This is a genomic window from Stutzerimonas stutzeri, assembly GCF_018138085.1.
GTDB lineage: Bacteria > Pseudomonadota > Gammaproteobacteria > Pseudomonadales > Pseudomonadaceae > Stutzerimonas > Stutzerimonas stutzeri_AI.
In genome coordinates, this window is sequence record NZ_CP073105.1 from 787,043 (window position 1) to 844,713 (window position 57,671).

General features: G+C 64.0%; 43 protein-coding genes (1 of these 43 cut by a window edge). 18 read left to right on the forward strand and 25 right to left on the reverse strand.

Translation table 11 applies throughout. The features are described from left to right. Positions 1-182 precede the first annotated feature (182 nt). Together KCX70_RS03820 and KCX70_RS03825 are read right to left on the reverse strand one after the other, a co-directional pair. Positions 183-524, reverse strand: a complete 342-nt coding sequence (locus tag KCX70_RS03820) for a zinc ribbon domain-containing protein YjdM (protein WP_212619324.1) — start codon at positions 522-524, stop codon at positions 183-185. Between the two features lie 147 nt (positions 525-671). Then, positions 672-1,154, reverse strand: a complete 483-nt coding sequence (locus KCX70_RS03825; protein ID WP_102852878.1) for an acyl-CoA thioesterase — start codon at positions 1,152-1,154, stop codon at positions 672-674. Positions 1,155-1,501: 347 nt separating this feature from the next. Between KCX70_RS03825 and KCX70_RS03830 the strand changes: the two genes are divergently transcribed. Then, positions 1,502-2,182, forward strand: a complete 681-nt coding sequence (locus KCX70_RS03830; RefSeq protein WP_212619325.1) for a c-type cytochrome — start codon at positions 1,502-1,504, stop codon at positions 2,180-2,182. 10 nt (positions 2,183-2,192) lie between these two features. Here KCX70_RS03830 and cynS read toward each other — a convergent pair whose 3' ends face one another. The 5 genes from cynS to KCX70_RS03855 form a co-directional block, all read right to left on the reverse strand. Continuing rightward, positions 2,193-2,642 (reverse strand): cyanase, encoded by a 450-nt coding sequence (gene cynS, locus KCX70_RS03835; RefSeq protein WP_102852880.1) that lies wholly within the window; start codon positions 2,640-2,642, stop codon positions 2,193-2,195. A 144-nt stretch (positions 2,643-2,786) separates the two neighbouring features. Then, a complete protein-coding gene (locus tag KCX70_RS03840) occupies positions 2,787-3,539 on the reverse strand; it encodes a phytanoyl-CoA dioxygenase family protein (protein ID WP_212619326.1) in 753 nt (250 codons plus the stop codon). Positions 3,540-4,254: 715 nt separating this feature from the next. Next, complete coding sequence (locus tag KCX70_RS03845; RefSeq protein ID WP_212619327.1) at positions 4,255-7,911, reverse strand: AAA family ATPase; 3,657 nt, start codon at positions 7,909-7,911, stop codon at positions 4,255-4,257. Beyond that, complete coding sequence (locus tag KCX70_RS03850; protein ID WP_212619328.1) at positions 7,908-9,143, reverse strand: exonuclease SbcCD subunit D C-terminal domain-containing protein; 1,236 nt, start codon at positions 9,141-9,143, stop codon at positions 7,908-7,910. Before KCX70_RS03850 ends, KCX70_RS03845 begins: the two co-directional genes overlap by 4 nt. Before the next feature lie 1,021 nt (positions 9,144-10,164). Beyond that, complete coding sequence (locus KCX70_RS03855) at positions 10,165-11,037, reverse strand: helix-turn-helix transcriptional regulator (protein WP_212619329.1); 873 nt, start codon at positions 11,035-11,037, stop codon at positions 10,165-10,167. A gap of 331 nt (positions 11,038-11,368) precedes the next feature. On the opposite strand from KCX70_RS03855, the gene KCX70_RS03860 reads away from it, so the two are divergent. Continuing rightward, the gene (locus KCX70_RS03860; protein WP_021207532.1) at positions 11,369-11,584 is read left to right on the forward strand and encodes a hypothetical protein; all 216 of its coding nucleotides are present in this window, start codon (positions 11,369-11,371) and stop codon (positions 11,582-11,584) included. A gap of 35 nt (positions 11,585-11,619) precedes the next feature. On the opposite strand, the gene KCX70_RS03865 is transcribed toward KCX70_RS03860, so the two are convergent. Genes KCX70_RS03865 through KCX70_RS03880 form a run of 4 tightly spaced genes read right to left on the reverse strand, consistent with a single transcriptional unit; the run spans position 11,620 to position 14,223 of the window. Continuing rightward, positions 11,620-12,948, reverse strand: coding sequence for a sensor histidine kinase (locus KCX70_RS03865; protein WP_212619330.1), 1,329 nt, complete (start codon positions 12,946-12,948; stop codon positions 11,620-11,622). Further along, a complete protein-coding gene (locus tag KCX70_RS03870) occupies positions 12,945-13,610 on the reverse strand; it encodes a response regulator transcription factor (protein ID WP_212619331.1) in 666 nt (221 codons plus the stop codon). The genes KCX70_RS03865 and KCX70_RS03870 overlap by 4 nt, the downstream gene beginning before the upstream one ends. Beyond that, on the reverse strand, positions 13,610-13,915 hold the full coding sequence (locus KCX70_RS03875) for a PepSY domain-containing protein (RefSeq protein ID WP_212619332.1): 306 nt from the start codon (positions 13,913-13,915) through the stop codon (positions 13,610-13,612). The genes KCX70_RS03870 and KCX70_RS03875 overlap by 1 nt, the downstream gene beginning before the upstream one ends. Beyond that, a complete protein-coding gene (locus tag KCX70_RS03880) occupies positions 13,915-14,223 on the reverse strand; it encodes a PepSY domain-containing protein (protein WP_212619333.1) in 309 nt (102 codons plus the stop codon). Before KCX70_RS03880 ends, KCX70_RS03875 begins: the two co-directional genes overlap by 1 nt. Before the next feature lie 148 nt (positions 14,224-14,371). On the opposite strand from KCX70_RS03880, the gene KCX70_RS03885 reads away from it, so the two are divergent. Together KCX70_RS03885 and KCX70_RS03890 are read left to right on the forward strand one after the other, a co-directional pair. After that, positions 14,372-14,731 carry a copper-binding protein gene (locus KCX70_RS03885; RefSeq protein ID WP_212619334.1) on the forward strand — a complete coding sequence of 120 codons (360 nt, stop codon included), beginning with the start codon at positions 14,372-14,374 and terminating at the stop codon, positions 14,729-14,731. Positions 14,732-14,849: 118 nt separating this feature from the next. Further along, a complete protein-coding gene (locus KCX70_RS03890; RefSeq protein WP_058075205.1) occupies positions 14,850-15,116 on the forward strand; it encodes a PepSY domain-containing protein in 267 nt (88 codons plus the stop codon). A 117-nt stretch (positions 15,117-15,233) separates the two neighbouring features. On the opposite strand, the gene malE is transcribed toward KCX70_RS03890, so the two are convergent. The 3 genes from malE to KCX70_RS03905 form a co-directional block, all read right to left on the reverse strand. Beyond that, positions 15,234-16,511 carry a maltose/maltodextrin ABC transporter substrate-binding protein MalE gene (gene malE, locus KCX70_RS03895; RefSeq protein ID WP_212619335.1) on the reverse strand — a complete coding sequence of 426 codons (1,278 nt, stop codon included), beginning with the start codon at positions 16,509-16,511 and terminating at the stop codon, positions 15,234-15,236. 14 nt (positions 16,512-16,525) lie between these two features. Next, positions 16,526-18,142 carry a methyl-accepting chemotaxis protein gene (locus KCX70_RS03900; RefSeq protein ID WP_212619336.1) on the reverse strand — a complete coding sequence of 539 codons (1,617 nt, stop codon included), beginning with the start codon at positions 18,140-18,142 and terminating at the stop codon, positions 16,526-16,528. A 158-nt stretch (positions 18,143-18,300) separates the two neighbouring features. Continuing rightward, entirely contained in the window at positions 18,301-20,094 is a 1,794-nt protein-coding gene (locus tag KCX70_RS03905) for a thiamine pyrophosphate-requiring protein (RefSeq protein ID WP_212619337.1), read from the reverse strand. Between the two features lie 281 nt (positions 20,095-20,375). Between KCX70_RS03905 and KCX70_RS03910 the strand changes: the two genes are divergently transcribed. From KCX70_RS03910 to phnN, 4 genes are all read left to right on the forward strand, one after another. After that, positions 20,376-21,257 (forward strand): pseudouridine synthase, encoded by an 882-nt coding sequence (locus KCX70_RS03910; RefSeq protein ID WP_212619338.1) that lies wholly within the window; start codon positions 20,376-20,378, stop codon positions 21,255-21,257. Between the two features lie 662 nt (positions 21,258-21,919). Next, positions 21,920-22,696 (forward strand): DNA-formamidopyrimidine glycosylase family protein, encoded by a 777-nt coding sequence (locus KCX70_RS03915; protein WP_212619339.1) that lies wholly within the window; start codon positions 21,920-21,922, stop codon positions 22,694-22,696. 48 nt (positions 22,697-22,744) lie between these two features. After that, positions 22,745-23,170, forward strand: a complete 426-nt coding sequence (locus KCX70_RS03920; protein ID WP_212619340.1) for a DUF192 domain-containing protein — start codon at positions 22,745-22,747, stop codon at positions 23,168-23,170. A 50-nt stretch (positions 23,171-23,220) separates the two neighbouring features. Further along, positions 23,221-23,781 carry a phosphonate metabolism protein/1,5-bisphosphokinase (PRPP-forming) PhnN gene (gene phnN / locus KCX70_RS03925; protein ID WP_212619341.1) on the forward strand — a complete coding sequence of 187 codons (561 nt, stop codon included), beginning with the start codon at positions 23,221-23,223 and terminating at the stop codon, positions 23,779-23,781. Between the two features lie 7 nt (positions 23,782-23,788). Here phnN and KCX70_RS03930 read toward each other — a convergent pair whose 3' ends face one another. Beyond that, positions 23,789-24,256 (reverse strand): Lrp/AsnC family transcriptional regulator, encoded by a 468-nt coding sequence (locus tag KCX70_RS03930; protein WP_212619342.1) that lies wholly within the window; start codon positions 24,254-24,256, stop codon positions 23,789-23,791. 239 nt (positions 24,257-24,495) lie between these two features. Between KCX70_RS03930 and KCX70_RS03935 the strand changes: the two genes are divergently transcribed. The 7 genes from KCX70_RS03935 to KCX70_RS03965 all read left to right on the forward strand — a co-directional run bounded on the left by KCX70_RS03935 (position 24,496) and on the right by KCX70_RS03965 (position 37,699). Next, the gene (locus KCX70_RS03935; RefSeq protein ID WP_212619343.1) at positions 24,496-27,966 is read left to right on the forward strand and encodes an indolepyruvate ferredoxin oxidoreductase family protein; all 3,471 of its coding nucleotides are present in this window, start codon (positions 24,496-24,498) and stop codon (positions 27,964-27,966) included. Between the two features lie 579 nt (positions 27,967-28,545). Next, positions 28,546-29,640 carry a Glu/Leu/Phe/Val dehydrogenase gene (locus KCX70_RS03940; protein WP_212619344.1) on the forward strand — a complete coding sequence of 365 codons (1,095 nt, stop codon included), beginning with the start codon at positions 28,546-28,548 and terminating at the stop codon, positions 29,638-29,640. Between the two features lie 190 nt (positions 29,641-29,830). Then, entirely contained in the window at positions 29,831-31,240 is a 1,410-nt protein-coding gene (locus KCX70_RS03945) for a sodium-dependent transporter (RefSeq protein ID WP_212619345.1), read from the forward strand. Between the two features lie 450 nt (positions 31,241-31,690). Next, a complete protein-coding gene (maiA, locus tag KCX70_RS03950) occupies positions 31,691-32,362 on the forward strand; it encodes a maleylacetoacetate isomerase (RefSeq protein WP_102852902.1) in 672 nt (223 codons plus the stop codon). Between the two features lie 88 nt (positions 32,363-32,450). After that, positions 32,451-33,917 carry a sodium-dependent transporter gene (locus KCX70_RS03955; protein ID WP_212619346.1) on the forward strand — a complete coding sequence of 489 codons (1,467 nt, stop codon included), beginning with the start codon at positions 32,451-32,453 and terminating at the stop codon, positions 33,915-33,917. A 225-nt stretch (positions 33,918-34,142) separates the two neighbouring features. Then, a complete protein-coding gene (locus KCX70_RS03960; RefSeq protein ID WP_212619347.1) occupies positions 34,143-36,032 on the forward strand; it encodes a methyl-accepting chemotaxis protein in 1,890 nt (629 codons plus the stop codon). 983 nt (positions 36,033-37,015) lie between these two features. Then, positions 37,016-37,699, forward strand: coding sequence for a type 1 glutamine amidotransferase domain-containing protein (locus tag KCX70_RS03965; RefSeq protein WP_212619348.1), 684 nt, complete (start codon positions 37,016-37,018; stop codon positions 37,697-37,699). Positions 37,700-37,706: 7 nt separating this feature from the next. Here KCX70_RS03965 and KCX70_RS03970 read toward each other — a convergent pair whose 3' ends face one another. From KCX70_RS03970 to phhA, 4 genes are all read right to left on the reverse strand, one after another. Further along, positions 37,707-38,531, reverse strand: coding sequence for an EAL domain-containing protein (locus KCX70_RS03970; protein WP_212619349.1), 825 nt, complete (start codon positions 38,529-38,531; stop codon positions 37,707-37,709). Between the two features lie 971 nt (positions 38,532-39,502). Then, entirely contained in the window at positions 39,503-40,699 is a 1,197-nt protein-coding gene (locus tag KCX70_RS03975) for an amino acid aminotransferase (RefSeq protein ID WP_212619350.1), read from the reverse strand. Then, positions 40,696-41,052 carry a 4a-hydroxytetrahydrobiopterin dehydratase gene (locus tag KCX70_RS03980; protein WP_212619351.1) on the reverse strand — a complete coding sequence of 119 codons (357 nt, stop codon included), beginning with the start codon at positions 41,050-41,052 and terminating at the stop codon, positions 40,696-40,698. The genes KCX70_RS03975 and KCX70_RS03980 overlap by 4 nt, the downstream gene beginning before the upstream one ends. Positions 41,053-41,329: 277 nt before the next feature. Further along, positions 41,330-42,115: a phenylalanine 4-monooxygenase gene (phhA, locus tag KCX70_RS03985; RefSeq protein ID WP_212619352.1), complete on the reverse strand. Its 786-nt coding sequence runs from the start codon at positions 42,113-42,115 to the stop codon at positions 41,330-41,332. A gap of 276 nt (positions 42,116-42,391) precedes the next feature. Here phhA and KCX70_RS03990 point away from each other — a divergent pair, with 276 nt between their 5' ends. Then, a complete protein-coding gene (locus KCX70_RS03990; RefSeq protein ID WP_212619353.1) occupies positions 42,392-43,948 on the forward strand; it encodes a sigma-54-dependent transcriptional regulator in 1,557 nt (518 codons plus the stop codon). Positions 43,949-44,592: 644 nt separating this feature from the next. On the opposite strand, the gene KCX70_RS03995 is transcribed toward KCX70_RS03990, so the two are convergent. The 3 genes from KCX70_RS03995 to KCX70_RS04005 form a co-directional block, all read right to left on the reverse strand. Then, positions 44,593-48,765: a CheR family methyltransferase gene (locus tag KCX70_RS03995; protein ID WP_212619354.1), complete on the reverse strand. Its 4,173-nt coding sequence runs from the start codon at positions 48,763-48,765 to the stop codon at positions 44,593-44,595. A 167-nt stretch (positions 48,766-48,932) separates the two neighbouring features. Beyond that, positions 48,933-50,309, reverse strand: coding sequence for an L-serine ammonia-lyase (locus KCX70_RS04000; RefSeq protein ID WP_212619355.1), 1,377 nt, complete (start codon positions 50,307-50,309; stop codon positions 48,933-48,935). A 95-nt stretch (positions 50,310-50,404) separates the two neighbouring features. Beyond that, complete coding sequence (locus KCX70_RS04005) at positions 50,405-51,349, reverse strand: NAD(P)/FAD-dependent oxidoreductase (protein ID WP_212619356.1); 945 nt, start codon at positions 51,347-51,349, stop codon at positions 50,405-50,407. Between the two features lie 355 nt (positions 51,350-51,704). Between KCX70_RS04005 and KCX70_RS04010 the strand changes: the two genes are divergently transcribed. Further along, positions 51,705-52,703, forward strand: coding sequence for a TRAP transporter substrate-binding protein (locus KCX70_RS04010; RefSeq protein WP_212619357.1), 999 nt, complete (start codon positions 51,705-51,707; stop codon positions 52,701-52,703). 408 nt (positions 52,704-53,111) lie between these two features. After that, the gene (locus KCX70_RS04015) at positions 53,112-54,752 is read left to right on the forward strand and encodes a BCCT family transporter (RefSeq protein ID WP_021209836.1); all 1,641 of its coding nucleotides are present in this window, start codon (positions 53,112-53,114) and stop codon (positions 54,750-54,752) included. An 86-nt stretch (positions 54,753-54,838) separates the two neighbouring features. Here KCX70_RS04015 and KCX70_RS04020 read toward each other — a convergent pair whose 3' ends face one another. The 3 genes from KCX70_RS04020 to KCX70_RS04030 all read right to left on the reverse strand — a co-directional run. Further along, positions 54,839-55,561: a 3'-5' exonuclease gene (locus KCX70_RS04020; RefSeq protein ID WP_212619358.1), complete on the reverse strand. Its 723-nt coding sequence runs from the start codon at positions 55,559-55,561 to the stop codon at positions 54,839-54,841. After that, entirely contained in the window at positions 55,558-57,450 is a 1,893-nt protein-coding gene (locus KCX70_RS04025; protein ID WP_021209838.1) for a DUF294 nucleotidyltransferase-like domain-containing protein, read from the reverse strand. The genes KCX70_RS04020 and KCX70_RS04025 overlap by 4 nt, the downstream gene beginning before the upstream one ends. Before the next feature lie 155 nt (positions 57,451-57,605). After that, positions 57,606-57,671 carry the end of a DUF488 domain-containing protein gene (locus KCX70_RS04030; RefSeq protein WP_021209839.1) on the reverse strand. The gene runs 336 nt beyond the window's last position, so 66 of the gene's 402 nt are visible here — the last part of the coding sequence; its start codon lies off the right edge, out of view; it ends in the stop codon at positions 57,606-57,608.

A 57,671-nucleotide genomic window follows, 5' to 3' on the forward strand; every position in this document is an offset into this window, starting at 1 on the left:
CTGTTGAGTCGGTTTTCTACCAGTAAGTGGTGGGCTGAACTCATCCGGTCCAGAGGCACACCTGTCAGCCAAAGACAGAGGTGCCTGTGGGAGCGGTCTTGACCGCGAATGGGGCTACACAAGAGCCCCGTTTGTTCGCGGTCGAGACCGCTCCCACAAGGCGCTCGAGCGCACAACCACGTTCAGACCTTGCGCACGAACTCCGACTTCAGCTTCATCGCGCCGATGCCGTCGATCTTGCAGTCGATGTCGTGGTCGCCGTCGACCAAGCGAATGTTCTTAACCTTGGTGCCGACCTTCACTACCAGCGATGATCCTTTGACTTTCAGGTCCTTGATCACCGTGACCGTGTCACCGTCCTGCAAGGTATTGCCGACCGAGTCCTTGACCGTCTTTTCGTCGTCGCCCGAGGCTTCGGCGGCGCTGGCGGACCACTCGTGGGCGCACTCGGGGCAGACCAGCATCTGGCCGTCCTCGTAGGTGTATTGGGAGTGGCATTGGGGGCAGGGTGGCAAAGCGCTCACGGCAGATCCTCGGCAGGTGGGGAAAAGCCGCGGATTGTATAGGGTTTTAGCAGGTCAAGGGCGAGCGGTGCACAGGCTCGCTCCTTGGCGCTGGTCAGTACGGTCGGATCGGAAGGATCCGCTCAGGCTGGGATGACGCCCTTCGACTCAATAATCGTCCTTGATCGCCCGGTAGCGCTCTTCCAGCTCGCGGCGAATTTGCCGGCGTTGCTGGGCCTGGGCGAAGCGACGCTTCTGGTCGGGCGTCTGCGGCTGCAGGGTCGGGACGGTCGTGGGGCGACCATCTTCGCCGACGGCCACCATGGTGAAGAAGCAGCTGTTGGTGTGGCGAACGGTCTTCTGGCGGATGTCTTCGGTGATGACCTTGATGCCAATCTCCATCGAGGTGTTGCCGGTGTAGTTGACCGAGGCAAGAAAGGTCACCAGTTCCCCTACATGTACCGGCTGGCGAAAGTTGACCTGATCCACCGACAGGGTCACCACGTACTGGCCGGCGTAGCGGCTGGCGCAGGCATAGGCGACTTCGTCGAGATACTTGAGCAACGTGCCGCCATGAACGTTGCCGGAAAAGTTGGCCTTGTCCGGAGTCATCAGTACGGTCATGGTCAGTTCGGCATGTCCATCTAGCATGGTGCGCGGCTCGTGCTGGCAAAAAGGGGCCGCTACTTTAGTCGAATACGAAGCGGCTGTGTGAGGCTCGATGCGATCTGCCATACGTTTATTTTTCGAGGGTCAATGTGGCATTAGCGCGCAGGCTTATCGGCAGCATAGCTGGGCGGCGCCGATGGCGTATCCGTATTGGCTCCGGCGACGTGCCGCCCGACCTGCATGGCCATAACGCGAACCGGTGCGCGCCCCGCAACCACCCGGGCACGAGGGTGAACGCTTTATTGACTTGTGCCAGTATCTCGGCTGGTTTTCTCCCTATAGTCCGGTGCTGCCTTCAGGCTAAACATCAACCCGTGCCGGACTCGCCCATGCGCCTCATGACCCTAGTACTGCTCAGTTGCCTCGCCCCTTTCGCCCACGCCGGTGAGGAGGCGATCGAACGCTTTCATTACCTGATGGGCGATGCCGAGCGGCGTGAGCAGGCTTATGCGGCGGGCCAGGAGCGTGCGCTGTTCTGCGGGTATTGCCATGGCGAAAACGGCAACAGCAAGCGTCCGCATATTCCCAACCTGGCGTCACAGAACCCGATCTATCTGTTCCAGTCGTTCGAAAAGTTCGCCAAGGGCGAGCGCATCGATTTCGTGATGTCGAAACTGGCCAAGAGCCTGACCCTGGAAGATCGCGTCAACATCGCCGTGTACTTCAGTCAGCAAAAGGTCGAGCCCGTGGCAGTCACAAGCGACGCGGCTCAGGTTCAGCGTGGCGCGACGCTGTTTCAGCACACCTGCACCGGTTGCCATGGCAGCCATGCGCAGGGCAAGGAGAACATGCCGCGCCTGGCGGGGCAGCCGAGCCAATACCTGAGCAAGGCGCTGAACCGCTTTCGTACCCATGACCCGAGCCGGTCCGGCTCGGTAATGATGGGGATCGCCGACAAGCTGTCCGAGGCGGACATCGAGTCAGTGGTCGCCTACCTGACCCAACTACGCCTCAGCGAACAGCAGGAGTTGCAGGCCAGCGTGCAACTGCTCGGCGCCGACGTGCACTGATCGGGTGCGTTCAGTACTGCTTGTAGGGCAGGAATTTTCCGGACATCACCACATTGACCCGGTCGCCCTTCGGGTCCGGTTGACGCTGGATATCCATCGAAAAATCGATGGCGCTCATGATGCCGTCACCGAACTCCTCGTGGATCAGCTCCTTGATGGTGCTGCCGTAGACGTTGACCAGCTCGTACCAGCGGTAGACCAGCGGGTCGGTGGGCACCGCGGTTGGCAATGAGCCCTTGTAGGGCACGATCTGCAACCAGGCCACCGCCTCATCGGGCAGCTCGAACAGCTTGCCGAGGGTTTCCGCCTGCGCCTTGTCGAAGGCCATCTGACCCAGGCAACCGGCCGTAACCCATTCCTTGGACTGGCCGACGGCGTCGGCCACCGCGGCCCATTTGAGGCCTTTGCGTACCTTGGCGGAAACGATCATCTGGGTGACTTGGCTGCGGCAGGAAATCATGGCGACCTCTTCAGCGGACTGGGCATTGGCGAGTTTGGTGGGCCGCACTTGGCGACCACCAAACCCTGCGTGCAGAAGCCATGCCAGGGGCGTGCGGCCCGGACGAAGCCCGCCGCCGGGGATTCGCCGTGGCCGGCGCGCTGCTCAGTCGTATTCCGAGGCGTCGTGCTCACCGAGCAGGCGCCGCTGCCTCGGCGTAGCCGCGGCCAGGACCTCGGGATTGAAACGCCATTGCAAGTAGGGCGAGAACTTCTGTGCGATCATCCGGCGGCCGTAATGCACCTGCAGCAGGTAGCGGCTGCGGTCGGCCGTGCGATTGCGGCTGCCGGCGTGCCAGAGATCGCTGCGAAACAGCAATACGTCACCTGCGTCGCAGAGCACCGGCTCGGGTTCGTGGCCGTGCCAGTGGGTTTCGCCGGGGCGTGGCTTGCGACCGGCGCGGTGGCTGCCGGAAATCACCCGGGTCGGGCAGAGGTCCGCATCGATCCGGTCGAGATAGATGTGCGCCGTGCAGATCTGCATCGGCAGCTCGAAACCGGGCTCGGCGAGCCAGCGCTCCGGCAGTTCCATGGCCAGATAGTCGGCATGCAGCTCGCCGCCGACGAAGCCCGGATGGCTGCGCCAGGCGGTCTGGCCGATCACATGGCAATCGGCACCCAGGCTGGCTTCGGCCAGCTCGATGATGCCCGGCAGATCGAGGTAAGGCAGCCAGAAGGGGTCGCGATTGAAGACGCACTTGTAGTGGTCGTCGACCAGCCCCTGGTAATCCCAGTGGATCGGCTCGAGCGCATTGATCGCGGTGCGCACGGCGCTGACCTGCGCGGCGTCCAGCACGCCTTGCAGCAGCACTAAGCCGTCGGTATGGAGCGCTTCTAGCGCGGCAGCGGTGGTAGGCATAGACGGCTCCGTCGGTAAGACCTCAACGGTTGGGCCCGTGGAGTGCCCGAGAGGTTCGAGCCCGACAGGCGGATGATCCCCAAGGCACCAACCGCAACCATCTTTCCCCTAGGAGCAGGCTCTGCCTGCGACCGTTGCCCCTCAACCACCCTCGCAGGCCATTCGTGCATAAAAAAGCGGAACCGCCGCACCGACTTGTGGCCGGCCGCCGTTCCGCAACGTATTGAAGGACTGACGCACGGCTTGTGGCCATGCGCGGTTTTCGCGAGCGCGCTGGCGAAAACCGCGACAGCCTAATCAGCGAACCTTTCATGGAGCTGTCGAGACGGCGGGTGCTGATCAGGCCGGTGCGGCTCACTGCGTGTGGGCGGGCAAGTGCTGATGATATTGGCCCGGGGGTGGAGCGGTTCGCAGGCAGAGCCTGCTCCTACAGGGGCGTCGGTTATGCGGGTGCGGTTCAATGGCGTGTGGGTGGGCAAGTGCTGACGATATTGGCCCGCGGGTGGAGCGTTTCGCAGGCAGAGCCTGCTCCTACAAAGGGCGTCGGTTATGCGGATGCGGCTCACTGCGTGTGGGCGGGCAAGTGCTGATGATAATGGCTCGCTGGTGGAGCGGGTCGCAGGCAGAGCCTGCTCCTACAAAAGCGAAACGGTGCGGAGGTGGGTATCTTCTGTAGGAGCAGGCTCTGCCTGCGATAACCGGGCAGGGCGCGGCCTTAGCCGCCCGGCCCGCCGACGATCTTCAGCCCGCTCTGGCCGTTGCCTTGTCGCTGCACCTGGACCTGCACCGGGATGCGTTCGTGCATTTCCGCCACGTGGGAAATCACCGCCACCTTGCGGCCCTGGGCCTGCAACGAATCCAGCGCGTCCATGGCGATCTGCAGCGATTCGGGGTCGAGGCTGCCAAAGCCTTCGTCGATGAACAGCGATTCGATCTTCAGCTTGCTCGATGCCATCGAGGCCAGGCCCAACGCCAGCGCAAGGGAGACGAGGAATGTCTCGCCACCGGACAGCGAATGCACCGAGCGCAGCTCGTCGCCCATCTCCGTGTCCATCACCAGCAATCCCAGCGGACTGCCGCCGCGCTTGAGCCGGTAACGTCGGGCCAGTTGGCGCAGCTGCACGTTGGCGTGCTGCACCAGCAGGTCGAGGTTGTAGGCCTGGGCGATCTTGCGGAAGGCGCCGCCGTCACTCGTCCCGATCAAGGCGGCGATGCGGCCCCAGCGCTGGCTTTCGGCGGTCGCCGCGGCAACCTGCTCCAGCAACGTCTGGCTCTGACTACGGCGACGATCATCATCGAGCAGCGCGGCGCGGGTTTCGCTGCAGCGCAGTTCGGCACCGTCGCAACTGGCTTGCTGAGCGTTCAGTTGCGTCTCCAGCGTTTCGGCGTCCGGCGGGTTCGGCTGTCCAGCCTGATGCGTTTGCAGCCGTTGCTCGCAGCCCTCCAGCCGCTCGCGCCCTCGGACAAGCTGCTCGGTGTTGGCGCGCAGACACTCACGTGCCTCAGCGAGCAGTGTGTCGTCCAGTTGCAGCAATTGTTCGAGCGTCGCGTCGTCCAGATCAGGATGCGCGGCGCGCCAGGTCTCAAGCTCTTCGCTGAGCGTGCTGCGCTCGGCCAGCAGCTCGGCGCGGCGCCGGCTGCAATTTTCCTGCTCGCCTGCGAGGCGGGTCAGCTCGACCCGTGCCTCGTTCAGTTGCTGATCGACCTCAGCCTGCTGCTGACGGGCTGTCTGGATTGCGCTGTCGAGCGCCTGTTGCCAGGCCTGCGCGCTGGGCTGCTCGCCGAGGCTATCGTTTAGAGCCTGGCGACAGGCCCGTTCGCGGGTCTGAAGCTCTGCGAGCCGATCGGCGCATGCCTTGTGCTGCGCCAGGCGATGCTGCTGTTGCAACTGCTCGCGCTCCAGCGCGGCCTGGCGTTGCTGCTGCTCGTCGGCCAGTTCCGTTTGTTGCTCGACTTGCTGGCGCCGCGCCTCGATCCGTCCGTCCAGGTGCATGAAGGTCTCGGCCGGTTTTTCGCGCCAACGCTCGAGCATGTCTGTGGGCAGCAGCGCGGCGAACTCCGCCAGCTCTTCCTCGAGCCGCGCATCGTCGCGGGCGATGGCGTCGCGCTGTGCGGCGAGGATCTGCGTGGCTTGAACGCAGGCGTCACGTGCGCTCTGCCAGCCCGTTTGCAACGCTTCGGTCTGCCGTTGCAGGTTGAGCAGTTCGCGTTGCCGGTTATTGGCGTCAGCGATAGCGGACTTGTGCGAGGCCATGCGGTTGTCGAGCCAGGACTGCCGCTCTGCTTGCGCCTGGTTCAGCAGTTCCGTGTACGCCGGCAGCTCGGCCAGCTGAGCATCGAGCTTCGCCAGGTCGTCGGCGATTTCCGCTTGTCGGTGCCCGTTCTGCTTGATCTCGGAGGACAGGGCGATGTGCTGATCGCGCAGGGCTTGCAGCTTTTCCTCCTGGGCTTTGAGCTGCGATTGCGTCTGCTCGGCTTCGCGCTCGTCCTGCTGATCGAGTGCAGCGAGCAGCGCTTCGCCGTCGTGCCAGGGGTGTTCGGCGCTACCGCAGACGCTGCATGGCTCGCCCGGTACCAGCGCGGCGCGCAGGGCCTCGACATTGGCGCTGCGGGCGAGGCGTTGGCGATCCAGCAGCGCCTGCACGACTTTCAGCGCTTTTTCAGCGTCGTCGCGCTCGGCTCGGGCGCGCTTGCCGGCTTCGGTCAGCTTGTCCAGCTCTTCTTGTTGACGGCTCCTGTCGCCCTGCAACCTGTGCTGCTGCGCGGCCAACTGCTGTTGGCGGGACCAGAGGCCGTGCAAGCTGTCGAACGCACGTTCGGCTTCGCGGAGCGCTTCGAGCTTGGTCGTCAGTTGCGCCAGCTGGTCGCCAAGGCTGGCCTCCCCACCGATCTGCTTCTGCAACTCATCCAGAGCCTCTCTGGCTTTGGCCTGCGCCGTTTCGGCAGCTCTAGAGGCAGCTTCTAATCCGGGCAATTCCTGCCGGCCTTGCTGCAGGCGGGCGGCAATCTGTACGGCCTGTTGCAGACGTGGGCGGTAGCCGCTCCAGGCTGCGCACAGCGGTTGCAATTCGGCGCTGGTGGTGAGCTGGTCGTTCAGGCTGGCGAGCTGCCTGGCGGCCTGCTCCTGATGTTGGCGTAGCTGGGCGAGGGTGCGTTCACCGGTTTTGCTCGCGATTTCGGCCTGTTCGGCCTGTCCCTGGGCGTCGCGCAGATCGCTGCGCAGGTGGACGAGACGCTCCTCTTCACGGCGCGCTGCAGCCAATCGTGGTTCGGCCGCCTTCAACCCATGCTCGGCGGCTTTCAGCGCCTCGGTGGCGTTCCGGCAGGCCTGTTCCAGCGTTTCGAGTCGCTGCTGTACGGCGGCGTGTTCTCCTGCGTGACGGGCGAGCGTAGCCTCGACCTTTGCCAGCAGCGGAGTCAGTTCCCTCTCACGTAGAAAGCGATGGCGTTGCGGCGCCAGCTGCTCGAACAGGTCGAGGATGCGCCGGGCGTCAGCGAGGTTTTCCTGCTCTTCTTCGGCCCCGGCGAGCTGCCGTCGGGCGCCGTCACGCTCTGCTTGCAGACGCGCCAGGTCCTGCAGCCATTGGCGCTGCTGCTTGAGCATGTAGAGATGCTGTTGCAGCTCTTTCAGCTCGGCTTGTTGCTCCTGCCACTGTGCCTCCAGCGCCTGGCGCGCCTCGGGTTCCCGGGGCTGTACACCGCCGGCCTGTTGGTGCAGCGTAGCCAGCGCTTCACGGGCGCGCTTGGCCGCTTCGAAGGCGGCTTGGCCGAGGCGGCTGTAGAGGCCGGTGTCGGTGAGCTTTTCCAGCAGGGTGCCGCGGTCGTTGTCGTCGGCCTTGAGGAAGGCGGAAAACTCGCTCTGGGCCAGCAGCACGGCGCGGGTGAACTGCGCCAGGGTCAGGCCGAGTCTGGCTTCGAGCAGCTCCTTGAATTCGCGCTTCTTGCCGCTGGCCAGGAGCTGGTCGCGATCCAGATCCAGCAGGCTCTGGCTGCTGGCCTGCAAGCGGCCGTCAACCTTCTCGCGGGCGCGTTTGACTTCCCAGCGAGCGCGGTAGCGGTGGCCGTCGATGCCGACGAAATCCACCTCGGCGTAGCCGCTACTGCAGCCACGGCGCAGCAGATTGCGCTCGTCGCCGCTGCCGATCTCGTCGCTGCCATCTGGCACCTTGCTCAGCAGCGAAGCGCCGTCGAGGCGCGGCGTACTGCCGAACAACGCCAGGCACAAGGCATCGAGAATGGTGCTCTTGCCGGCACCTGTAGGTCCGGTGATGGCGAACAGGCCGGCGCTGGCCAGCGGTTCGGCGGTGAAGTCGATGACCTGCTCGCCCGCCAGCGATGCAAGGTTTTTCAGGCGGATGGCGAGGATCTTCATTTGCCGTCTCCTTCGCTGGCGAACTCGACGCCTTGCAACAGGCTGGCAAAGTCGTCCAGCGCCTGCTCGTCCGGCGGGTTGCCGAACTGTTCTTCCCAGGCGCGGGCGAAGAGTTCCTGCGGGGTGATCTGGTCGAGGCCGAGCAGGACTTCCGAGTCGACCTCGCCACGCTTGCTGGCGTACTCGCTGGCGATGCGCACCAGGCGGCAGGCCTTGCCAGCCAGCGCGGTTTCGATGCGCTGACGCAGGTCGGGCAGTGGCTCGTCGAGCTGTACGCGTACTTCCAGCCAGGGCAGGTTTTCAGTGAACAGTCCCATGGCTGGCAGCGCCTCGAGGGCGGCGATGACCTCTGCCAGTGGCGCGCGGCCGATGCGGATCATCTCCACGGCGCGCGGCACCGGCAGGCTTTCGATTTGGCTCAACTGGTCGCCATCGAAACTCACCAGCAATACCTGATGTGGGTAGTTGATCTCGCCGAACGACAGCGGCAACGGCGAGCCGCTGTAACGGATGCGCTCCTGGCCAGCGACTTTTTGCGGCTTGTGCAGGTGGCCAAGGGCGACATAGGCGATGGGCTCGGGAAACAGACTGGCCGGCAGCGCCTCGGCATTGCCGATGACGATGTTGCGCTCCGAATCCTCCGACACCGCGCCACCGGCCATATGCGCATGGCTCATGGCGATCAGCGCCTGGCCGGGCTGGCGTTGGGCTTCGGCGGCGGCGATCAGGTGCTGGTGGACGTGGCGGATGCCGAGCATGTAGTCATCCCCTGCCTCTCCGCCGGTGACTTCGGCGGGGCGCAGGAAGGGCAGGGCGAGGCACCATCCGGCCACCTCGCCCTGCGCATCGTGCAGCGGTACCAGCAGGCGGCCGTGGTCGAGTCGATTTTCCGCGACCCAACTGATGCGGCCAATGGCGTGGGCGTTGAGGCGTCTCATTAGCGGCCCGGGCAGCTCGATGCGCCCGCCGGAGTCGTGGTTGCCGGCGATCATGACGATGTCCAACTGCGGCAGTTTTTCATGGGCGCGGACGATGAAGTCGTACAGCCGTTCCTGGGCCTTGAGCGGCGGATTGACCGTGTCGAAGATGTCGCCGGCGATCAGCAGGGCGTCGGGCTGATGCAGGCTGAGCTGGTCGAGCAGCCAGGCGAGAAACTGGGCATGTTCGTAGTCGCGGTCCTGGCCGTGGAGGGTCTGGCCGAGGTGCCAGTCGGAGGTGTGGATCAGGCGCATGGCTGTAGGGCTTTCTTGAAGAGATGGACGGCGACCGTCGTTGGCCGGGCGCTGGGGTAGCGATGCCGCACGCTGTGGGAGTGATCTTGACCGCGATTGGGGCTGTGCGTTGTTCCGGGATGCGTTTGGTTTGGTTTCAGGTTCTGGCCAGCGCTCCGGTGTTTCTGTTGGCTGGATAAAAGCTTCGCGGTCAAGACCGCTCCCACGGGGTGGCGTTGCTTTGCCGTCGGTTGGGCAGTTCCGAGCAGTTGAGAGGTGCCGAGGCTTGAGGGCGCAGAAGGCTGCTGGCATTCCAAGACGCCTCCTTGTGGAAGCAGGACGCGTCCTTGTGGGAGCGGTCTCGACCGCGAATGGGGCTGCACTGGACTAGGGTCGACAAAACGTAGGATGGGCGAAGCCCATCGCAAGAGTTTGATGGGTTGCACCCGCCCTACAAGCTGATGTACTCGGCCTTGTGAAAGGGGCGATTCGGTGGTGTCTGATAGGGCATGCAGCGAGGCGGTTGTAAGAGCTCGACGTAGGGTGGGTAACGCGAAGCTTACCCACCGATTTTCGTTGGCAAAGTTCGGTACCAAACGTTGCGTCGATTTCGGTGGAAAATGCTTCGCAGTTTTCCACCCTACGGAGCCAGCATCCGAGGGAAGCGCTTTGTTGCTGTCGCTGTTCCAAGACCTCCAGACGCCTCGGACCCGGTTCCCCTTCAGGAGGCCGAGCGTAGGCGCTGCGTAGGAGGACGCGAGGCATGGATGCCGAGCGAGGAGTGATGGGACATGGATGTCCCTTCGCGACGGCCCCCGGAGCGGCGCCGGAGGGAGGGGAGTTTTGCGAAGCAAAACCCGGATGCAGGGGTGGCCTTCTTTTTGGTTACTTTTTCTTGGCCACACAAGAAAAAGTGACGCGCCGTGCAAGGCGCAACCTGTGGGTCGGACGGAGGAAAGCGCGGCGTCATACGCACAGGCCTGCGCCTGGACCTGAACTCGAGCCAGCTCGCTCCTGAGAGTGGACAGGCTCCGTCTAAGCCTCACGAGTACAACCAAACCTTCAACCCCTGCAGATTCCTCACCTGAATCTGCTGCGCCGCCGCATTGGCCAGCACCGTATTCGGATCGATCTGATACCGCTGCAACACGTACTGCACCAGCGCCCCACGGGTGGCGATGCGCAGTTCGCCATCCTGCATCCCGTAATCGGTCTCAATGATCGATTTCTGCTCGGCGCTCAGCCGCACGTCCGGCTCGATGATCACGTCCACCGGCGTGTTCCAGGCCTCGTCCTGCTCGGCCCGGTTGTCGCTCACGTCCATCAGGTCCGGCTCGCCACGGAAGCGGCTGAGGACGAAGTCGCGGAAGCCGCGGTTCTTCTCGCAATAGGCGCGCACATGCCAGCGGGTACCGGTGAAGACCAGGGTGTGCGGCGCCATCACGCGGATCTCGACGTCGGGATGGGCGAGGGAGACGTATTCGGTTTCCAGCCGCAGCCCTTCGCGGCAGGCCCGCAGGATCGGCCGCAGCACCTCGGGGCGGATGCTGCGGTCGGGCATGTGCAGCACGTCGGTATGCGCATAGGCGAGAGCCAAGCCCTCGATGTGCGGGGCGCGGTCGCGGTTCTGGTCCAGCAGATGCAGGTAAGCGCTGGCGCTGCCGTCGATGAACAGTGGCTCGAACTGCTTGCTCGGCTTGTAACCCTTCAGGTGACGGTCATATGTAAGGTTTTTCGGCGCGTGCTCGTTGAGGTAGGTGTTGATGTCCTTCGATGCCTGCTGGCGGCTGATGCCGAAACTCTGTATCAGATGACCCGTGGTCAGACGGCCTTCCCACCAGGCGATCGTCTCTATCAGGCGGTAACGCAGGGCCAGATCCCAGCGGATCTGGCTGATCGATTGCTTGCGTTTCATACGCGCCTCATCTGCTGGAAAACTTTACAGGCCACTATCGGCTAGCTCGACGTGTCGCGCAAAGCTACATATATTCCGGGTGTGCATCAAGCGAGCCGAACGAGGACGATGAGACATGAGCCTGTTATCCAACGTGCTGCTGTTTTCCGCTACCGCCGCCGCCGGCATGGGTGTTCTGGCCTGGCTGGCCTACGGTGCGAACGACCGGGAGTGATCGGGACGGGCGTTGCGCTTTACAGTTTTTTGTCGATGGACGGTCATCCGATGAGTGGTTCGGAATCTCCAAGTGCATCGCCGGGTCTTTGTTGCAGACTCAGCGCACGAGGCGTTCATGAAAACCTTGTCCCGTTACCTTGCCGAGAATTTCCCGGCTGACTACAAAACCCGCGTAGAGCCCCAGGACGATGGCTACCTGGTGGTTCGCGTCGGCTATCCCATCAACGGTACAGAGGCCATTCGGACGGTCTCTGGCCGGCAAGTGCAGAACGGCTTGCTGGTGGAAACCATGTTGGACGACATGCGCAGAGAACTGGCGCGCCCGCAGTAAACCGCGTCACCGTCTTTTATCCCCGATTCGCTCGATCATTCCGCCCGACGCTTGTGCGCAGGCAAATGAACGCTGGCCTGCAGCCCGCCCAGAGCACTCTGTCCGAGGGTCAGCCGGCCATTCCAGGCGGCGAGGATATCCCGCACGATGCCAAGTCCCAGCCCGTGTCCTTCGGCGCGCTCGTCTAGACGAATGCCGCGCTCGAGCACTGCTTCGCGTTGATCTTCCGGTATTCCCGGCCCGTCGTCTTCAACCCGAATGAGATAGCCCTCAGGCGTCGGTTCGATACTCAACAGCACCGCTGATCGAGCGTATTTGCACGCGTTGTCCAGAAGGTTGCCGAGCAGCTCGAGCATGTCTTCCCGGTCCCAGGGCAGGCGGCAGTCCTCATGCGTATGCCAATGCAGATGCAGGCCGCGGCGGTGGATCATATGCAGCGTGTCGAATAGCGGCGCGAGCTCCGCGGCGCAATCGAAATAGGCGCCGGGTAGCACGTCGCCAGCCAGACGCGCGCGCCCCAACTCACGGGCGACGCGCTGCTGGATCTGCTCCAGCTGTTCGCGAAGCGCTGCCTGCAGTTGCGGATGAGCCTGCAGTTCCTCGTGCCGGACAAGGCTGCCGAGCACCGCCAGCGGCGTTTTCAGCGCGTGTCCCAGATTGCCCAACGCGTGCCGTGAGCGCTTGAGCGTCTCGTCGGTGTGCGCCAGCAGGTGATTGATCTGTTCCACCAACGGCTGCAGTTCGACCGGAGCCTGGATATCCAATTGCTGGCGCTCGCCCTGCTGCAGTTGCGCGATCTGCTGGCGTGCGCGCTCCAGCGGCCGCATGGCGAGCTTGACGGCATAGCGTTGCAACAACAGCAATATGGAGAGGGCAACGCCCACCAGGCCCAGGCCGCCCAGGCGAACCTGGGCGAAGCTTTCGAGTATCGGCGTGTAGTCGCGCGCCACGCTGATGACGATGAGTTGTCCATCACGGTGGTATTCGGCGCGATAACTCAACAGTCGCTGTCCCTGTGGCCCGTCCACCAGGTCGCGGGCCAGGCCGTTATCGCTCGGCCATGCCGGCTCTGCATCCCATAGCGAGCGCGATCGCCAACTGCGCGTCGGCAGTTCGATGCGGAAATAATGGCCGGAAAAGGCCCGTTGATAACGCGGGTTGAGCCGGGTCGCGTCGAGCTTGAAGCCTTCCGTGCCCCGCACCATGGCGATCAGCAGGCCTTCGGTTTCTTCCCGCAGGTCGTCGGCCAGGTTGCGGCGCAGCCCGGTCTCGAACAGCCACAGGCTGGTCTGCACCAGCAGCAATCCAATTAGCAGCAGCGCTGAAATCAGCCCGATGCTGAGGCTGCGCTGGATCGACTTCAAAGGGCGCCGCCGAAGCGGTAGCCCTGGCCGCGACGGGTTTCGATCAGCTCGCGGCCGAGCTTGCCGCGCAGGCGATTGACGTGCACTTCGATGACATTGGAATCGCGCTCGGTTTCACCGTCATACAAATGCTCGGCCAGCTGGGTTTTGGACAGCAGCTGGCCGGGGTGCAACATGAAATAGCGCAGCAGGCGGAACTCGCCGGCGGTCAGGTCGATGTCCTCGCCGTCCTTGTTGCAGCGCTGGCGTGCCTCGTCCAATGCCAGACCACCGACCTGCAACAGCGGCTGATTGGCCACGCCGTGGGCACGGCGCAACAGCGCCTGGATGCGCAGCAGCAATTCTTCGGGATGGAAGGGTTTGGTCAGGTAATCGTCGGCGCCGGCTTTCAGCCCTTCGATGCGTTCGGCCCAGGAATCGCGGGCGGTGAGGATCAGCACCGGCGTCGCCAAACCCCGTGCGCGCCAGGCGCGCAAGACTTCGAGCCCCGGCTTGCCGGGCAGGCCGAGGTCCAGAACGATCAGGTCATAGGGTTCGCTGCTGCCCTGGTAATCGGCGTCGCGCCCATCGGCCAGCCAGTCGGTGGCATAGCCTTGGCGGGTGAGGCTGGCGATCAATTCGTCTGCCAGTGGCACATTGTCTTCGACCAGTAGCAGGCGCATCAGTCCTCTTCATCCTTGAGCAGACGGCCATCGCGCGCGTCGAATTCCAGTTCGCGAGCGATGCCGTTGGTGGTCAGCAATTCGATTTCGTAGATGTAGATGCCATCATCCTCTTCCAGCTCGGCTTCCAGCAGCCGGGCGCCTGGATAGCGCTCCATGGCGCGCTGCACCAGCGTTTCGAGCGGCATGATCAGCCCCTCGCGGCGTAGCCGCAGGGCCTCGTCCTGATCGAGGTCGCGACTCGCCGCCGAGGTGGCGACGAGCAGCAGAGCCAAGGGAGTCGCTAGGAAGAAGGTGGCACGCATTAGTCGTCCTGATGGTCCTTGAGCACTTCGCCGGTCTTGGCGTCGAGTTCCATGTCCCATTGCACACCTTTGTTATCGCGCAATTCAAGCTGATAGATGTGGCGGCCGTATTCCTCTTCCAGCTCGGTTTCCTCGATGGTGGCGCCGGGGTGCTTGGCCAGTGCGGCTTCGTTGAGCTTTTCGAACGACTGGATGGTGCCGGCGTCGCGCAGCTTCAGCGCTTCGTCCGGACCGAGGTCGCGGGCCATGGCCAGGTTGGCGCCCAGGGCGAGGGTGGCGGCAGTGATCAGCGTAGTCAGTGTTTTCATGGTTCGTTTTCCTGTGTGGGTTTCGACGATTCACAGGTTACGAATCGCGGCTTACGCCAAGCTGAACGCGGACAAACATTCACCGGCAGCAATACATGCGGGCGTATTGTCCAATACGCGTACGTCCACCTGTTTCAGGAGGTCTGTCATGAAAGCGCTTCATTGCATCACGCTAAGCCTGGCGCTACTCGTTCAGCCTGCGCTGGCCGAAGATCTGCTCAAGCCCACGACGCCGGCGCCAACGCCGGATATCGACGCCGGACCCGCCACCGAAATGGTCTCCGAGCCGGTCGTGCATGCCACCGGCACGATCGAGGCCATAGATCGCGAGCGGGAGGTGGTAACCATCGCTCATGGCCCGGTCCCGGCGCTGAAGTGGCCGGCTTCGACCATGCAGTTTCAAGTCAGAGAGCAGCAGCTCGAAGGACTTGAAGTGGGCGACGCGGTCCGCATCGGCTTCCAGAGCGAGGGCGACGAGGCGGCGATCGTCTCCATCGACAAGCGCTGAAACAGTCTCGATGCCCATGGCAGACGGGATGCAAGGAACCCTTGCTGACGGCGGGCCTCGTATTCACTAGAAGCCGCGTTGCGGCTCGCATCGATGAAACATCAAGAGGATCACGCGCATGTATCACAAGAAACTGACCGCAGCTCTTGCCATCGCCGTACTCGGAAGCGCCAGCGGCATTGCCTTGGCGGACAAGCCGGGCGCTGACTGGATCACCCTCGAACAGGCTGTCGAGAAGGCCAAGGCCGCCGGCTACACCACGCTCCATTCGATCGACGCCGATAACAATTCCTGGGAAGGCGAAGGCACCAAGGCCGACGGCAAAACCTGGGAATTCAAGATTGACGGCAAGACCGGCGAAGTCACCCACGACAAGGAAGACTGATCGCCGCGGCCCGCTACGGCGGGCCTTGCAGCAGACATCAGCTACCCTGGCGGCGCCAGTGCCGCCAGGGTTGATCTAAATACCTAATGCAGGTCACCGGCGCAGGCCGACCGGCCGTCAAAGCGCCTCCGGATCGGCTTCCGGCATATCTTCCAATTCTTCGGAAACAACCTCGTCAGGCTCGGTACTCGACGCAGCGGCAGGCTCCGCCGCAATCTCTTCGCCGCGCATTTGCCGTGCCGCATTGCCCAGCGCGGTTGCCTCGTCGGTGCCTTGAGCAATGTCCAGCAGCGCGGCGTTGGCAGCCTCCCAGAACGAACTCATTTGCGGTGCCGAAGGCATTGGGCGACCGAAGGTGACGCCATCCATCGATATCCGCAGGTGCTCATCCGTGACCATGTCCCAGAAAAGCCGCTTGTTCAGCGGCACACCGATGGGCTTGTCGGCGTTCACTGTGCGCAGCCCTTCGCTATCCAACAGATAGCCTTCGATGAATTGCTTGGCAGCCGCGCCGTTCGGGCTTTGCGCGGCGATCATCGCGCCCATGACGCCAACGAAGGGGCGCGCCGGTTGACCGTCGACGGTGGGCAGGGGCGCGACACCGAAATCGACGCCGGCCCGGCGCAGCCCTTCCCATGACCAGGGGCCGGTTATCCACATCGCCTGTTTGCCTGCATGCATCGCCTGCTGTGCGGCATCGCCGGGCATCCCGCCTTGCGGCAGTACGCCGCTGTCGATGAAACGGCGCAACAGGCGGCCACCCGCCAGAGCGCCCGCGTTATCGATGCCGATATCTGCCGTGTCGTAGCTGCCATCGGGCTGACGCTTGAACACGTAGCCGCCGTTGGCTGCCAAGAGTGGCCAGCTGAAGTAGGCATTGGTGTAATCCCAGCCGATGGCTTTGATGCCGCGCTTGCCGAGCTCGCTATCCAGCGTCTCGATTTCTTCGAACGAGGACGGGGGAGCCGTGATCAGTGCCTTGTTGTAGAGCAGCATGATGGCTTCGGCGCCGACCGGATAACCCCAGGTCCGTCCGCCGACGGTGAAGGCATCCCAGCCCACCGAGACCAGTGCTTCGCGCAATGCTTGCGGTGGCTCGACAGGGACGACCAGACCCTTGGCAATAAAATCGCCGAGGCGGTCCTGCGGCCAGAGGATGATGTCCGGCCCGCTACCGTTGCGGGCGGCTTCTTCGAATTTCTTCGCCAGATCGTCGGGGTGTTCGACCCGGGCCGCAATGCCGGTCGCCTCGGTGAAGCGGGTCGCGACCTGTTGCAGGCCGCCGTGGCCTTTGTCGGCATTGATCCAGATGAGCAGTTTGCCCGGCTCGGCCGCAGAAACGTTCAAGCAGACGAGCAACGCCGGCAATAGGGCTGTGAGTGATTTCAAACGCATGGCTGGCCCCTGCTTCAGTAACGGTAACGTGAAATATCGGTGAGCATCCGCTCGGCCAGGGCATGCAGATCGTCGGCCTGGCTGGAGGTCTGGTTGGCGGTGCCGGTATTGGTTTCGCTCATCAAGGCGATCTTCTCCACCTGTACAGCGATCAGGTTGCTGGCGGCGCTTTGTTCGCGAATGGCATATGAGATTTCGGAGGCCAGCGCTACGGTCTGGGTCGAAGCGTTGCGGATCGCCTGTACCGCTACGCCGGTTTCCTCCGCACGGCTGGCGCTCTGCTGGACCGTATGCACGGCTTGCTGCATGCGCTTCACCACATCGCTGGCGCCTTGTTCGATGGCCGCGACGATACCGGTAATCTCTGCGGCGGATTCGGCGGTGCGTGCCGCCAGTTTGCGTACTTCATCGGCGACCACGGCGAAACCGCGGCCCTGTTCCCCGGCGCGTGCGGCTTCGATCGCCGCGTTGAGGGCAAGCAGGTTGGTCTGCGCGGCGACATCGCCGATCACCCCGGTAACGGTGGAGATGCGCGTGGTTTCCTGTTGCAGGTTATGCACGCTCTCGGCGGTGCCGTTCACTTCTTCGGCAATCATGCCCAGGTCGTCAATGGTGCTTTGCACCACCGCGACGCCTTCGGCGGCACGGTTGCCCGCCTCGGTCGACAGCTTGGCGGCATCCTCGGCGCGTTCGGCCACATGGTCGATGCTGACGGTCATTTCCTCGACGCCGGCGGCCATCTGCGTCGCCGCGTCGGCCTGGGCGACGGAGCTGCCGGAGAATTCGTTGGCATTGACCCGCAGCACGCCGGCGGCACGGCCCACATCCTCTGCGTTCCTGGCCAGGTCGTTGAAGCTGCGCTGCAGGGCTTCGATCATGGCGTCGAAGGCCTGCACGGTCTGGCCGATCTCATCGTTCGAACGGGACCCGACGCGGCGAGTCAGGTCGAGCGTTTCACCGATGGTCATGACAGTCCGTCGCATCGCCTGCAAGGGCGACATGATCGAGCGGCCCAGGGTAAGGCCGAAGCCCATCATCACCACCAGCGCCGCCAGCACGATGCCCAGCAGAAGCCGGAACGACGTGCGGTAGGCCTCGGCAGAGGCTTGCTGGGTGGCATTAAGGGCGGTGGTGGCATCGGCGGAAAGCTGATCCGCCAGCTGCCCGGTGAGAATGGCGGCATCCTCGATGAATGGGCTTGAGGCCAGTTCCATTGCGGCCTCGGTCTGGTTCTGGCGTGAGCGGGCCAGCGCCGTCTCGCCGACGATGAGGTAGGCCTTGACCGTCTTGCGGAATTCTTCCAGCGCTCGGGTGGCTTCTTCCGAGTCGGCATCGGCAATGGCCCGTGCCAGATCCTCATCGAACTCACGGCCCTTGCGTTGCAACTGCTCATCGAGCGTTCGCTTACGCGCGGAATCGGGGTCGGCGATGTGCCGGAAGATGATGCCGCGCAGTTCCTGATAGCGGCCGGCAAAGGTCTTCGCATCCACCAGGCGCGGAACCTCATTGCTGGTGATATGCGCGACCGATGCGTCGAGTTTTCGTAGCTGGATCAGCCCCAGCGCGCCGACGGCGAACAGCGATAGCAAAGCGATCGACACCAGCGCTATCAGGCGAAATTTGATGGTCATGCAAGCCCCTTGAACCTATGTTGCGCGCCGCACAGTGCGACGACGGCACAAGGCTTTCGGCTAGACAGGCGTTCTCTTGAGTCCTGATCGCCGGACGGTAAGCCGCAGCTCGGCGGGGGCTGACCGGTCGGCGCGTGGACGTGCCGACCGGCGCCGGCTCAATCCTTGTCCCGCGCCGGCATCACCTTGCTCATCACCTGCTTGACCGACTGCTTGATGATGCCGGCCTGGTTCGGGTCGCCGTGCAGCAGCGCGGTGGCGAACTTCTTGGCCTGCTCCAGCTTAATGTGCGGCGGCAGCGGCGGCACGTCGGGATCGGTCTTGAATTCGATCAGCACTGGCCGGTCGGCGGCAAACGCCTGATCCCAGGCGGCGGCGACCTGATCTTCGCGGTCGACGTAGATGCCCTTCAGGCCGATGGATTCGGCGAAGCGGTGGTAGGGCACGTTGGGGATGTTCTGCGAGGCCTCGAACTTCGGATCGCCTTCCATCGCGCGCTGCTCCCAGGTCACCTGGTTCAGGTCCTCGTTATTGAACACGCAGCAGATCCATTGCGGGTTCTGCCACTCCTTCCAGTATTTGGCGACGGTGATGAGTTCGGCCATGTTGTTCATCTGCATCGCACCATCGCCCACCATGGCCACGACCGAACGCTCCGGATGGGCGAACTTGGCGGCGATGGCGTAGGGCACGGCGGCGCCCATCGAGGCCAGACCTCCGGACAGCGAGCCCATCATGCCGCGGCGCATCTTCACGTCGCGGGCGTACCAGTTGGCGCAGGAGCCCGAATCACTGGTGACGATGGAGTGGTCCGGCAGGCGCGGCGACAGCTCGAACGCGACGCGCTGCGGGTTGATCGGGTTGGCCTCGACCAGGGCGCGTTTTTCCAGCAGTTCCTCCCAGTCCATGCGCCATTGCTCGACGCTTTTGCGCCATTTGCGCTCGGTCTTTTCCTCGAGCAGTGGCAGCAACGCGCGCAGGGTTTCGGCCGAGTCGCCTTGCAGGTTCACTTCCATCGGGTAGCGGATGCTCAGCATGTCGGCCTTGAGGTCGATCTGCACGCCGCGCGCCTGGCCTTCCTCGGGCAGGAATTCTGAGTAGGGGAAGCCCGAGCCGATCATCAGCAGGGTGTCGCACTCGGTCATCAGCTTGTAGCTCGGCTCGGTGCCGAGCAGGCCGATGGAGCCGGTGACCCAGGGCAGGTCGTCGGGCACCGCGGCCTTGCCGAGCAGCGCCTTGGCGACGCCCGCGCCGAGTTTTTCGGCCACGGCGATCACTTCATCGGTGGCATTCAGCGCGCCGGCACCGACCAGGATCGCCACCTTCTTGCCGGCATTGAGCACCTCGGCGGCGCGCTGCAGGTCGGCCTCATAGGGCAACACTTTCGGCCGCGTATAGCCGATGCCGGAATGCACCGCGCCGTGCGAGCGGGGCGGTTCGCTGTATTCGGCTTCTTGTATGTCGCTGGGCAGGATCAGCGTTGCCACCTTGCGTTCGCCCACCGCGGTGCGAATCGCCCGGTCGATCAGGTGACGGACCTGCGCCGGCGCGCTGGCCTGTTCGACAAAGGCGCCGGACACGTCCTTGTACAGGGCAGGCAGGTCGATCTCCTGCTGATAATGACTGCCCAGCGCGGTGCGTGATTTCTGGCCGGTGATGGCGAGCACCGGCATGTGGTCCAGACGCGCATCGTAGAGACCGGTGATCAGGTGCGCCGCACCGGGGCCGGAGGTGGCGATGCAGACGCCGAGGCCGCCGTTGAACTTGGCATCGGCCGAGGCCATGAAGGCGGCCATCTCCTCGTGTCGTGCCTGGATGAAACGGATCTTCCCGTTGGCGCGATTGAGCGCGCCGAACACCCCGTTGATCCCATCGCCGGGATACCCATAGATGCGCCGCACGCCCCATTGGTAGAGGCGTTCGATTACGTAGTCGCCGACTGTCATTGCCATGGAAACCTCGCTTGGCCTGATGGACCTTTCAGACAAAGGGAGGGCTGGTATACCGGAGGCGTTCGCACGCAACGCTGACTTCACGCGCAATGGAAGCGGCCTTCGCAGCCCCGGATGCCTGCTGTTCTTGTCTGGACCGGACGAGGGCGCGAGGGTTTCTCAAGTTATTTCAAAAAGTGACGAGCGATCGTGCCGCGTGGCCTTCGTCTGCCTCCCAGCGGGGCGAGTTCGGTCGCGTGCTCGGGTATCATCGGCAGCCCCTATGCCCATGCGATGTTCCGATGAGTCTTCCCGATGCCCGCAGCACGCTGCACCTGCCCCAGGGCGACTGGCCGACCGTGCTCGACTGCCTCTGTGCGCGCTTCCCGGCCATCGACCGCGCCACCTGGCGCGACCGCTTCGCCCGCGGCCGCGTGCTGGGCGCCGATGGACTGCCGCTTGCGACCGATCATCGCTATCAGGTCGGTTTGAAGGTGCATTACTTTCGCGAAGTCTCCGCCGAGAAGCCGATCCCGTTCGATGCGCAGGTGCTGCACCTCGACGAGCATCTGCTGGTGGCGGACAAGCCGCACTTTCTGCCGGTGATGCCGGCTGGTGAATACGTCAACGAAACCCTGCTGGCGCGGCTGAGCAAGCAGCTCGGCAATCCCGATATGGTGCCGATCCACCGCATCGACCGGCTCACCGCCGGGCTGGTGCTGTTCTCCACCACGCCCGAGAGCCGCGGCCGTTATCAGGCGCTGTTTCGTGAGCGCAGGATCAGCAAGGTCTATGAGGCGATCTGCCCGGCGCTGCCGGATCTGGACTTCCCGCGCATCGAGCGGCTGCACATGGTCGACGGCGAACCGTTCTTCCTGATGAAGCAGGGCGAAGGCGAACCCAACAGCGAGACGCGCATCGAGGTGCTCGAGCGCCGTGGCGACTTCTGGCGCTATGCGCTGCATCCGGTCACCGGGCGCAAGCACCAGCTGCGCCTGCAAATGGCCACGCTGGGCGCGGGGATCTGCAACGACCCGTTCTACCCTGAACTGATCGAACGAGCGCTGCGTGATCAGGACGACTACGACCGGCCACTCAAGCTGCTGGCGCGCGGGCTGCAGTTCGACGACCCGCTGACCGGCGAGCGGCGGTGTTTCGAAAGCCGTCTACAGCTCGATTGGTAGGGCGCTGGCACCCTTCGGGGTCAAGACCGCTCCCACGGGCGGTGTGCACGATCTGTGGGAGCGGTCTCGACCGCGAATAAGCCTAGGCTGTAGTCCGAAGATCCGCTGACCGGTGAGCGGCGGTCGTTCGAGAGCCGTTTGCAGCTTGTTTGATAGGGCGTTGCACCTTCGCGGTCAAGACCGCTCCCACGGGCGGGTGAAGCACGAAACTGTGGGAGCGGTCTCGACCGCGAATAAGCCTAGGCTGTAGTCCGATGACCCGCTGACCGGCGAGCGGCGGTGTTTCGAGAGTTGTTTGCAGCTCGATTGATAGGGCGTTGCACCTTCGCGGTCAAGACCGCTCCCACGGGCGTGTGAAGCACGAAAATGTGGGGGTGGTCTTGACCGCGAATAAGCCTAGGCTGTAGTCCGAAGATCCGCTGACCGGTGAGCGGTAGTGTTTCGAGAGTTGTTTGCAGCTTGTTTGATAGGGCGTTGCACCTTCGCGGTCAAGACCGCTCCCACGGGCGGGTGAAGCACGAAACTGTGGGAGCGGTCTTGACCGCGAATAGAGCTTGGCCCTTCCCTCAATCGAACAAACCACACCGGGCTCTATCATCCAGCCGCACCTTCTCGGCCGGCCTCAGTCGATATCCTTAACGCCCAGCCGAAGCGATATCGCCATGCCTGAAGGTCCATCCATCGTCATTCTTCGTGAAGAAGTCTCTGCATTCACCGGCCGATCGGTCGAGCGCGCGGAGGGGAGTGCCAAGCTGGACAAGGCGCGGCTGGTGGGCCAAACGGTGCGGTTGTTTCGCAGCTGGGGCAAGCACTTCCTGATCGAGCTGGATGACGTCTCCCTGCGCATCCATCTGCTCTTGTTCGGCAGCTACCGGATCAACGAGCGCAAGGAATCCGCGCCGCGCCTGAGCCTCGGGTTCGCCAACGGTGAGCTGAACTTCTACGGCTGCTCGGTGCAGTTCATCGAAGGGCCGCTGGATGAGGCCTATGACTGGAGCGCGGACGTCATGAGCGATGCCTGGGACAACCGGGCGACGCTGAAAAAACTGCGTGCCCGGCCGCGGCTGCTGGCCTGCGATGCGTTGCTCGACCAGACGCTGTTCTCCGGCTCGGGCAACATCATCAAGAACGAGGTGCTGTTTCGCACCCGTATCCATCCGCTGTCCTTGATCGGCGATCTGCCGGCAGCCAAGCTCCGCGAGTTGACGCACGAGGTTCGTACCTACAGTTTCGAATTCCTTCAGTGGAAGCGCGAGGGAACGCTGAAAGCGCACTGGTTGGCGCATACCAAGACGATTTGCCCGCGCTGCAAGATTCCCTTCGTCAAGGCCAAGGAGCTCGGGCGGAGCAAGCGTCGCAGCTTCTATTGCGAGCGCTGCCAGAAGCGTTATGGAGACAGCGAAAACGTCACGCCGGAGGTACCCGTGGAGGAGGCGTAGCCGCCCGTCCTTGCTATGCTCCGTCACCCCATTCTTGCGAGTCAGCCCATGCGTACCCTGTTGCTGCTGTCTCTTTCCGGCCTCAGCAGCCTGGCCCTTGCCGGCGAGCCCGTGCTGCTCGACTTGCGCGTCGGCGACGTACCGCTGCGCGCCGAATACGCCCGCTCGCCGGCCGAGCGTGAGCGCGGCCTGATGGGGCGCATCGAGCTCGCTGCCGATCGCGGCATGCTGTTTCGCTTCGATGAGGTGCGCCGCCACTGCCTGTGGATGAAGGACACGCCGTTGCCGTTGTCGGCGGCGTTCATGGATGAAGCTGGGCGCGTGGTCGATCTCATCGATTTGCAGCCGTTGGACCGGTCTATCCGCTGTTCCGCTGAACCGGCGCGCTATGCGCTGGAGGTGAATCAGGGCTGGTTTCAGCAGCACGCGCTGAAACCTGGCGATCCGGTGACGGGCATCCCGGTGCAGCCATGAGCGACGACCGGGCGGCCATCGGGCCATCTGATTAAGATTGGAGTAGTGCAATGACAGGCCGCCTGTTTTACCTGATGGGCCCCTCGGGGGCCGGCAAGGACAGCCTGCTGGAAGCTGCCCGCGAGCCGTTGCAGGTGCGCGGTTGTCGGGTCGCTCGGCGCGTCATCACCCGTTCTGCCGAGGCGGCGGGGGAAGATGCCCAGGCCGTGAGCACCGAGGAGTTCGAGCAGCTGCGTCGCAGCGGCGCATTCGCGCTGGACTGGCAGGCCAACGGCCTGCGCTATGGCATCCCGCGGCAGATCGATGACTGGCTGGCGGCAGGGGAGGACGTACTCGTCAACGGGTCGCGCGGCTATCTGGACCAGGCACGGGCGCGTTACCCACAGCTGCGTCCGCTGCTGCTCACCGTGGCGCTGCCAGTGCTGCGCGAGCGGTTGCTGGCTCGCGGGCGTGAGCCGCTGGCCGAGATCGAGGCACGCCTGGCGCGAAACGAGCAGTTTCGCTCGGCGGCGGAGCAGGAGGAGGCCGAGCTGCTGGACAACTCCGGGCCGCTCGAGGAGACGGTTGGGCGCCTGCTGCAACTACTGGACGAGGCGCCAGCCAATTCCTGAGCTGACGCTAGTCCAGCGGCAGCTCCGTGGTCCGCTTCACTTCACTCATGGCGATGTGCGAATGCGCCTCCTGCACATGGGGGCGCTGCAACAGCTGGTCGCGCAGGAAGCGCTCGTAGCTGTCGATATTCTTGGCCACTACCTTGAGCAGGTAGTCCGACTCGCCAGCCATGGTGTGACATTCCAGCACTTCGGGATAACCCACAACGGCGCGCTCGAATTCGTCCAGGTTGCTTCGCCCGTGGGCTGAAAGCTTGATGTTGACGAACACCGTCATGTTCAGCCCGAGCTTCTTGGGGTTGAGCAGGGCGACCTTGCGCTCGATCAGCCCTTCTTCCTGCATCCGGTGGATGCGCCGCCAGCAGGGCGATTGCGACAGCTCCACCCGCTCTGCCACCTCGGCGGCGGAAAGATCGGCGTTGTGTTGCAGCAGCATTAAAATCTTGCGATCGATGCTACTCAGCGGAGTCTGCATGGTTGTTCCTGATTTGTTGTTGTTAGTGGATGGATCATGCACACAAGAGCGCTTACACCGCAAAAGTAGAAAGAAAATCTCTCCTCGTCACGGCCAGACTCTTATCCAACGCGCAACGGTGGGGTGATCCCCTGTCGATTGCCCGACGTGGGACGGCTTCCGTGCGGCTGCCCTCGTCTTGATTAGGCGGGACGTGCAAACACGTCCCCGACTCCGATAACAACAAACAGGAGCGCCACATGTCACTGGCCGAGATCCGCCTGGATGACAAGTACCGGCTCGCAACCGGACATCTGTATCTCACCGGCACCCAGGCGCTGACCCGCCTGCCGATGCTGCAACATCAGCGTGACCAGGCTCAGAACCTGAATACCGGTTGCTTCATCTCCGGCTACCGCGGCTCGCCGCTGGGCATGCTGGACAAGAGCCTCTGGGAAGCGCGCGATTTCCTCAAGCAGAACGCCATCCATTTCCAGCCGGGCCTCAACGAGGAGCTGGCGGCGACGGCGGTCTGGGGCAGTCAGCAGACCAACCTGTTCCCGGGCGCCAAGTACGACGGCGTGTTCGCCATGTGGTACGGCAAGGGGCCGGGTGTCGACCGCTCCGGTGACGTCTTCAAGCACGGCAACGCGGCAGGCGTCTCACCCCATGGCGGCGTGTTGCTGTTGGCCGGTGACGACCATGGCTGCAAATCCTCGACGCTGCCGCACCAGAGCGAGCACGCCTTCATTGCCGCGTCGATCCCAGTGCTGAACCCGGCCAACGTTCAGGAGATTCTCGACTACGGCATCATCGGCTGGGAGCTTTCGCGCTATTCCGGCTGCTGGGTAGCGCTCAAGACCATCGCCGAGAACGTCGACTCGTCCGCCGTGGTGGAAGTCGATCCGCTACGGGTCAAGACGCGCATTCCCGACGATTTCGAGCTGCCCGAAGACGGCGTGCACATCCGCTGGCCCGACCCGCCGCTGGCGCAGGAAAAACGCCTCAACCTGTACAAGATTTACGCCGCACGCGCTTTTGCCCGCGCCAACAACCTGAACCAGGTGATGCTCGACTCGCCGAATCCGCGTCTGGGCATCATCACCACCGGCAAGTCCTATCTCGACGTGCGCCAGGCCCTGGACGACCTCGGCCTGGACGAAGCGCTGTGCGCCTCGGTGGGCCTGCGCGTACTCAAGGTGGGCATGAGCTGGCCGTTGGAGCCGGTTTCAGTGCATGAGTTCGCGCAGGGGCTGGACGAGATTCTGGTGGTCGAGGAAAAGCGCAGCATCCTCGAAGACCAGCTCACCGGGCAGCTCTACAACTGGCCGCTGGACAAGCGCCCAAGGGTAGTCGGCGAGTTTGATGAACACGGCACCTCGCTGCTACCCAACCTAAGCGAGCTGACCCCGGCGATGATCGCCCGCGTAATCGCCAAGCGCCTCGCGCCGATTTACACCAGCGACAGCATCCAGGCCCGCCTGGCCTTCTTGTCCGCCAAGGAAAAGGCCCTGGCCGCGCGAAATTACGACACCGTGCGTACCCCGCACTACTGCTCCGGCTGCCCGCACAACACCTCGACCAAGGTGCCCGAAGGTAGCCGCGCGGCGGCCGGCATCGGTTGTCATTACATGGTGCAGTGGATGGACCGGCGCACCGAGACCTTCACCCAGATGGGCGGCGAGGGCGTCAACTGGATCGGTCAGGCGCCGTTCACCGAAACGCCGCACATGTTCCAGAACCTCGGCGATGGCACCTATTTCCACTCCGGCAGCCTAGCCGTGCGCGCCGCGGTAGCCGCCGGCGTCAACATCACCTTCAAGATTCTCTACAACGATGCGGTGGCCATGACCGGTGGCCAGCCCATCGATGGCGAGCTGCGCGTCGACCAGCTCAGCCGGCAGATCGCCGACGAGGGCGTTAAACGCATTGCCCTGGTCAGCGACGAGCCGGACAAATACCCGACCCGCGACACCTTCGCGCCGATCACCAGCTTCCACCACCGCCGCGATCTGGACGCCGTGCAGCGCGAACTGCGCGAGTTCAAGGGCGTCTCGGTGATCATCTATGACCAAACCTGCGCCACCGAGAAGCGCCGTCGGCGCAAGCGCGGCAAGCTGGAAGACCCGGCCAAGCGCGCCTTCATCAACCCGGCCGTATGCGAGGGTTGCGGCGACTGTGGCGAGAAGTCCAACTGCCTGGCCGTGATGCCGCTGGAAACCGAGCTGGGGCGCAAGCGCGAAATCGATCAGAACGCCTGCAACAAGGACTTCTCCTGCGTCGAAGGCTTCTGCCCGAGTTTTGTCACCGTGCACGGCGGCGGGCTGCGCAAGCCGGAAGCGGTGGGTGCCAGCCTCGATCCGGCGCAACTGCCGGAGCCGCAGCGTCCGACCCTCGATCGCCCCTGGAACGTGCTGATTCCAGGCGTCGGCGGCAGCGGCGTGACCACGCTCGGCGCCCTGCTGGGCATGGCCGCGCATCTGGAAGGCAAAGGCTGCACGGTGCTCGATCAGGCAGGGCTGGCGCAGAAGTTCGGCCCGGTGGTGACGCACATCCGCATCGCCGACAAGCAGGACGATATCTACGCCGTGCGTATCGCCGCCGGTGAAACCGATCTGCTTCTGGGCTGCGATCTGGTGGTCGCGGCCGGTGACGATTCGCTGACCCGCCTCAATGACCAGATCAGCCATGCGGTGATCAACAGCCATGAATCGGCCACGGCCGAGTTCACCCGCAACCCCGACGCCCAGGTGCCCGGCAAGGCCATGCGCGAAGCGCTGATCGATGCGGTGGGTGCCGAGAAAACCCACTTCATCGATGCCACGCGGCTGGCGACCCGCCTGCTGGGCGATAGCATCGCCACCAACCTGTTCCTGCTCGGATTCGCCTACCAGCAGGGGCTGCTGCCGCTGTCGGCGGAGGCCATCGAGAAGGCCATCACCATCAACGGCGTATCCACCGAGCTGAACCTGCAGGCGTTCCGCTGGGGCCGTCGTGCGGTGCTGGAGCGGGACGTGGTAGAAAAGCTCGCGCGCCCGGCTGAAATGGCCGAGCCCATCTGCCAGACCCTGGAAGAAATCGTCGACTGGCGCGTGGATTTCCTTACCCGCTATCAGAACGCCGCCTACGCCAAGCGTTATCGCGACAAGGTCGAGCAGGTGCGGGCGCTGGATACCGCCGACGACCTGGCGCTGTCGAAAGCCGTGGCCCGCTACTACTTCAAGCTACTGGCCTACAAGGACGAGTACGAGGTGGCGCGGCTGTACAGCGAGCCGGAATTCCGCCAGCAGCTCGAAGCCCAGTTCGAAGGCGACTACAAGCTGCAGTTCCACCTGGCACCGGCGTGGCTGGCCAAGCGCGACAAGACCACTGGCGAGCCGCGCAAGCGCGAACTCGGCCCTTGGGTGCTGAATGCCTTCAACGTGCTGGCGAAGCTGAAATTCCTGCGCGGGACGCCGTTGGACGTGTTCGGCTACGGCCATGACCGGCGTGTCGAGCGCGAGCTGATCAGCGAGTACGAGCGCAACCTGGATGAGCTCCTGTCCCAGCTCAAACCGACCAACTACCGCACCGCTGTGGCCATCGCCGCGCTGCCGGAACTGATCCGTGGCTACGGCCCGGTGAAGGAGCGCTCCATCGCCAAGGCTCGCCAGCAGGAAAAGCTGCTCAAGGAGCAACTCAATCGTGGTGACGAAGTGCAAACCGTGCGGCTGTTCGAGCCGGCGGCATAGCTTGGCGAAGCCATTCGCGGTCAAGACTAGGCGTCCCCAACCGCTCCCACGGGTCTTGCGGATGTCGGGAGCGTTCCAGGAGTGATCTTGACCCCGAGTGGCGCTGCATCGGAGCACCACGGCGCTGCGCATGTTGTGGGAGCGGTCTCGACCGCGAAGGTAGCCGTCCGAGAGGTAGCGGGGCGTGTGGTTTTCGTGGTCAAGACCGCTCCCAAGGGTCTTGCGGATGTCGGGAGCGTTCCAGGAGTGATCTTGACCCCGAGTGGCGCTGCACCGGAGCACCACGGCGCTGCGCATGTTGTGGGAGCGGTCTCGACCGCGAAGGTAGCCGCCCGAGAGGTAGCGGGGCGCGTGGTTTTCGCGGTCAAGACCGCTCCCACGGGTCTTGCGGTTCGGGTGCGTTGTAGGAGCGACCTTGACCCCGAGGGGCGCGGCACCGGAGCACCACGGCGCTGCGCATGTTGTGGGAGCGGTCTTGACCGCGAATGGGCTGATACAAGAGCCCCCTGCGAACTGAACACATATCTCCAAACGGCCCGATGCATCGGGCCCGAACAGAACAACAAAGAGGAATCAGCAATGTCCGTTTTCACCCATCCCGATTTCGATCACCACGAGCAGGTGGTGTTCTGTCACGACAAAGCATCGGGGCTGCGCGCGATCATCGCCATCCACGACACCACGCTCGGCCCGGCGCTGGGTGGTTGCCGGATGTTCCCTTACGCCAGCGATGACGACGCCGTGCGTGACGTGCTGCGCCTGTCACGCGGCATGACGCTGAAATCCTCGCTGGCCGGCCTCAAGCTCGGTGGCGGCAAGGCGGTGATCATCGGCGATCCGCATACCGGCAAGAGCCAGGCGCTGCTGCACGCCATGGGCGATTTCGTCGACAGCCTCGGTGGGCGCTACATCACCGCGGCTGACTCGGGCACCGGCGAGCCGGAAATGCAGGCCTTTGCCCAGCGCACCCGCCATGTCATCGGCGCGACACCGCGTACCACTCTGGACGGCAGCATCGCCAGCGGCGACCCGTCGCCCTCCACGGCGCTCGGCGTGTTCGTCGGTCTGCGCGAAGCCGTGCGCCAACGCCTCGGCCGGGATGATCTGACAGGCCTGAAGGTCGCCATCCAGGGCGTCGGGCATGTCGGTATGGGCCTGGCCCGGCACCTCAAGGCTGCGGGTGCCGAGTTATGGGTCTGCGACATTTTCGATGCCAACGTGCAGCAGGCGGTGACCGAGCTCGGCGCCCATGCTGTGCGCCCGCACGATATCGTAGGCCTCGACGTGGATGTCTTCGCGCCCTGTGCCATGGGCGGCGTTCTCAATGCCGAAACCCTGCAGACACTGCGTGCACCGGTGATCGCCGGCGCGGCGAACAACCAGCTGGCGAGCCCCGAGATCGGCGTCGAGCTGCAGCGTCGCAATCATCTCTACGCGCCGGACTACGCGATCAATGCCGGCGGCATCATCGACGTCTACTACCAGCGCATCGGTGGCAGCGCGGCGCAGATCGACGCGCATGTCAAAGGCATCGGCGAGACCCTGCGCGAGATCTTTACCCGCGCGGCGGCCAGCGGTGAGCCGACTTCGATCATCGCTGATCGTCTGGCACTCGAGCGGCTGCACGTCGGTGAAGATTCGGCACAGCCGAGCCAGCAACGACTGCACGCGTAGCGACTTTCCGGGCGGCCCTGGTGCCGCCCGGTTTCTTCCGCAGCCCAGCCGTACTGCCGAGCCTTTGACGGAAGCGTTGCAGTCAGCCCAATCGCAGCCCGGCGCCATGCGGTCGCAAACCGGGCGGCTCTGGTCCCAATCGGCGTTTCCGTTGTACAGCCCTGACAAAAACAACAAGCAGGAATCCGCAATGACAGACAAAAGCAGCCTCGTCGCCGGCACGCTCGGTGGCGCCTCCGCACGTACTCAGCAAAGCGCGGCGCGCGGTCTCTGGTCCTCGCGCTGGGTGTTCTTCCTGGCCGCCACCGGTTCGGCGGTCGGCCTGGGCAATATCTGGAAATTCCCCTACATCACCGGCCAGAACGGCGGCGGCGCCTTCGTGCTGGTCTATCTCGGCTGCATCCTGCTGATCGGCATCCCGTTGCTGATGGCCGAGGTGATGATCGGCCGGCGCGGTCGGCAGAACCCTGACGGCGCGGTGGCGCGCCTGGCCCGCGAGGCCGGCGCCAGCACGCGTTGGCGCGCGGCCGGCTGGCTCGGCGGGCTGACCGGTTTTCTGATTCTGAGCTTCTACCTGGTGGTCGCCGGCTGGGCCCTGGCCTACGTCCCGGCCAGCTTCATCGGCGACTTCAACGGCGTCAGCGGCGATACCAGCGGGGCGATGTTCAACGCGCTGCTGGCCGATCCGCTGCGGCTGGTCGTCAGCGGCAGCCTGGTGCTGGCGGCGACCATGCTGATCGTCGGTTTCGGCGTGCGGGGTGGTCTGGAGCGCTCGCTGCGCTTTCTGATGCCCGGGTTGTTCGTGCTGTTGCTGCTACTGGTCGGCTACGCCGCGCTCAACGGTGAGTTCGCCCGCGGTGTGGAATTCCTCTTCGTGCCGGACTTCTCCAAGCTGACCGCGACCAGCGTGCTGATCGCCCTGGGCCATGCCTTCTTCACGCTGAGCCTCGGCTGCGGCGCGATGATGGTCTATGGCTCTTACCTGCCGGAGGGCACCTCGATCGCCAAGACGTCGATTCTGGTAGCCCTGGCCGACACCGCCGTGGCGCTACTGGCAGGCCTGGCGATCTTCCCGCTGGTGTTCGGCAATGCCCTGGAGCCGGGCGCCGGGCCGGGACTGATCTTCGTCACCCTGCCGATCGCCTTCGGCCAGATGCCGCTGGGCCAATTGGTGGGCGGGCTGTTCTTCATCATGCTGGTGATCGCCGCGCTGACTTCGGCGATCTCACTGAGCGAGCCGAGCATCGCCTGGATGACCGAGCGCTTCGGCATGAGCCGCCTCAAGGCTGTGTTGGTCAGTGGCGCGGTGCTCTGGTTGCTGAGCCTCGGCAGTGTGTTCTCGTTCAACCATTGGGCCGACTATCAGGTATTCGGCAAGACCTTCTTCGACAGCCTCGACTACCTGACCACCAACTGGCTGATGCCGCTCGGCGGTCTCGCCACGGTGCTGTTCACCGGCTGGGTGATGAAGCGCGAGGCGGTACGCGACGCGATCGGCATCCGCCAGCAGGGCCTTTTCCAGGCCTGGTGGCTGCTGCTGCGCTTTGGTACGCCGCTGGCAATCGTGCTGGTGTTTCTCAATCTGAGCGGGGTGATCTGAGCCGTCGCCGCAACGGTCTGTCCCGGTGCGGCGACTTGTCGCAACTGCTTGTCAGGTTTTCGTTACAGCGGAGCGCATCCGGCGCCGGAGCACCGCGTCTGTAGCGCGCTGTAAAGAATACCTGCCACAGCACGGCGCGTGGACAAGGCTGTGTCGCTGGCGGTGGGCTTGTTTGGCGATCCGCGGTGGTTTGTGATGGCTCAAGCTCCGCTGATCGGTACGTGAGGGCCGGTGCGTTGACTGTTCATACGGGGCGCCCGGTATCTTCATCCATTCTGAACAGGCGCGACAGTCAGGATGGATGAAGCAGCGCAGACCTCGGAGCGCCAAGCACCAGCCAATGTCCGGCGCTGCGTAACCCATCGTTCTGCGGTGAGCCGGCACTAGCTTCTGGACCCAGCTGCGCAAACCGCCGCGGGGGGCGGGATCAACGATCAATCAGGGATTGCCATGAACGACACCCAGACCAACGCGTCTTCGACGCTCAAGCTCTATGGCTACTGGCGCTCCAGCGCCGCCTATCGGGTGCGTATCGCCCTCAACCTCAAGGGCCTGGCCTTCGAGAATCTGCCGGTGCATCTGGTCAAGGATGGTGGCCAGCAGCATGCGGCCGATTACAAGGCGCTCAACCCGCAGGAACTGGTGCCTCTGCTGGTCGATGGCAACGAGCGCATCAGCCAGTCGTTGGCGATCCTCGAGTATCTGGAGGAGGTGTTTCCGTTGCCGGCGCTGCTGCCGCACGACCCGGCCGATCGGGCGCGGGTACGTTCGTTGGCGCTGCACATCGCCTGCGACCTGCATCCACTGAACAACCTGCGTGTCCTGCAATACCTCAGTGGCCCGCTGGGCGTCGAGGATGAGGCCAAGCAGCAATGGATAAAACACTGGATCGCTACCGGCCTGGCTGGTGTCGAGCAGGGGTTGGCCGCCTTCGACGGCAAGCTGTCACTCGGCAGACGGCCCGGTTATCTGGAGGCATGCCTGGTCCCGCAGGTATACAATGCGCGCCGTTTTTCCTGTGACCTCAGTGCGTATCCACGCATTTTGCAGATGACCGAGCAGTGCGAAACCCTCGAAGCCTTTGCCAAAGCAGCTCCGGAGGTGCAGCCCGACGCTCAATGAAAGAAAGGTCGATCCGCCTTGCCACTCCGTCGCGTCACGAGCGCGACGGGTTCGATTTCCGTCACAGATAACAACAAACAGGTGACGCATGACCCGTGAAACCCCCAAAAACCTCTGGCTCTCCCGCTGGGGTTTTATCCTCGCCGCGACCGGTTCGGCCGTCGGACTGGGCAATATCTGGAAATTCCCCTACATCACCGGCCAATACGGCGGTGGTGCCTTCGTATTGATGTATCTGGCCTGCATCCTGGCCATCGGCATTCCCGTGATGATGACCGAGATCGCCATCGGCCGCCGCGGCCGCGGCAGCCCCATCGATGCCATCGGCCGTGCCGTGCGCGAGAACGGTAGCAGTGCCCTGTGGAAGGGCGTCGGCGGCATGGCCATGGCCGCTGGCTTCCTGATTCTCTGCTTCTACGTGGTGGTGGCCGGTTGGGCCTTCGCCTACACGGTCAAGATGCTCGACGGCTCGCTCACGGCCAGTTCCGTCGACAGCCTGGCGCAGGTGTTCGAGGCGCATAACGCCAACCCCTGGCAACTCGGTGGCTGGAGCGTGCTGGTGGCGCTGCTGACGTTGTGGATCGTCGCCAAGGGCGTGCAACAGGGCATCGAGAGTTCGGTGCGCTGGATGATGCCGGGGCTGGCCGTGATGCTGTTGATCCTCGTGGGTTACGCCTTCACCAGCGGCGGCTTCGACGAAGGCTTCGCCTTCCTGTTCAGTTTCGACACCTCCAAGCTCACCGGTGAAGCGCTGCTGGCCGCGCTCGGCCACGCCTTCTTCACCCTCAGCCTAGCCTCCGGGGCGATCCTCACCTACGGCTCCTATATCCCCGACGGCCAGTCCATCACCCGCACCACCTTCATGGTGGCCATCGCCGATACCGCGGTGGCACTGCTGGCGGGCCTGGCGATCTTCCCGATCATCTTCGCCAACGGCATGGACCCGACCGCTGGTCCCGGGCTGATCTTCATGAGCCTGCCGCTGGCCTTCCAGCAGATGCCGTTCGGCACGCTGTTCGGCACCTTGTTCTTCGCCATGGTGTCGATCGCGGCGCTGACCTCGGCCATCTCTATGATCGAAGCCACCGTGGCCTACCTGAACGAAAAACATGGTGTCAGCCGCATCAAGGCCGCCGTGGGTGCCGGCGTGGTGCTGCTGGTGATCAGCCTGCTGGCCATGCTCTCGTTCAACCTGATGGCCGGCTGGACGCCGCTGGGCAAGAACTTCTTCGATTGGCTGGACTACCTGACGTCGCGCTGGATGATGCCGCTGGGTGGGATCTTCATCGTGATCTTTGCCGGCTACGTACTGCGCAGCGAGATCATGCGTGATGAGCTGGGCTTGCCGCCGCTGGGTTATGCGCTCTGGCTGTTCATGGTGCGCTACGTTTGCCCGGTGCTGATCACCATGGTCTTCCTGCACGCCCTCGGCTGGTTGGGCTTCGACCCACTGGTGCGCTGGTACTGGATAGCTGGCGCCATCGGCGCGCTGACCGTCCTCGGCGAGGGGCTGCGGCCACGGGTATGGCCGGCACTGGTCGGGCGTAGTGCCTGAGCGGCTACAACAGCCTCGCGACAACTGACTGAACGGCACTCCAGCAATGGAGTGCCGTTTTTGCGCAGGGCCAGATTCGCCGCCTTCCGATCGGCTTTTACTTCTCCCTGGCCGACCAGCGGCTCTCTCAAGGTCTATCGCGCCAAGCCGATAAAACGATCAGCACAAGGACGCTTAGCCAGGAAAATGACCTCCGACTTGACCTAGATCAATACGGACACGCCCATGCCCAGCCGTCTCAAGTTCAGCCACAAGATCCTGCTGGCCGCGTCACTCGTAGTGATCGCGACCTTCGCATTGTTCACGCTCTATAACGACTACCTGCAGCGCAATGCCATTCAGGCCAAGCTGGAGAGCTACCTGGACGAGATGGGCAAGGTGACCGCCCATAACATCCAGAACTGGCTGTTCGGCCGCTTGGTGCTGCTCGAGAACACTGCCCAGACCATCGCTCGCGACAGTTCCGGCGAGGCGGTCGAAGCCCTGGTCAAGCAGCCGGCACTCAGCTCTACCTTCGCTTTCACCTACCTGGGGCGCAGCGATGGCGAGTTCATCGTGCATCCGCGCTTCGAGCTGCCGGCCGGTTACGATCCGCGCCAGCGTCCTTGGTACAAGGACGCGATCAATGCCGGCAAGACCACGCTGACCGAGCCCTATCTGGATGCGGCCACCAACGAGCTGATCATCACCGCGGCGACCCCGGCCAAGGCCGGTGGTCAGAGCCTGGGCGTGGTCGGTGGCGACCTCAGCCTCAAGGTGCTGGTGGACATCATCAACGCGCTGAACTTCGACGGCATGGGCTATGCGTTCCTCGTCAGCGGCGACGGCAAGGTGCTGGTCCATCCGGACTCCAGCAAAGTGATGAAGACCCTGGCCGAGCTCTATCCGAAGAACACCCCGTCACTGGCCAGTGGCTTCACCGAGGCCGAGCTGGATGGTCAGCAACGCATCCTCAGCTTCAGTCCCGTAGCCGGCCTGCCATCGGTGACCTGGTACGTCGGTATCTCGGTGGACAAGCAAAAGGCCTACGCGGCGCTGTCCAGCTTCCGTACCTCGGCCCTGGTTGCTGCGGTGATTGCCGTGGTGTTCATCATCGGGCTGCTGGGCATGCTGATCCGCGTACTGATGCGCCCACTGACCGACATGGGTCGGGCCATGGCCAACATCGCCGAAGGCGAGGGCGATCTGACGCGCCGCCTGACCGTGCAATCGCAGGACGAGTTCGGCGAGCTGGCGAAGGCTTTCAACCGCTTCGTCGAGCGTATCCACGGCTCCATTCGCGAAGTGTCCTCGGCGACCGAGCAGGTCAACGAAGTGGCGCAACGCGTGCTGGCGGCCTCCAACTCCTCGATGCTCAACTCCGACGAGCAGGCCAGCCGTACCAACAGTGTCGCCGCAGCGATCAACGAGCTCGGCGCCGCCGCGCAGGAGATCGCCCGCAACGCCGCAGACGCTTCGCAGCAGGCCAGTGGCGCCAGCCATCAGGCCGAAGACGGACGCAAGGTCGTCGAGCAGAACATCGAGGCGATGCGCCAGCTGTCGAGCAACATCAGCGCGTCCTGCGCGCAGATCGAAGCGCTGAACAACCAGACCGTTGGCATCGGCCAGATCCTCGACGTGATCAAGGGCATCTCCGAACAGACCAACCTGCTGGCGCTCAACGCGGCCATCGAAGCGGCGCGTGCCGGTGAAGCCGGGCGAGGTTTTGCCGTGGTGGCCGATGAAGTCCGCAGCCTGGCGCATCGCACCCAGACTTCGGCGCAGGAGATCCACGGGATGATCGAGAAGCTGCAGGTCGGCGCGCGTGACTCGGTCAGCACCATGACCGAGAGCCAGCGCCAGAGCGAGGCCAGCGTTGGCATCGCCAACCAGGCCGGTGAGCGCTTGGGCAGCGTGACCCAGAGCATTGGCGAGATCGACGCGATGAACCAGTCGGTGGCTACTGCGACAGAAGAGCAGACGTCGGTGATCGAGTCGCTGAACATGGACATTACCGAGATCAACACGCTCAACCAGGAGGGGGTGGAGAACCTGCAGTCCACGTTGCGCGCTTGTGGGGATCTGGAGCAGCAGGCGGCGCGGTTGAAGCAGTTGGTGGGGAGTTTTCGGATCTGATCCGGGGATGATGTTAAGGGCGCTTCGGCGCCCTTTTTTATTTTGACGAGTTCCACTGCCGTAGGGGCTTGGGATACGGAGTTCCTGCTGCGAGGCGTTGTGCTTCGGGCTCGTGTGGTTAACCCATTGGCCGGGTTGTTTTAGGCATTTGTTTCGCCCTGCTGGGCGAGTCACTTTTTCTTGAGTGGCCAAGAAAAAGTAACCAAAAAAAGAAGGCCACCCCTGCATCCGGACTAGGCGTCCCCGGCTTGCTTCGCAAAACTCCCCTCGCTCCGGCGCCGCTCCGGGGGTCGTCGCGAAGGGACATCCCTGTCCCATCGCTCCTCGCTCGGCATCCATGCCTCGCGCCCCCCTGCGCAGCACCTACGCTCGGCCTCCTGAAGGGGGATCGGTTCCGAGTTGTCTGAAAGCTGTTAAGCAGAGAAACGAAGCGCTTTGCTTGTTTTAATGTGTGCGGACTAGCGAACGACGCCGAACGCCCCTTTCAGGAGGCCGAATGGAATCCGCGCGAAGGGGAGCGAGCGGCATGGATGCCGTGAGAGGACTAGGCGTCCCCCCGCGATAAAGGGCCATGGATGGCCCTTGTACGCCGGCCCCCGGAGTGTGGATGGAATGAGGGGGGTCGAGCGAAGCGAGGCCCGGATGCAGGGGCAAGCGTTTTTGGTTACTTTTTTTGCGCCTGGAAAAAGTGACTCGCCCAGCAGGGCGAAACCAATGCCTCAGCCAACTCAGTTATCGAGTGTAGCCACGCGCACCAACAGCTTCGCGGCCAAGGCCACTCCTACAACAGCGCACTGTGTGGGCTCTCGAACTTGCACCAGTCTCGGCGTAGCCCCGGCATTTCGGCCCGTCACGGTGCCGAGTTCGTGGCAGCAGGCGACGACGGCCTCGGTGCCGCCATCGCAATTGACCCATTCCCCACTCCCATGGTCGAGATGAACCAAGGCCCGCAACCGCCGGGCCACCCGACCACAGGAGACCTCATGAAAATCCTCATCGTCCTCACCTCCCACGACAAGCTCGGCGATACCGGCAAACCCACCGGCTTCTGGCTCGAAGAATTCGCCGCGCCGTATTACGTCTTCAAGGACGCCGGCGCCGAGATCGTGTTGGCCTCGCCCAAGGGCGGGCAGCCGCCGCTGGATCCGAAAAGCGATGCGCCGGACGCCCAGACCGAGATGACCAAGCGCTTCAAGAACGATGCCGAGGGCCAGGCGCTGTTGGCCAACACCCACAAGCTGGACGAGGTATCGGCGGAGGACTTCGATGCGGTGTTCTACCCCGGCGGCCACGGTCCGCTCTGGGACCTGACCGGTAACGCCAAGTCCATCGCCCTGATCGAATCCTTCATACAGGCACGCAAGCCGGTGGCCGCGGTTTGCCATGCGCCGGCGGCGCTGGTGCAGGTGCGCGGCGCGGATGGCGAGTACCTGGTCAAGGGCAAGCAGGTGACCGGCTTCACCAATACCGAGGAGGAGGGCGTGCAGCTCACCGAGGTGGTGCCCTTCCTGCTGGAAGACAAACTGAAGGAGATTGGCGGCGACTACAGCAAGGGCCCGGACTGGGCGTCCTATGTGCGGGTCGACGGCCTCCTCGTCACGGGCCAGAACCCAGCATCTTCGGAAGAGGCCGCCCGCGAGCTGCTCAAGCTGCTGAAGACTGGCTGAGCCTCGCTCAGCTCGCCGCTTCGCTCGGCCATGCCAGGGAAGCGGCGTGGCTGCAGGTCTCGAACAGCGGTTTGCTGAACAGGTAGCCCTGCATGAGGCTGATCCCCAGGTCGCGCAAGGCCTTGCACTCATCCGGCGTTTCCACGCCTTCGGCGATCACCTGGATGCCCAGCTCCGTGCAGATCCCCACCGTGCCGCGGACGATGGCCTGGCGCGAGCGGCTCTGGTCGATACCGCGAATCAGATCCATGTCCAGCTTGATCAGGTCGGGCTGGAAATCGGCGAGCAGGTTGAGCCCGGCAAAGCCGGCGCCGAAGTCGTCGATGGCCGTAAGAAAGCCGATGCGCTGGTATTCACGGAAGACCTCGGTCAGCCACTTGGCATCGCTGATGCGCTCGCCTTCGACGGTTTCGAAGATGATCCTTTCGATGGGGAAGTTGTGAGCGCGGGCGGCCTCCAGCGTCGAGCGGATGCACAGCTCCGGTCGGTAGATGGCGTTGGGCATGAAATTGATCGACAGCTTGCTCTGCATCTCGAGTCGGGCCGCGGTCTTGATGGCTTTGACGCGGCAGGCCTGGTCGAAGCGGAAGCGGTTCTCTTCGGTCACTTGCGCCAACACGGTGGGCGCGGATTCGCCGTTCACGCCGCGTACCAGGGCCTCATGCGCGAAGATCTCGCGCGCGGCGACATCCACAATCGGTTGATAGGCGTAGCTGAAGCGAAAGCCGAGACGTTCGCCGCTGGCGCAGCTGGGGCAGGCACCATGCTCGCCGGCCGAATGACAGGCGTATTCGGTTGGGGCTGGATTGCCTTCGGTGTTGCTTTCAATCATGGGCGAACTCACTCGGAACCTGTTGCTGAAGATAGCGGCTAGTCTGGCGGAGGCTGGAGCCCGTTCGTCACCGGACCGCGCCGTTTCGTAAGCATGACCAGGCGTATGGTAGGCCAGAAACCCAATCAATGATGGCGCAATGCTACGACAGGGGTGGTTAAGCCGAGTTCCGCTTGCGAAGGGCCGAGCGCTGTTCGCGGTCAAGACCGCTCCCACAGTTGGTGCGTCAGTCGTGGCGTCGACATGGGGTGGGGCTGATATGCGAGCAGCGATGGGCCAGCGTTCGGCGCTGGGTTTGTCGCGATAGGGCCCGGGGCTCGGTTGGCGTGAAGGATTGAGCCGGGTCTGGTTTTTCGATGGAGGCAGGGCCGAGTGTTGTTCGCGGTCGAGACCGCTCCCACAAGTAATGTGTTTCAGTCGTGGCGTCGAGATCGGCGACGCTGATTCGCGCATGCCAAGCACGCAAAAGTAGGGCGCTGCGCACGGCCTGCTTTTGTGGGAGGCCCGACCCGGGGCGAAGCTTTTCTGGCACCGAGCCGGCGCCATTCGCCACGGGCGCGCCTACAGCTTCGTCTGAATGGCATCACCGCCTCGTGGCTGGCCTGAGGTCAGGCCACGATGCGCTCGCGCATGCTATGCACGCAAAAGCAGTGTGCGCCGTGCACGGCCTGCTTTCGTGGGAGGCCCGACCCGGGGCGAAGCTTTTCTGTCACCGAGCCGGCGCCATTCGCCACGGGCGCGCCTACAGCTTCGTCTGAATGGCATCACCGCCTCGTGGCTGGCCTGAGGTCAGGCCACGATGCGCTCGCGCACGCTATGCACGCAAAAGCAGTGTGCGCCGTGCACGGCCTGCTTTCGTGGGAGGCCCGACCCGGGGCGAAGCTTTTCTGGCACCGAGCCGGCGCCATTCGCCACGGGCGCGCCTACAACATTCTCCAGAACGGCATGGCCGCCTCGTGGCTGGCCTGAAGTCAGGCCACGACGCGCGCGATGGCTGCCGCCAACTGATCGAGCCGTGCGGCATCCAGCCCGGCGATGTTCGCCCGGCCGCTTTCCACCAGATACACCGAATTCTCGCGCCGCAGGCGCAGCACCTGCTCGGCCGTCAGGCCGGTATAGGAGAACATCCCGCGTTGCTGCGCGATATGCGCGAAGCGCTCGGCCAGACCGTGCGGCGCCAAGGCTTCGACCAGGCCCGTGCGCAGCCCGGCGATGCGCTCGCGTTTGGCGGCGACTTCCTGCTGCCAGAGCTGACGCAGCTCGGTGTTCGAAAGGATCGTCGCCACCACGGCAGCGCCATGGGACGGCGGTGTCGACCAGAGGCTGCGCGCCACCGAGGCGAACTGGCTGCGTACGTCGATCAGCGATTCGCCGTCGGCGGCGACCACGATCAACGCACCGGTGCGTTCGCGGTACAGGCCGAAGTTCTTCGAGCAGGAGCTGGTGATCAGCACTTCCGGCAGGGCCTCGACGAACAGGCGGACGGCCCAGGCGTCTTCGTCCAGCCCATCGCCGAATCCCTGATAGGCGAAATCGAACAGCGGCAGCAGCTCGCGCTTGCGGACGATCTCCAGCACCTGGCGCCAGTCGTCCTGGCTCAGGTCGTAACCGGTGGGGTTGTGGCAGCAGGCGTGCAGCAACACCACGTCGCCAGCCGGAATCCGCTCCAGCGCGGCGAGCATGCCCGGCACGTCCAGGCGGTTCTGCGCATCGACGTAGGGATAGTGCTCGACCTTCAACCGGGCGGCGGCGAACAGGGTTTCGTGGATCGGCCAGGTCGGGTCGCTGAGCCAGAGGCTGCGCCCTGGCAGGCATTTGGTGATGAAGTCGCCCACCAGCCGCAGCGCGCCGGTGCCACCCGGCGTCTGGGTGCAGCCGGCACGGTTGTCGACCAGCGCTGGTGAGCCTTCGCCCAGCACCAGCCGTAGCAGCTGCTCACCGAACAGTGGGTCGCCATGGCCGCCGATATAGCTCTTGGTCTGTTCGCTCTCGATCAGCCGCTGCTCGGCGAGTTTGACCGCCTTGGGAATCGGCGTCAGGCCCAGGGCGTCCTTGTAGACGCCGACGCCGAGGTCGAGCTTGGCCGGATTCGGATCGGCGCGATAGGCATCGAGCAGGCCGAGGATCGGGTCGCCCGGGACTCGCGTAACGTCGCTGAAATGCTTCACTTGCGGCCCTCGGCGGTTTTCGCGACCTCGTCGGTGCGCGCGGCCATGATGAAGTCGTTGCGGTGCAGGCCCTTGATCGAGTGGCTCCACCAGGTCACGGTGACTTTGCCCCACTCGGTGAGCAGGCCCGGGTGGTGACCTTCCGCTTCGGCGATTTCGCCGACGGCGTTGGTGAAGGCCAGGGCGTGCTTGAAGTTCTTGAACAGGAAGACCTTTTCCAGCTCCATGTGGCCGTGGCGGGTCTCGATGTTCCAGTCGGGGATCTGCTTGATCAGTGCGGCCAGTTCGTCATCGGAAACCTTCGGGGCGTCGGCGCGGCAGGCTTCGCAGTGGGCTTGGGTCAGAGCGGTCATGGCTAGGTCCTTGTGGTGATGTTGATAAGAGTTAAGCAGCGTAGGGTGGACAACGCCGCAGGCTTGTCCACGCGTGGGGTTCGGTCCGGCACCTTGCAAGAGGCCTCGTCGTGGTCGGTGGATGAGCCTTCGTACAAGCCAAAGGCTTCGCGGCCAAGGCCGCCCCCCTGAGGCGGGCAAAGACCGTGGGAGCGGTCGGGGACGCCCAGTCTTGACCGCGAATAGCCCTCGTAGCCAAGTCGGGTGCCTCCAGCGCCGATACCAGTACCGGTAATAGTCAGGCCGCCTTCGGCGGAAACTTCGGCTGGTGCAGGCCCAACTGCATGGCGGTGCGGACGTGGGCCATGATGTCTTCATGCGCCACGTCGAACAGCCGCTTGAGCTCCGGCAGGACGAAGTACACCGGTTGCAGGATGTCGATGCGATAGGGGGTGCGCATCGCTTCGACCACATCGAACACCTGGTGCTCGGGTTCGTCGGACAGGCTGTAGAGCGTCTCCTTCGGCGAGGAGAGGATGCCGCCGCCGTAGATTCGCCGTCCGGCCGGGGTTTCCACCAGGCCGAACTCGATGGTCATCCAGTACAGTCGCGCCAGGTAGACGCGCTCTTCCTTGGTCGCCTTGAGGCCGAGCTGGCCATAGGTGTGGGTGAATTCGGCGAACCAGGGGTTGGTCAGTAGCGGGCAGTGGCCAAAGATCTCATGGAAGATGTCCGGTTCCTGCAGGTAATCCAGCTCTTGTGGTGCCCGGATGAAGGTGGCGACCGGAAAGCGCTTGCTCGCCAGCAACTCGAAAAACGTCTGAAAGGGAATCAGCGCGGGCACTCGCGCGACCTGCCAGCCCGTGGTGGCTTGCAGTACACGGTTGATCTCGTCCAGCTGAGGGATGCGGTCACGGGGCAAGGCCAGCTGTTCGATGCCGTCCAAGTATTCCTGGCAGGCGCGGCCGTCGAGCAGCTTCAGCTGGCGCTCGATCAAGGTCTGCCAGACCGCGTGTTCAGTGTCCGGATAGTGGATGTGACCATGCACGTCCGGCTCGCGGGCAACGTACTGAGTGGTTTTCATCTGACCTCCTGAGCGGGGCGGCCGCCTGAGTCTTTGTTGTTATGGATGACTCATCTGATCGCGTGGAAGGGGCGCTGCCTAGCGGCTGGCTGGTGCAAAAGCCCTGTTCACAGGCTTGGGCTGTAACGAATTCATTACGAAACGCTATATTTGCGTGATATTCGCCTTGCCCGGCTAGCAAGGCGTCAAATAATCTTGACGAAAATCAACGATGATCCGCAGAAAGTCGTCTCGGGACGTGGATCGATCATAGCGACAGCGCTGAAGGCAACCTGCATGCGTATCAAGATTCTCTGCCAGAACCGTGTCGGCATCCTCCGGGACATGCTCGAGCTGCTGGTCGACTACGGCATCAACGTCGCCCGCGGCGAAGTCGGCGGCGAGCACGGCAATGCCGTCTACCTGCATTGCCCCAATCTGATGAACCTCCAGCTGCAGGCCCTGCGGCCGAAGATCGAGGCGCTGCAAGGCGTGTTCGAGGTGCGCAAGGTCGGCCTGATGCCCAGCGAGCGGCACTCGCTGGAGCTGAACGCGCTGCTCGGCGCGCTGGAGTTCCCGGTGCTGTCCATCGACATGGCGGGTGCCATCGTGGCCGCCAACCGCGCCGCGGCGCAGCTGCTCGGGGTGCGGGTGGATGAGGTGCCAGGCATGAGCCTGTCGCGCTACGCCGAGGACTTCGACCTGCCGGAGCTGGTACGGGCGAACAAGGCGCGTATCAACGGTTTGCGGGTAACGATCAAGGGCGACGTCTTTCTCGCCGACATTGCGCCCTTGCAGTCGGAGCACGATGACAGCGAGGCCCTTGCTGGTGCGGTATTGACGCTGCACCGTGCCGATCGCGTCGGTGAGCGTATCTACAACGTGCGCAAGCAGGAGCTGCGCGGCTTCGACAGCATTTTCCAGAGCTCGAAGGTCATGGCCGCCGTGGTGCGCGAGGCGCGGCGCATGGCGCCGCTGGATGCGCCGCTGCTGATCGAGGGCGAGACCGGCACCGGCAAGGAGCTGCTGGCGCGCGCCTGCCACCTGTCCAGTCCGCGCGGACAGTCGCCATTCATGGCGCTCAATTGTGCAGGGCTGCCGGAATCCATGGCCGAGACCGAGCTGTTCGGCTACGGCCCTGGCGCCTTCGAGGGCGCCCGGCCGGAAGGCAAGCTCGGCCTGCTGGAGTTAACCACCGGCGGCACCCTGTTTCTCGATGGGGTCGGCGAGATGAGCACCCGCTTGCAGGCCAAGCTCGTGCGTTTCCTGCAGGACGGTTGCTTCCGCCGGGTGGGCAGTGACGAGGAGGTCTATCTCGATGTGCGGGTCATCTGCGCCACACAACTGGACCTGGCAGAGCTCTGCGCCAAGGGCGAGTTTCGCCAGGACCTGTATCACCGCCTCAATGTGCTGTCGCTGCACATCCCACCCTTGCGTGAATGCCTGGACGGGCTGGAGCCGCTGGCCCTGCATTTCGTCGACCAGGCCAGCCGTCAGATCGGCTGCCCGCTGCCGAGCCTGTCCGAGCAGGCGCTGGAGCGTCTGGCCGGCTACCACTGGCCCGGCAACGTGCGGCAGTTGGAAAACACGCTGTTTCAGGCAGTCTCGCTGTGCGATGGCAAGCTGATCAAGCCCGAGCACGTGCGCCTGCCGGACTATGGCACGCCGCGGCCGTTGGGTGATTTTTCACTGGAAGGCGATCTCGACGAGATCGTCGGCCGCTTTGAAAAAGCAGTGCTGCAGGAGCTTTATCAACGCCATCCCAGCAGCCGCCTGCTGGGCAAGCGCCTCGGGGTATCGCACACGACCGTGGCCAACAAGCTGCGCGAGTACGGGATCGGCAAGGACAGCTGAGTCGACATCTCCTAGAGCAGGGAGGCTTTTCTGCGGGAAGCGCGCCCGCGGCGAATGGTGCCGGCTCGGTGCTTGAAAAGCTTCGCCCCGGGTCGGGCCTCCCACAAAGCGGGTCGTGCGCTGGATGCTGTTTTCCTGCGGGAGGCGCGCCCTCGCGGCGAATGGCGCCAACTCGATGTTGGAGAAGCTTCGCCCCGAGGTCGGGGCTCCTACGAAGGCGGGGCGTGCGCTGGGTGCCGTTTTCTGTAGAGGGCGCGCCCTCGCGGCGAAGGGTGTTGGCTCAGTGTTGGAAAAGCTTCGCCCCGAGGTCGGGCCTCCCACAAAGCTGGCCGTGCGCTGGGTGCTGTTTCTTGTGGGCGGCGCGCCCCGCGGCGAATGGCGTCGGTTCGGTGCTTGAAAAGCTTCGCCCCGAGGTCGGGCCTCCCACAAAGCGGGCCGTGCGCTAGGTGCTGTTTTCTATAGGAGGCGCGCCCTCGCGGCGAAGGGTGTTGGCTCAGTGTTGGAAAAGGCTCGCCCCGAGGTCGGGGCTCCTACAAAGGCGGGTCGTGCGCTGGGTGCTGTTTCTTGTGGGAGGCGCGACCCGCGGCGAATGGTGCCGGCTCGGTGCTTGAAAAGCTTCGCCCCGAAGGCCGGCCTCCTGCGGCTTAGCGCACCGCCTGGGTCACGGCATCGATCAGTGCCTGTAGGTCGATGGGCTTGCGCAGGTGCAGGGTAAAGCCCGCGGCCTTGGCTTTTTCCACGTCGCGCAGGGTGCCGTAGCCGGTCAGGGCGATGCTGGGTGTGTCGGCATTGGCATTGCCTTCGCGGATCGCCGTCATCATCTTGTGGCCGTCGATCTCCGGCATGCCGACGTCGGAGACGATGACGTCGAAGCGCGACTGCTCGGCCAGCGCGATGCCCTGGGCGCCACCGCCAGCGGTGGTGACCTCGGCGCCTTCGCTCTGCAGCAGTTCGCACATGGTTTCCAGGATATCCGGCGAGTCGTCGACCAGCAGGATGCGGACCCCCGCCAGGCCTCCGATCGCCGTGTCGCTGCCCAGCTCGCTGAGTTCCAGCTCGGCCTGCAGGTGCACGGGCAGCCAGACGCTGAACCGCGCGCCTCGGCCGATGCCTTCGGAGAAGGCTTCGATGCGCCCGTGGTGCGCCTCGACCAGCTGCTTGACCAGCGCCAGGCCAATGCCCAGTCCGTGTTTGGAACGCTGCGCATGCTGCATCTCAGCCTGGCCGAACATGTCGAACACCCTGGGCAGGAATTCCGCCGAGATGCCTTCGCCGGTGTCGATCACGTCTAGCCGGGCCTGGTCGCCCTCGCGTTCCAGCTGCATGCAGATGCGCTCGCCACCCTTGGTGAATTTCCACGCGTTGTTCAGGAGGTTCCAGATGATCTGATCCAGGCGGGTCGGGTCGGCATGGACATAGATCGGCTGATCGGGCTTGAACACATCGAAAGTCACATTTTCCGCCTGTGCCAGCGGCGCGAACACGGCCTCGATGCCGCGCAGCACCTCCTGGTAATTCAGCGTCGAGAATTGCAGCTTGAGCTTACCGGTGCGGATGCGCGAGACGTCCATCAGGTCGTCGATGATCCGCGACTGGCTGCGCACGGCATTCTGGATCGACCGGGTCGCCTTGAGCAGGCTCGGCGAGTTCTTCGCCGCCTGGGAGCGGGCCAGCAGGTCGGTGTTGAGTTGAATCAGATTCAGTGGATGTTTGAGTTCGTGCGAGAGGACCGCGAAGAACTGGTCCTTCTGCAAATTGGCGGCCTGGATGCTTTCCAGTTCGCTCTGCTGATTGGAGTTCTGCTGTCGCTCCTCGGTGAGGTCGCGGGCGATCTTGGCGAAGCCGATCACGCTGCCATCGTGATCCACCAAGGGGTTGACCAGGCCGCTGAAGAAGCATCGCGAGCCGTCCCGGCGCAGGTGCCAGCGCTCATCGGAGGCCTGTCCGTGTTCCAGGGCGCGTTTGCGCTCCGCCATTGGGACGCCGGCGCTGCGGTCCTCCTCGGTGTAGATCATGTCGATGCAATGGCCTATCACCTCTTTTTCCTTGTAGCCGAAGATGATCTCGGCGCCTCGATTCCAGGTGGTGATCAGCCCGTCGCAGTCGAGCGTGATGATCGCGTAGCCCTTGGTGCTCTGTGCCAGCAGGCGCAGGTGCGCCTGCCCGGCCTCGAGTTGCGCTTCGGCGTGACGCCTCTCGGTGATGTCGATGAAGGTCAGCACGGCGCCCTGGATGCGGTCGTCCAGGGTGCGATAAGGCAGGAAGCGCGCCAGATACCAGCGATCGTTCTCGCGGTTGTGGACCTCACGCTCGACCAGGTGCAGCTCGCTGAACGCCTCGGCAGCATCCTGGTGAAGCATCGGATAGTTGAGGCGGTGAGTGATATCGAGCAATGAACGACCGGCGTCGTTGCCGATCACGTTGAAGATGTCGCGTGCTCGCGGGGTGAACCACTTGATGCGCATCTTGCGGTCGACGAACAGCGTGGCGATGTCCGTCGAGGAGATCAGGTTCTGCAGGTCGTCGTTGATCTTGCTGGTTTCGTCGACCTTGGTCTTGAGCTCGAAGTTGACCGTGGTCAGCTCTTCGTTGATCGACTGCAGCTCTTCCTTGCTGGTCTCCAGTTCTTCGGTGGCCGAACGCAGTTCCTCATTGATGGCCTGCAGCTCTTCGTTGGAGGCGCGCAGCTCTTCGGTGGAGGTTTCCGAATGCTCCATGGTGACCTGCAGCTGTTCCTCGGTCTGCTGCAACTCCGCCTCGAGCTGGGTCAGGACGCTGTCCTTGGTATCGGGATGCTCCAGCGTGTTGTTGTCCATGCAGGCTTCGACTTCATCGAAGAGCACCAGCATGTACTCGCTGCCGGCCTCGTTGTCGCGGAACGGCCGAACCACCATGTTGACGTAGAAGTGGCGACCGTCGCGCTCCAGCCGCACCCGCCGCGCCTCGACGCTTTTGCCAGTATGGGTGGCCTGGTACAGCGCGGTGCGCAGCTCGAGGCGCAGCTGCGGATGGATCAGGGTGGTCAGGTTCAGCGAGGGTTCGCCGCCGACATAACGCAGGAAGCTCCCGGCCTTGTCGGACATATGCACGATTTCGGCTTCGTGATTGACGATCACGCTGGGCGGGGCGTACTGCTCGAGGGCGCGCTGGTGCACGTCGGCAAAGGAAAACTTCTTGCTGCGTCGATAGGGCTCGTTGACCGAGGGGCGGGGCGGCGTCGAAAGCGCGAAGCCGTGCAGCGCCCCGGTCGGGGGGCGGCGCAGGGAGGCACCGACTTCCTTGGCTCGGTAGATGCGGTTCTTCTTGTCCACCGGGGTGAAATACTGGCTGCAGGCATCGGCCGTTTCCGAGCTGCCTAGGAACAGGTAGCCGCCGGGGTTGAGCGCGAAATGGAACATGCGCAGCACTTCGATCTGGATGTCCCGGTCCAGGTAGATCATCAGGTTGCGGCAGGAGATCAGGTCCAGCCGCGAGAACGGCGGGTCGCGCAGGATGTTGTGCCGGGCAAACAGAATCCGCTCGCGCAGCTCTTTCTGCATGCGGTAATGGTTCTGTTCCTTGTAGAAATGCTGGCGCAGCCGCGTAGGCGGCACGTCCGTGACGATGGCTTCGGGGTAGATGCCGGTGCGAGCGGTTTCCAGGGCGCGATCATCGATATCGGTGGCAAAGACCTGCAGCTGTATTTCGCTGTAGGCGCTGCTGGCCGCCGCCTGATCGACCAGCAGCATGCCCAGCGAGTAGGCCTCTTCGCCGGTCGAACAGGCGGCTGACCAGGCGCGCAACGCCTTGTCTCCAGTGTTCAGCTTCTGTTCGAACAAGGCGGGGATGATGTCGCGCTCCAGCGCCTCGAACGCCTCGCGGTCACGAAAGAAGTTGGTCACGCCGATGAGCATGTCAGCCAACAGGGCGGGTGTTTCTTCCGGATGGCTCTGCAGGTGGCGGGCATAGCTGGGCATGTCACGTAGCGCGTTGACTTGCATGCGCCGCTCGATGCGCCGCAATACCGTGGCTTGCTTGTAGTGGCGGAAGTCGTGGCCGGTGCGGGCGCGTAGCGCCGCGAGAACCTCGCGCAGTGCCAGCTCGTTGGGCTTCGACTGCGCGTGTGCCTGCGCGGATTCCTGTTCGCCATCGGGCCCGTCCTGCTGCTCGATCTCACTCAGGGGTGGCAGCGGATCCTTCCGGGCGAGCAAGGCCTGAAGATTCTCTGACAGCTCCACCAGGCGCTGCGGCATCTCGGCCGCAGGCAGCACGATGTCGACCATCCCGGTCTCGATGGCGCTGGCCGGCATCGAATCGTACTGGGCATCTTCCGGCGTCTGCGCCAGGGTGATGCCGCCCTGTTCCTTGATGCGCGACAGGCCGACCGAGCCGTCGGCACCGGTGCCGGACAGCACGATCCCGACCGCATGGCTGTGGTGCACGTCCGCCAATGCGCGGAAGAACAGGTCGATGGCCACCTGCGGGCCGCGCTCGCGCTCAGGTTTCTGCAGGCGCAGGTAACCGTCGTTCATCGACAGGTCGAGCGCCGGCAGAATCACATAGATGCGGTTGCGTTCGATCGCGACGGGTTGGGTGACCTGCAGGACCGGCATCTTGGTGACGTTCTGAATGATCTTGTCGACGTTGCTCTCATGCTTGGGCGATAGGTGCATGATCACCACGAACGCCATGCCGCAGTCGTTCGGCATATGCTCGAAGAAGGCCAGAAGGGCCTGAATCCCGCCCGCCGAGGCGCCAATGCCGACCACCGGAAACTCCAGCGTACTTCGGGTCAGTGGCATGTTCTTGGGTGTGGATGGCTCGGAGCGGGTGGTCATCTATTCCTCGGCGTTTTTATTGGAACGTTCCCGGTCGGCAACAAGAGGGAGACAGCAAGGCAGGTAGGGAAATTCAGGGCGCGGCCATGGCGCCGCCGAACGGATGATACGGTTTTGCAGGGTCGATTACTGCCGGCTAGCAGCGCTGCGTTTTGGCGGCCGGTGGTTCAGCACTCGATGATGTTCACCGCCAGGCCGCCGCGGGCGGTTTCCTTGTACTTGCTTTTCATGTCGGCGCCGGTCTGGCGCATGGTGCGGATCACCTTGTCCAGCGATATGAAGTGGCTACCGTCACCCCGCAGCGCCATGCGTGCGGCATTGATCGCCTTGACCGCACCCATGGCGTTGCGCTCGATGCAGGGGACCTGCACCAGCCCGCCAACCGGATCGCAGGTGAGCCCGAGGTTGTGCTCCATGCCGATCTCGGCGGCGTTCTCCACCTGCTGCGGCGTGCCGCCCAGCACTTCGCAGAGCGCACCGGCGCCCATCGAGCAAGCGACGCCGACCTCGCCCTGGCAACCGACCTCGGCGCCGGAAATGGAGGCGTTCTCCTTGTACAGGATGCCGATCGCCGCCGCCGTGAGCAGAAAGCGCACCACGCCGTCCTCGTTGGCGCCGCGGATGAAGCGTACGTAGTAGTGCAGCAGCGCCGGGATGATCCCCGCTGCGCCGTTGGTCGGTGCGGTGACCACGCGACCGCCGGCGGCGTTCTCCTCGTTGACCGCCAATGCATAGAGGTCGACCCAGTCCAGCACGCTGAGCGAATCGCGCAGGCTGGCTTCCGGATGCTCGCTGAGCTGACGGTAGAGCCCCGCCGCGCGTCGTTGCACCTTGAGCCCGCCGGGCATCACGCCCTCGGTGCGGCAGCCGGCCTTGACGCACTCCTGCATGACTTGCCAGATCTTCAACAGCCCGGCACGGGTCTCGGCTTCGGGGCGCCACGCGGCCTCGTTGGCCAGCATCAGTTCGCTGATCGACAGCCCGTGCTCGCTGCACAGCGCCAGTAGCTCGCTGGCGCTGCGGAAGGGGTAGGGCAGGGGTGTACGGTCTTCGACGATGCGGTCGCTACCGGCTGCCTGCTCGTCGACGACGAAGCCACCGCCGACCGAGTAATACTCACGGCTGCGCAGCTGCAGCCCGGCCGTATCGAAGGCGCGCAGGATCATGCCGTTGGGGTGGTACGCCAGCGGCTTGCGGATGAACTGCAGGTCGTTGCCGGCTTCGAAGCGAATGACCTTTTCGCCCAGCAGACGCAGCTCGTGCGACTCCCGGAAGGTCGCCATGCGCTGGGGAATGTTGCCGGTATCGACTGTTTCCGGAAGCTCACCTTCGAGCCCGAGTATCACTGCCTTGTCGCTGCCGTGGCCCTTGCCGGTCGCCCCGAGGGAGCCGTAAAGCTCGACTCGGACGCGCTCGGTGGCATCGAGCAGTTGGTCATCGCGCAGGCCCTCGGCAAACCGCAGTGCTGCGCGCATCGGCCCGACCGTATGCGAACTGGACGGGCCGATGCCGATCTTGAACAGGTCGAAAACGCTGAGGGACATGGGTAATGCTCCGCAATGGTTGGGCCTCCATAGAGCCTAGACCCGCGCCGCGGCGTGCAGGAGGAATACCGCCGCCCGCCATGCAAAAGCTGCACTCAGCGATTGCGCGCCGAGCCGCCCCAGGGTTTGGATTCCAGGCTGTTGTGCACGGCGGTGGCGGCCTGTGCGGCCTGGCCGATGGCGACGCTGATCTGCTTCAGCCCCAGGGTCACGTCACCGATCGCATAGAGGCCGCGCACCGAGGTCTGCAAATGATCGTCCACCGGCACGCCACCGCATTCGTCGCAGGGTACGCCTAGCTGAGCCGCCAGGTCGGAGCGAAAGCGCGCCCCGAGATTGGGGTAGATGATGTCGAAGTGGTGCCGGTCGCCGCCGCAGGTCAGCAGCTCGATACCGGTGTCGCACGGGTGCAGCGATTCGACCCGGTCACTGATGACCTGGATGCCGTAGTGCTCGGCCAGGGCAATAGCCTGGTCGCAGGCGTCCGGCTCGCCGTGCACCACCACCGTCACGCGGTCGCTGAAGGTGCGCAGGAACACCGCGTGGCCGATGGCGTTTTCCGCTTCGCCATACACCGCGACGTTGTCGCCATCGACCTCGTAACCGTCGCAGATGGCGCACAGGCGCACCTTGCCCTCACCGATCGCCTGTTCGACATCCGGCATGTCCGGCAGGGTGTCTTCGATGCCGGTGGCGAGGATGATGCGACGGGCTACACAGGTTCGCTCGCCATAGCGGACGCTGAATCCGTCGGCATGGGGCTCGATCCATTCCACCCGGCCGTGCTCGAGCCGGGCGCCATAGCCGCTGGCCTGCTCGCGCAACCGGACCAGCAGATCGTTGCCGTTTATCCCCGGCGGGAAGCCCGGATAATTGCGCGAACGCGGTATCCACGAGGCACGGCTGCAGCCGGCGTCCACCACCAGGCAACTGCGATGGAAGCGGCCGAGGTACAGCGCCGCGGTCAGGCCGGCTGGGCCGCCGCCGACGATCAGGCAGTCGACCGGGTTGGAATCGGGATTGGGCGAAGGTGCGTTCATGGCATCGGTCAATGGGTGCGTGTTGCCAATAGAAATGGCGCGCGGCGTGAAGTTCTATTCTTCCGATCAACGCAACCTGCTGTTTTTGCGAGCTGGTTGGACTTCTCGTGCTTGTGTCGGTTGCGCTGATGACGAAGACTTCGCGCTTCGTGCGGTACCGCTCTAGCATCGGTATTTCACGTTCCGCATACCAATAAAGGCCCACCGCTGGCGCTCCGTCGCCGTGATGAGCGGGCTACTCACGTTCGACCTGTATCCGCCGCGCGGTCGCGCGAGTCGAACCTATCGCAATCGTTAAATCACTCGAACGGTGCTCACAAGGCGCCGGGTCCGAGCTTTTCCCGTTGGGGGTCAGATGTTCAAGTCTTGTGTTGCCGTGCTGGTCGCGGCGCTGTGTGGGTTGACTGCTCCGGCTAACGCGGCCGAAGGTGAGCCCTTCGTCATCAAGTTCGCCCACGTGGTGGCGGATGACACGCCCAAGGGCAAGGGGGCCTTGCTGTTCCAGAAGCTGGTCCATGAGCGCCTGGCCGGCAAGGTCAAGGTGGAGGTCTATCCGAACTCGACGCTGGTCGGCGATGCCGATGAAATGCAGGCACTGCTCGATGGTCGGGTGCAGATGCTGGCGCCGTCTCTATCCAAGTTCGGCAAGTACACGCGCAAACTTCAAGTCTTCGATCTGCCGTTCCTGTTCGACGACCAGGACGCCGTGCAGCGTTTCCAGAAGCGCGAGATGAGCCGTGAGCTGCTTCGCTCCATGGCCGATTCCGGCATCTATGGCCTGGCCTACTGGAACAACGGCCTCAAGCAGCTCTCGGCTACCCGGGCGCTGCGGACGCCCGAAGACGCCGCGGGGTTGGCCTTCCGCATCCAGCCGTCGGCGGTGCTCGAAGCGCAGTTCGAGGCGGTGGGAGCCAAGCCGGTGGTGTTGCCCTTCGCCGATGTGTACAAGTCGCTGAAAGACGGCGTGGTACAGGGCGCCGAGAACCCCTGGTCGAACATTGCTAGCCAGAACATGCATACGGTCCAGCCGTTCATCACCGAAAGCAATCACGGGGTGCTCAACTATATGCTGGTGACCAGCTCGAAGTTCTGGATGAGCATGCCCTTCGCGGTGCGCTCGGAGCTCGAAGGCATCGTGCTCGAAGTGACCCAGGCGGTGAACAGGGAAGCCGCGGCGCTCAACCAGCGCGACCGCGATCGTATCCTCGCCAGCGGCAGCAGCAAGCTGATCAGCCTGACGCCGGAACAGCGCCAGGCCTGGCGGGAAAAGATGATGCCGGTATGGCAACGCTACGAAGCCGATATCGGCGCCGACGTGATTCGCGCCGCGTTGACCGTCAACCGCAAGCACTGATTTCAAGTGTCTCCCCTCGCCGGCGATCCCGCTTGGTGAGGGGATCGCCACGCGCGCCGACTTCTCCTTCCGCCACGCCCGCATCCATCCAGCGTCCTGCTGCTCGCTACGGGCTTCCGGCTTTCTTGCTTCCTGTCCCTTCCTTCCTGCGTCGGCGGCGTCGCCGAGCTGCGGCATTTCCGTGGCGCCAGGCGATCAGCGCCGTTACCTGATCAGGTAGGGCGACGGCAAGCCCTGCGACTGGCAAATGACGGTTCTGAGATGGTCGATGCCGGTCTCGGTCGCTAGGCGTTAGTTCCATGACTGCTAGCATTTTCGAACAGGTGTAATCGACCTGTGCAGCAAAGGGCGTGCGCGTCCCTGCGCTCGTGTTTCGAACGTGCCAACCAAGAATAAGGAGAACAGCAGGTGGCGACTAACCCTGGAAAGAACGCGGCCTCGGCCGTGGAGAGTATTCCCGCCCCGACCGGGGCGGCCAACCTGATCGATACCGATTACGTCATCGGTCAGGACAACATCACACGCAAGTTTTTCGATGTGCACGGCAAGGTGTTCATCATCTCTGCGCTGACCATCGTGCTCTTCGTGGTCGTTACGCTGGCTCTGCGCGCCGATGTCGAGCCGATGTTCACCGCGCTTCGCGACTGGCTGACCAGCAAGCTGGCCTGGTTCTTCATCGGCTCGGCGAATATTTTCGTCCTGCTGTGCCTGGGTTTGATCGTTTCGCCGCTGGGCCGGGTGCGCCTGGGTGGCAGGGAGGCGACCCCGGACTATTCCTATACGGGCTGGTTCTCCATGCTATTCGCCGCCGGCATGGGCATCGGTCTGATGTTCTACGGCGTGGCCGAGCCCATGTCACATTTCTCCACGGCGCTGGGGGGGACCGCGGTAGAAAATGGCGTGCGTACCGACTGGGCTCCGCTGGGCGCCGCTGCGGGTGATGCCAAGGCCGCCGCCAGCCTGAGCATGGCCGCCACGATCTTCCACTGGGGCCTGCATCCCTGGGCGGTCTACGCGATCGTGGCCTTGGCGCTGGCGTTGTTCTCCTTCAACAAAGGCCTGCCGCTGAGCATCCGCTCGATCTTCTATCCGCTGCTGGGCGAGCGGGTCTGGGGCTGGCCTGGGCATATCGTCGACATCCTCGCCGTGTTCGCGACGCTGTTCGGTCTGGCGACCTCGTTGGGCCTGGGCGCCCAGCAAGCGGCCGCGGGTCTCGAATTCCTGTTCGGCATGCCCAATACCGACACCAGCAAGGTGCTCCTGGTGATCGGTATCACGGTGATCGCGCTGATGTCGGTGCTGGCGGGCCTGGACAAGGGGGTCAAGCGCTTGTCCGAGTTCAACATGGTGCTGGCGCTGCTGTTGTTGCTGTTTATCATCATCGCCGGACCGACCCTGGCCATCGTCACTGGTTTCTTCAGCAACCTCGGCAGTTACCTGGCCTACCTGCCGGCGCTGTCCAACCCGATCGGGCGTGCCGATGTGAACTTCAGCCAGGGCTGGACCGCGTTCTATTGGGCGTGGTGGATCAGCTGGTCGCCCTTCGTCGGCATGTTCATCGCTCGCGTCAGCCGCGGCCGTACCGTGCGTGAATTTCTGACTGCGGTATTGCTGGTCCCTTCGCTGGTCTCGGTGCTGTGGATGACCGCATTCGGTGGCACCGCCCTGGGCCAGTTCGTCACGGACGGGTTCACCGGGGTGCAGGATGCCGCGCTGGAGTTGAAGCTGTTCGCCATGCTCGGCCAGTTGCCATGGACCGAGATCAGCTCCTTCGTAGGCATCCTGCTGGTGGTGGTGTTCTTCGTCACCTCTTCTGACTCCGGGTCGCTGGTCATCGACACCATCACCGCTGGTGGCAAGGTCAACGCGCCGGTGCCTCAGCGGGCGTTCTGGGCCATTCTTCAGGGCGCTGTGGCCATTTCCCTGCTGCTCGGCGGTGGCCTGGTTGCGTTGCAGGCCATGGCCGTGTCGACGGGGCTGCCATTCACCGTCGTGCTGCTGGTGGGGTGTGTGGCCATCGTCAAGGGTTTGATGAGTGAGCCGCGCTAGGTAGCGCGTTACCCGTTGCACGCCGCGCAGGCGTGCAACCGGGGTGTCGATTCAAACGAAAGCGCGGCCCTGATGGTCGCGCTTTTTTAGTTCCAGAGTTCGCCAACCGGCGTCGAGGGTGGGTAATGCGTGGCCGCCTGTGCCTGCAACAGCTCGGCGGTGGCCACGGCATCGGTCAGCGCATGGTGTGCCTGGTACAGCGGCAAACCGTAGCGCAGGCGGCTGTCGGCCAGGCGGATCGATACCGGCCGCTGCTTGTTCAGCAGGTGGCGCAGCCAGCCGTGGCGGCGCCGACGCGGATGCAGGCGGGCTTCCAGCTGCATGGTGTCGATCACGGGGAATTGCAGCCCCTCGCCCAGCAGGTGGCGCATCGCCTGGTCGAGAAACCCCCGCTCGATGTTGCGGTAATGCACCACCATGATCTTGCCGGCCATCATGGTGAGCAGCTCGTCGAGCACGGTGGCCAGTCTTGGCGCGTCGCTGACGTCCGAGTGGGTGATGTGGTGAAAGGTGACCGACTGGCTGCTCAACTCGCAGACGGGTTTGACCACCCAGTAGCTGGACTCGCGGCAGCGGATGCGGCGCACGTCGAAGGGCACCAGGCCGAGGCTGACGATCGAATCGCGTTGGCTGTCCAGGCCGGTGGTTTCGACGTCCAGGGCCAGCAGCGGCGCCTGATCCAGCGGCGTATCGGCACTCACCGTGCCGGCCTGATAGAAGCGCGCCAGGCGTGGGTCGCGGGCCGTCTGCGCGAGTTCGGCGAACAGGCTGGGCCAATCGGGGGCTGGCGTGCGTCCGTTACGCTTCATAGCGGGCGGCTCTGAACCTGGCCAGGGTAGCGAAAGCGCAGGAACTGCTGCGCGTTGCTCAGTACCTGGAAGGCCGACTTGAGATTGTGCCGCTCGTTGGCGGAGACCTTTTCCGGCTCGATGTAGTTGTCCGGTTCGCGACCTTCCAGCAAGTCCATGGCCTGGTGGCGAATGCGTACGATCGAGAGGAATTCCAGGGCATTGCGCAACTGGGTGATGGCGTCCTCGGTCAGCAGCTTGGTGGCGGCGATCGCATCCAGGCGCTCCAGTGAATTCTGCGCCTTGGAGCCACAGGCCAGGGCATGCACGCGAATCAGGTCGGTAAGCGGTGCGGTGCCGCGGCCCTTGAGGTTGATGATGTTGTTCTGCTGACCGTCCTTTTCCATCACGAAGGTACGGAAGAAGCCCAGCGGAGGCGTGCGGTTGAGCGCGTTGCGGGCCATGCTGGCGAGAAACAGCGGGTTGCTGCTGGCCTTCTGTGCGATCAGGTCCTTGAGATTCTCGACCAGTCCGGCTTCCCCGTAGGCGCTGCTGAGGTCGAAGAAGATGGAGCTGTTGAGCAGGGTTTCCGGGTTCGGCTGCTCGATCCATTGGGTGAAATAGCTTCTCCATACCCGCAATGGCTGGCGCCACCGGGGGTTGCTGGCCATGATTCCGCCTTTGCAATAGCTGTAGCCACAGGCGGCCAGGCCGTCGCTGACGAAGCTCGCCAGTTGCAGGAAGTACTCGTCGTGGATGCGCGGATCGAAGCGGTTGTCGATCACCAGGGCGTTGTCCTGGTCGGTGACGATCAGCTGTTCATCGCGTGCCATCGACCCCAGAACCATGTAGCAGTAGGGCACCGGCGGCGGTCCGAGCCGTTGCTCGGCCAGCTCCAGCAGGCGATGGGTCAGGCTGCGGCCGATGCCCGACATGGCGCTGCCGATCATATGCGCCGTGGCCTCTTCGTTGACCATGCGCAGGAAGGTCGCGCGCAGGTCCGGCAGCAGGGCTTGCAGCTCGGCCACCGATTGCTTGTTGAAGATGCTGTTGACCAGGTACAGGCTGCTCTGCGACTCGTACTTGATGATGTCCGACAGGTTGATCACGCCGACCGGGCGCTGGCGATGCATGACCGGCAAATGGTGGATGTTGTGACGCAGCATGCTCAGCATGGCCTCGAACACCGAATCGTCCGCCTGGATGGTGATCGGGTTGGGTGACATCACCCGGTCGACCGGCGTATCCAGCGGCAGGCCTTCGGCCAATACCCGCGTGCGCAGGTCGCGGTCGGTGGTGATGCCGGTCATGACCTGAATGCCGGATGCCTCGGCCGCGTTCGGCGGCGGGCCGAGAATCACCAGCGAGGAGACGCCATGCTCGGTCATCACCTGAGCGGCCTGTTGCACGCTGGTGCCCAGCGGCACGCTGACGGTGCGCCGGGTGACCAGCTTGCGCACCTTGATCTTCATCAGCTCGCTGGCCTTGCCCTGGGGTTCCTCCACCTTCAGGCGCGACTGGCCCTCGGCCTCGACGAAGTCGGCGAAGGCATCATTGGCCTCGCACAATTGTTCGAACAGCTGGCCGGGAATGAAATAGATCAGGCTGTCTTCGATCGCCCGTGCCGGTAGGCGCACCTTGTGGCCGCGCAGCAGGCCGAACTGGCCGAACACCTCGCCCTCGGACAGCCGGTTGTACAGCTCACCGTTACGTCGGTATATCTCCACCGCGCCGCTGCGGATGTAGTGCAGGTCCTCGATCGGTTCGCCATAGCGGAGGATGTCGCTGCCGGCCTTGAAATAGCCGACCTCGACCTGTCGGGCGATTTCGTCGAGGGTGTCGTCCGGCAGCCCGTCGAAGGGGGCGAAGCGACTCAGATGGTCGCGTATTTCGAGCAGTTCGACCTGCATTCGGGCCTCCTGACGGCACTCTGTCGGCGCATTGAACCATAGCTGCCGCACCCGGCGTCGGCACGCAGTGAAGCGCGTCGCTGGCAGGCAGTCGCGTGTCGTTCGCTGCATCGACAGCCGCTACCGCGCGGGCAATCATGCGCGCGCTCGAAACCTCAGGCCATCCGTTCGCCGGCATAGCAGGTCGGTGAGCTGGGCTCGCCGCGCCGCTCCAGTTCATC

Bases quoted from the DNA above. Each gene is read 5' to 3' on its own strand.
- cynS (WP_102852880.1), bottom strand. From the start codon at position 2,642: ATGATTTCCTGCCGCAGCCAAGTCACCCAGATGATCGTTTCCGCCAAG.
- phhA (WP_212619352.1), bottom strand. From the start codon at position 42,115: ATGAAAACCACTCAGTACGTTGCCCGCGAGCCGGACGTGCATGGTCAC.
- KCX70_RS03880 (WP_212619333.1), bottom strand. From the start codon at position 14,223: ATGAAAACACTGACTACGCTGATCACTGCCGCCACCCTCGCCCTGGGC.
- KCX70_RS03940 (WP_212619344.1), top strand. From the start codon at position 28,546: ATGTCCGTTTTCACCCATCCCGATTTCGATCACCACGAGCAGGTGGTG.
- KCX70_RS03845 (WP_212619327.1), bottom strand. From the start codon at position 7,911: ATGAAGATCCTCGCCATCCGCCTGAAAAACCTTGCATCGCTGGCGGGC.
- KCX70_RS03980 (WP_212619351.1), bottom strand. From the start codon at position 41,052: ATGACCGCTCTGACCCAAGCCCACTGCGAAGCCTGCCGCGCCGACGCC.
- KCX70_RS03910 (WP_212619338.1), top strand. From the start codon at position 20,376: ATGAGTCTTCCCGATGCCCGCAGCACGCTGCACCTGCCCCAGGGCGAC.
- KCX70_RS03850 (WP_212619328.1), bottom strand. From the start codon at position 9,143: ATGCGCCTGATCCACACCTCCGACTGGCACCTCGGCCAGACCCTCCAC.
- KCX70_RS03855 (WP_212619329.1), bottom strand. From the start codon at position 11,037: ATGAAACGCAAGCAATCGATCAGCCAGATCCGCTGGGATCTGGCCCTG.
- KCX70_RS04025 (WP_021209838.1), bottom strand. From the start codon at position 57,450: ATGCAGGTCGAACTGCTCGAAATACGCGACCATCTGAGTCGCTTCGCC.
- KCX70_RS04020 (WP_212619358.1), bottom strand. From the start codon at position 55,561: ATGAAGCGTAACGGACGCACGCCAGCCCCCGATTGGCCCAGCCTGTTC.
- KCX70_RS04000 (WP_212619355.1), bottom strand. From the start codon at position 50,309: ATGTCCCTCAGCGTTTTCGACCTGTTCAAGATCGGCATCGGCCCGTCC.
- KCX70_RS03930 (WP_212619342.1), bottom strand. From the start codon at position 24,256: ATGCAGACTCCGCTGAGTAGCATCGATCGCAAGATTTTAATGCTGCTG.
- KCX70_RS03825 (WP_102852878.1), bottom strand. From the start codon at position 1,154: ATGCTAGATGGACATGCCGAACTGACCATGACCGTACTGATGACTCCG.
- phnN (WP_212619341.1), top strand. From the start codon at position 23,221: ATGACAGGCCGCCTGTTTTACCTGATGGGCCCCTCGGGGGCCGGCAAG.
- KCX70_RS03860 (WP_021207532.1), top strand. From the start codon at position 11,369: ATGAAAACCTTGTCCCGTTACCTTGCCGAGAATTTCCCGGCTGACTAC.
- KCX70_RS03885 (WP_212619334.1), top strand. From the start codon at position 14,372: ATGAAAGCGCTTCATTGCATCACGCTAAGCCTGGCGCTACTCGTTCAG.
- KCX70_RS03935 (WP_212619343.1), top strand. From the start codon at position 24,496: ATGTCACTGGCCGAGATCCGCCTGGATGACAAGTACCGGCTCGCAACC.
- KCX70_RS03900 (WP_212619336.1), bottom strand. From the start codon at position 18,142: ATGACCATCAAATTTCGCCTGATAGCGCTGGTGTCGATCGCTTTGCTA.
- KCX70_RS04005 (WP_212619356.1), bottom strand. From the start codon at position 51,349: ATGAACGCACCTTCGCCCAATCCCGATTCCAACCCGGTCGACTGCCTG.
- KCX70_RS03990 (WP_212619353.1), top strand. From the start codon at position 42,392: ATGCGTATCAAGATTCTCTGCCAGAACCGTGTCGGCATCCTCCGGGAC.
- KCX70_RS03830 (WP_212619325.1), top strand. From the start codon at position 1,502: ATGCGCCTCATGACCCTAGTACTGCTCAGTTGCCTCGCCCCTTTCGCC.
- KCX70_RS03890 (WP_058075205.1), top strand. From the start codon at position 14,850: ATGTATCACAAGAAACTGACCGCAGCTCTTGCCATCGCCGTACTCGGA.
- KCX70_RS03840 (WP_212619326.1), bottom strand. From the start codon at position 3,539: ATGCCTACCACCGCTGCCGCGCTAGAAGCGCTCCATACCGACGGCTTA.
- KCX70_RS03905 (WP_212619337.1), bottom strand. From the start codon at position 20,094: ATGGCAATGACAGTCGGCGACTACGTAATCGAACGCCTCTACCAATGG.
- KCX70_RS03965 (WP_212619348.1), top strand. From the start codon at position 37,016: ATGAAAATCCTCATCGTCCTCACCTCCCACGACAAGCTCGGCGATACC.
- KCX70_RS03995 (WP_212619354.1), bottom strand. From the start codon at position 48,765: ATGACCACCCGCTCCGAGCCATCCACACCCAAGAACATGCCACTGACC.
- KCX70_RS03875 (WP_212619332.1), bottom strand. From the start codon at position 13,915: ATGCGTGCCACCTTCTTCCTAGCGACTCCCTTGGCTCTGCTGCTCGTC.
- KCX70_RS03945 (WP_212619345.1), top strand. From the start codon at position 29,831: ATGACAGACAAAAGCAGCCTCGTCGCCGGCACGCTCGGTGGCGCCTCC.
- KCX70_RS03955 (WP_212619346.1), top strand. From the start codon at position 32,451: ATGACCCGTGAAACCCCCAAAAACCTCTGGCTCTCCCGCTGGGGTTTT.
- KCX70_RS03920 (WP_212619340.1), top strand. From the start codon at position 22,745: ATGCGTACCCTGTTGCTGCTGTCTCTTTCCGGCCTCAGCAGCCTGGCC.
- KCX70_RS03970 (WP_212619349.1), bottom strand. From the start codon at position 38,531: ATGATTGAAAGCAACACCGAAGGCAATCCAGCCCCAACCGAATACGCC.
- KCX70_RS04010 (WP_212619357.1), top strand. From the start codon at position 51,705: ATGTTCAAGTCTTGTGTTGCCGTGCTGGTCGCGGCGCTGTGTGGGTTG.
- KCX70_RS03960 (WP_212619347.1), top strand. From the start codon at position 34,143: ATGCCCAGCCGTCTCAAGTTCAGCCACAAGATCCTGCTGGCCGCGTCA.
- maiA (WP_102852902.1), top strand. From the start codon at position 31,691: ATGAACGACACCCAGACCAACGCGTCTTCGACGCTCAAGCTCTATGGC.
- malE (WP_212619335.1), bottom strand. From the start codon at position 16,511: ATGCGTTTGAAATCACTCACAGCCCTATTGCCGGCGTTGCTCGTCTGC.
- KCX70_RS03870 (WP_212619331.1), bottom strand. From the start codon at position 13,610: ATGCGCCTGCTACTGGTCGAAGACAATGTGCCACTGGCAGACGAATTG.
- KCX70_RS03915 (WP_212619339.1), top strand. From the start codon at position 21,920: ATGCCTGAAGGTCCATCCATCGTCATTCTTCGTGAAGAAGTCTCTGCA.